Raw genomic sequence first — 43,414 nt, 5'->3', positions numbered from 1 at the left:
GGGGGTTCTGTTACTTCTTTTGGTCCTCCCTTCTCCTCCCCCCCCCCCCCCCCAACGCCGATCGCTCAGAACCCCAGCGCGTACTTCAGCGACACCATTCGGGCATCGCCGCGCGGGCCGAACCGCTGGTCATAGCCCAGCGTGACCATGCCGCTGCGTCCGACCGGCGCATCCAGGCCCAGCCCGAACAGTCCGCCCGAACGCGCCGGCTGCAGCCCCATCAGCGGCGACCAGGCATCAATGCCGACAAAGCCCGCTTCCAGATCGAGCCCCTGCGCGGACAGCGTGTGCTGCCATTCGGCATAGCCCTGCAGCTTCAATCCCGACAGCCACTGACGCTCTCCGCGCAGGCCGGCCACGGCCTGGCTGCGGCTGGAACTGAAGGCATCGGCACGTAAGCCCAGCCCGTCGCCACCCAGCTCATTGAAGCCGTCGCTGCGAATCCGGCTGTACTCGGCGCCCAGATACGGAGTGAAGCCCGCATCGGCATCGCCAAGGCGATAGCCGGCTTCCAGGCTGGCAGTCATGAAGTCGCCGGCGTAGTTGCTGAACACCCCCATCGAACGCTGTCCAGTAAACAGATGGCGCTCCAGCTGGCGGTCGAAGCGGCCAAACCCGACCTGGCCCAACGCGTAGGCCTGGTTGCCGGCAACGCCGGCGTACATCAGGCTCTGGGCCTGGCGATCCCGACCCCGGTCGCGGCTGCCCTCGCGGCGGCTGTTTGCCGTGGTCTCTCCGAAGGCGAAGCCGGCGATCGCATTCCCCAGCCGCACATCGCGGCCGATCATCCAGCCATCCATCGCCTGCTCATTGCCGGAGAATCCGCCCTGGCCGCCGCCACCCAACTGCCGCGCCCAGGTCGCCGGCCGCGCAGCGAGGTTGGCGCCCGAAGCGAACTGCGCAGACAGCGCCCGCCGGCTCATGTCGATCGCATCAAACGTGGTCGAAGAAGCCACCGCGTGGAGTTCGCCGGACAGGCTGGCCAGTGACACGTGCGCCATCCGCGCATCGGCAATCCGCTGGAATTCACCGGCCGACCGGATGAGTCCGCCGGCCACCACGCCCTCCCCGGACTGCTGGCCGTCCAGTTCACGAAACGCGTTCTCGACCCGCTTGGCCGAGGACAGCGAAGCGGCCGTCACATTGGCCATGCTGGCCACGGTGGCGTGCACATCCAGACGGCCGATATCCAGCCACACGTTCTGAAGGTCATAGGCCAGGCTCGCCTGCAGGAACATGGTGTCGGCGTCATAGGTGAGCGCGTCGAAATAGCCGCTCATCTCGCCGCCCACCTGCAGTACGTGCTCACGATCGCTGCTCACGTAGCTGTCGCTTACGCCGGCCACGTGCACGCTGCCACCCGCGATATCCGCATCACCGGCCACCACCAGCGGGCCATGCCCTAACACCAGTGCCAGGGTCGCGCCGTTGGCATGGGTGTAGTTGCCGGTGATCTCGAAGTGATCCGCCTGACCGGTACCTCCCTGATTGACCAGCACGGTGCCCTGGTTGATGACGTTGCCGAACACAGTCCCGCCACCGCTGAGGGTGCCATCGCTGCCAATGGTCACCCCCGATCCGGCGACCGAGCCGCTGACATGCAGCGTGCCCCCATCAATCCGTGTCGCGCCGCGATAGGTATTGTCCCCGGACAGTTCAAGCGTGCCGCTGCCGCGCTTGGTCAAACCGCCCGCACCGACGATGTCGTTGCCCCAGATCGATGTCTGGTCGCTGAAATTCGCGGTCAACGTGCCCCAGTCAAACCTGCCGGGACCCTGCACGGCCTTGCCGACATCCAGCAGGCCGTAGCCGAAGATCTCATCCACGCCGTCCGGGCCGATATCCTTCGCCGTGCCAAGGATGGTCTGGCGCACCAGGTCGTTGTTGAACCAGGGGAACGCCTCCCACACCAGCGCCGCGGCGCCGGACACCTGGGGCGCGGCAAATGAGGTTCCCGCAGAGACCCAGTATTCCGGCGAATCCGGCGCATCATCGGTGCCGGTGAACACCACCTCGCCGGGTGCGGCCAGGCAGTAGTTCATCGCAACGCCGCAGGCGTTCGAGTACTCGGCCAGCAGCGAGGGATCCTCACCATCCAGCGCCACCACGGTCAGCCAGCCCACCTCCAGTTCCGCAGCAGGGGTGCTGCCTCCGGTGCCCAGCTGGCTTGGCAGCGCAGCCATGTCGGTCGGATCGTCACGCTCTCCGTTTCCAGCCGCGAATACCACCAGCCCGTCATGCTCGAAAATGAAGCGCCTGTATTCGGCCGCAATCGGCGAGGTGGCCGCCGGATTGCTCCAATACAGCCCGCCCCACGAGTTGTTCAGAATCTTCACCCCGCGCGCGATCATGTCGTTGTGGATCGGCTCAAGGCCAAGGGCGCCGCCCACCTCGTTGCCGTCTCCGCTCCCATCATCCTCGGGCGGTTCGTCGTTGATGATCCGCGCTGAAACGATCTCCGCGCCCTGGGCGATGCCGCCCGGCCACTGGCCAAATGGCGTGCCGGCCGCGATCTGTGCAACCGCGGTACCGTGCCCGTCCTTGTCATCGACGGACATGTCGTTGGTATTGCGGTTGACGTAGATCAGGTTGTCCACCACCCGACCGGCCAGTGACGGATGGTTGCGATTGACACCCGAGTCAATGACGCCGATCCGCACGCCCTCACCGGTCAAACCCGCATCGATCGCCGGCTGGGCGTTGGTGAGCGTGATGTGGTCGCTGAAGTCTGGGTTGGCCGGCTCCACCACCGTTGGCGGCGGGGTCGGAGGCGGTCCTGCAGGCGGTGGATCCGGACGCAACGGACCTCCCCCGCCACCGCCACAAGCCGTCAGCGCCAGCCCGACAGCTGCCGCAAGCAGCGAACGCTGCGCGGCCCGCGATTTCGCCACTCCATCCCAGGCACCGATCATCGATCAACTCTCTTTGCGGGTCAGTGACGCATACCTATACCGCAACGCCGGGGCCCGCGGTATGTCCGGGTTCCCAGAATCGGACTCAGTGCACTCCATCGCGGCCCGGTGCGGTTTGCCGGGTGGCAGCGCAGGCCTGATAATCAGGCACGTTCCACACCCCACACTCAGGCGGAGCAATTCCATGAGCGACATCATCATCGCCGGTGCCAAGCGCACCGCCATCGGCTCGTTTCTCGGCCAGTTCAACGGCGTCCCGACCCCGACCCTTGGCGCGGCTGCGATCCGCGGCGCGCTCGAGCACGCCGGCATTTCCGCCGACAAGGTGGACGAGACCATCATGGGCTGCGTGCTGCCCGCGGGCCTCGGCCAGGCGCCGGCGCGCCAGGCATCGCGCGCGGCCGGCATCCCCGATGCTGCCGGTTGCACCACGATCAACAAGGTGTGCGGATCCGGCATGAAGGCGCTGATGTTCGCCCATGACATGATCCGCGCCGGATCGGCCAAGGTGGTCGTGGCCGGTGGCATGGAGTCGATGACCAACGCCCCGCACTTGCTCAACGGCTCGCGCAACGGCGTGCGCTACGGCAGCGCAGAACTGCTCGACCACATGGCCTGGGACGGCCTGACCAACCCCGATGACGGCCAGGCCATGGGCGTGTTCGGAGATGAAGCCTGCCGCAAATACGACTTCAGCCGCGAGGATCTGGACGGATTCTCGGCCGAGAGCGCACGGCGCGCCCAGGCGGCGATTGCCGAGGGCTCATTCAAGGACGAGATCGTCCCGGTCACCGTCAAGACCCGCAAGGGCGAGCACCAGGTGGACACCGATGAGGAGCCCGGCCGGATCGACCTGGCGCGGATCCCCACCCTGCGCGCCGCCTTCGGCAAGGACGGCCTGCTGACCGCGGCGTCGTCCTCCAAGATCTCCGACGGTGCTGCCGCGCTGGTGCTCACTTCAGCTGATGAAGCATCGAACCTCGGCCTGACGCCGTTGGCCCGCATCGTTGCCCACGCCGGACACGCCCACGAGCCGGAATGGTTCACCACTGCGCCGATCAAGGCGATCGACAACGTGCTCAAGCGCGCCGGCTGGTCGGTGGACGATGTGGACCTGTTTGAAGTCAACGAAGCCTTCGCCTGCGTAGCCATGGCACCGATGAAAGACCTCGGAATCCCCCACCAGAAGCTGAACGTGAATGGCGGTGCCTGTGCGCTGGGCCACCCCATTGGTGCCAGCGGTGCACGCCTTGTGGTCACCCTGCTGCACGCGCTGAAAGCCCGCAATCTGAAGCGTGGCGTGGCTTCGCTGTGCATCGGCGGTGGCGAGGCGACTGCGATTGCGGTGGAGTTGATCTGATCCGGTTAACATCCTCTTTACTTAAAAAGTCAAACAGATACTTGACAGCGATTGCGCGGCCGTCATGATGTTTCCCGGCACGTGCTAACCGGCGCGTTTGTCACTTTGATTACAACGACGAGGAAATCCACAATGTCCATCAACAAGGCTCTGCTGGCCCTGACCATGGGTTTCGCCCTGGCTGCGTGCTCGAACCAGGACGCCGCCCAGGACGCAGCTGCTGACGCTGCTGAAGCCGCTGCCGACGCGCAGGCTCAGGCCGATGCTGCTTACGGCCAGTTCGAAGATACCGCCCAGGCTGCTGCCGACACCGCTGCCGAGGCCGCTGATCGCGCCTCCGACGCTGCTGCCGACGCAACCACCGCGACCGACGGCGACTTCGAAGACGCTGCTGCCGACGCCGCTGAAACTGCAGCCGACGCTGCCGAAGACGCTGCTGACATCGCCGAAGACGCTGCTGACGCAGCTGACGACGAGATCTGATCCAGCCGGAAGCCTTCGGGTTTCCAGCACTGGAAAGATCAAGGGACCGCCGGGCAACCGGCGGTCCTTTTTTATGGGCGCTCCAAAACGGTCCACGCGCTCTTCACCTTCACGACCCAACACTTGCACCGTCCCCACAGCAACAGGTTCTGCCATGAACAATCGCTCCCTTGTGTTGATCGCCGCCGGTGTCCTCGCCCTGAGCGCTTGCAGCAATGATCCGCCGTACGAGACCCAGGAAGGTGCCGAAGCCGCCGCTGCCGCGGAGCGCGCGCGTGCCTCCGCTTCCGAAACGCTCGACCACACCGGCACGGCGATCTCCGAAGGTGCGGACGCCGCCGCTGCCCGCACCCGTGCCGCTGCCGATAACGCCTCGGAAGCCGCGCGACGTGCCGCCGACGATGCTTCTGCCGCGGCTGACCGTGCGGGCGACCGGGCACGCGAAGCTGCCGCCGATGGCGCCGAGTCCACTGCTGATGCATTGCAGCGCGCTTCCGATCGCGCCGACCGCCAGGCTGACGAAATCCGCCGCGACGACTGAGCCCTGCCCGCCCCGACCCACGCGGCCGGGGCGGGCCATCGCGGGTATCCTGTGCGGCCCACCCATCTCACGATGCCGCGCATGCCCGCACTGAAAACCCGTCTGGATCCAGGTTCACAGGAATTCATCGACAACGCCGAATATCACCGCGAGCTGGTGGCCGAGCTTGACCGCCGGTTGGCCAGGGCCGCGAACGGCGGCGGTGACAAGGCCCGCGAACGGCACCTGTCACGAGGCAAACTGCTGGTCCGCGACCGCATCGGCACGCTGCTTGATCCAGGCTCGCCCTTCCTCGAGATCGCGCCGCTGGCCGCCGAGGACATGTACAACGGCGACGCGCCTGCAGCCGGCATGGTCTGCGGCATCGGCCGGGTCATGGGCCAGGAAGTGGTGGTCGTTGCCAACGATGCCACCGTCAAGGGCGGCACCTATTTCCCGATCACGGTGAAGAAGCATCTGCGCGCGCAGGAGATCGCCCGCGAGAACAACCTGCCGTGCATCTATCTGGTCGACTCGGGCGGCGCCTTCCTGCCGCTGCAGGACGAGGTGTTTCCCGACCGGGAGCATTTCGGCCGGATCTTCTACAACCAGGCGCGAATGAGCGCGGAAAACATTCCGCAGGTGGCCGTGGTGATGGGCAGCTGCACCGCCGGTGGGGCTTATGTGCCGGCGATGAGCGATGAAAGCGTGATCGTCAAAGACCAGGGAACAATCTTCCTTGGGGGGCCTCCACTGGTGAAAGCGGCTACCGGCGAAGTGGTGGACGCCGAATCACTGGGCGGCGCCGACGTGCACACCGCGGTGTCCGGCGTAGCCGACCACCTGGCCGAGCACGACCATCACGCGCTGCAGGTGGCGCGCGACATCGTTGCCAACCTCAACCGCACCAAGACCCCGCCGGTCGCGCTGCAGAAGCCGGCCGAGCCCCTGTATCCGGCCGATGGGCTGTACGGGATCGTGCCCCGCGACACCCGCCAGCCGTTCGATATCCGCGAGGTGATTGCCCGGCTCGTCGACGGCAGCGAGTTCCAGGAGTTCAAGGCGCGCTACGGCAAGACCCTGGTCACCGGTTTCGCCCATATCCACGGCTGTCCGGTGGGCATCGTGGCCAACAACGGCATCCTGTTTTCCGAGTCCGCACTCAAGGGCGCGCACTTCATCGAGCTGTGCAACCAGCGCGGCATTCCGCTGGTGTTCCTGCAGAACATCACCGGGTTCATGGTCGGCAAAAAATACGAGAACGCCGGCATCGCCAAGGACGGGGCCAAGATGGTCACCGCGGTGGCGTGTTCCAGCGTGCCCAAGTTCACCGTGGTCATTGGTGGCAGCTTCGGCGCCGGCAACTACGCCATGTGCGGGCGCGCCTACGGGGCCCGTTTCCTGTGGATGTGGCCCAACGCGCGGATCAGCGTGATGGGCGGCGAACAGGCCGCCAGCGTGCTGGCCACCGTGCGCCGGGACGGCATCGAAGCGCGCGGCGGCGAATGGAGCGGCGAAGAGGAAGAGGCCTTCAAGGCGCCCATCCGCCAGCAGTATGAAGATCAGGGCAGCCCGTGGTACGCCACTGCCCGGCTGTGGGACGACGGCATCATCGATCCGGCTGACACACGCCGGGTGCTGGGACTTGCGATTTCCGCCTCGCTCAACGCACCGATCGAGCCCGCCCGCTTCGGCGTGTTCCGGATGTAGGGATCCATTGCCGGAATCAGTGCGTGGGGTCACAACAAGGCCCCACATGCTGCGTGATAGGCTCGTGAAATACGACCCTCCAGGAGCCCCCGCTATGGCCATCTTCAATCCGTCCAGCCAGCCCAAGAAAGACGCCAGTCCCTACGCCGCCGACCAGGCCGCCGCGCCCGGGCGTGATGAGCGTCCGGCAGTTGCCGATTTCAATCCCACATCATCCCCGCCCCGCCAGGCGCCCGCCACGGGCCCCAGCGCAAGCGCGAAAGAGTCGCTGATTGCGGCCAACCTGACGATCGAAGGCAAGATCGAGGGTACCGGCCATGTCCGCATCGCCGGCCAGTTCAAGGGCGATGTCAACGTCAAGGGCGACCTGACGATCGAGCGCGGCGCCAAACTCAACGGCAGCGTCCGTGCCGACAAGGTCACCGTGGCTGGCGACCTGGAAGGCAACATCGAATCGGCCGAGCGCGTCGAGCTGCTGGACAGCGCCGTGCTCAATGGTGACCTGAAGGCCGGCACCCTGACCGTCGCTGCCGGATCGCGGATCCGCGGCCACATTGATTGCGGCTGGGACGAGTCGGACAAGCGCTCCGGCAAGACCGCCTCCGATACGAAGTCAGCAGGCAAGGCGGAGAGCAAGACAGGCGTCGAAGCCGTCTCGTGAGCAAGGGCCGGCCGGGCGCGGCGGGCGCCACGCGCACCTGCCCACACTGCAAGACCACGATCCTGCAGAGTGCTGCGATCTGCCCGTCCTGCCGGCATTACCTGCGTTTCGATACACCCGCTCCGGGCACCGGCGAAGGCACAACTGCCGAACCCGAATCCACCAACGCACTGCAGGTGGAAGGCACCATCCGCCACCCGGCCGAGGGCGGCGCCTGGGAATATTCGGTGGTGCTGGTGGTGCGCGACGGCGACGGCAAGGAAATCAACCGCCAGGTGGTGGGCGTAGGTGCGATGTTTCCCGGCGATGAGCGCAGCTTCAGCCTCGCCGTCGAGGTCACTCCCACCGACGATCATCGCCGCCCCGGGCGGCGTCGACTGCGACACTGAGCGGGCGTCATTGCAGCCGCGTACGGGCGGCGGCCTCCAACTGAACCGGTATCATGGCCGGCCGTCCACTACCCGGTGAGCTGACGCCCATGTCCGATGCCCTGACGATCACGCGCGAAGGCCCTGTCGCCCGATTGCGACTCGAGCGGCCCGAACTGCACAACGCATTCGATGCCGCGCTGATCGAAGCACTCACCACCACACTTGAGCAGCTTGCCGGCGACGCCGGCGTGCGCGTGGTGGTGGTGGAAGGCGCCGGACGATCGTTCTCGGCAGGCGCGGACCTCAACTGGATGCGCAGCATGGCTTCCGCCGGCGAGGCCGGAAACCGGGAAGACGCGTTGGCACTGGCGCGCCTGATGCGCACCCTCGACGAGTTGCCAAAGCCGACCATCGCCCGCGTCCACGGCGCCGCGTTTGGCGGCGGCGTCGGCCTCGTGGCCTGCTGCGATATCGCCATCGGCGTTTCGGAAGCGAAGTTCGGGCTGACTGAAAGCCGTCTCGGCCTGCTGCCAGCGGTGATTTCTCCCTACGTGATTGCCGCCATGGGCGCACGCCAGGCACGCCGCTGGTTCTCCACCGGCGAGGTATTCGACGCCGCCCAGGCCGAGCGTTTCGGCCTGCTCCACCAGGTGGTCCCGACCGAATCACTGGACGCCGCCGTGCAGCACCAGGTGGACCTGCTGCTCAAGGCCGGCCCTGTGGCCACGGCCCAGGCCAAGGCGCTGGTGCGCTCCGTCCAGCCGCATATCGACCGCGATGCCCTGGACGGCGCCACCGCCGATCTGATCGCCGCCCTGCGCGTCTCGCCGGAAGGACAGGAAGGCCTCAGCGCATTCCTCGACAAGCGTGCGCCGGCCTGGATCGGGGGCTGACCATGTTCGAGAAGATCCTGATCGCCAACCGCGGCGAGATCGCCTGCCGGATCATCCGCACTGCGCGGCGCATGGGCATCCGCACCGTGGCGGTGTTCTCCGAGGCCGATGCGGATGCCCAGCACGTGCGTCTGGCCGATGAGGCATACCCCATCGGCGGTCCACGCCCGCAGGACAGTTACCTGCGCGGCCACGCGATCCTGGACGTGGCCCGGCGCAGCGGCGCCCAGGCCATCCACCCGGGCTACGGATTCCTGAGCGAGAACGCCGACTTCGCCGAAGCGGTGGAAGCGGCCGGGATCTCCTTCATCGGTCCGCGCGCGGCATCCATGCGCAAACTCGGCAGCAAGGCCGGGGCCAAGGACCTGATGCAGGCGGCAGGTGTGCCGGTCGTACCGGGCTACGCCGGGGCGGACCAATCGCCACAGCTGCTGGCCGCAGAAGCGGAGCGGGTCGGCTTCCCGCTGATGATCAAGGCGGCCCACGGCGGCGGCGGCAAGGGCATGCGGATCGTCCACGACGCCAGCGGTTTCGACCCCGCGCTGGACAGCTGCAAGCGCGAGGCAGCGAACGCGTTCGGCAATGATCGCGTGCTGCTGGAGCGCTACATCGAATCGCCACGCCACATCGAGTTCCAGGTGTTCGGCGATGCCCACGGCAACCTCATCCATCTCAACGAGCGCGAATGCTCGGCCCAGCGCCGCTACCAGAAGGTGCTGGAAGAATCGCCCTCGCCCTTCCTGACCCCGGAAGCGCGCCAGCGCATGGGCGAGGCGGCGGTCAAGGCCGCGGGCGCGATCGACTACGTCAACGCCGGCACGGTGGAGTTCATCGTGGCGCCGTCGGGCGAGTTCTGGTTCATGGAAATCAACGCCCGTCTGCAGGTGGAACACCCGGTCACCGAGATGGTCACCGGTCTGGACCTGGTGGAATGGCAGCTGCGGGTAGCCGCCGGCGAACGCTTGCCGCTGGCCCAGGACGCGATTGTCCGGAATGGCCACGCCATCGAAGCGCGCCTGTACGCGGAGGATCCGGCAGCCGGCTTCCTGCCCGCTTCCGGCCGGCTTGAGCGCCTGTCACTGCCCGAGCCATCCGACGGCGTGCGTATCGACTCGGGCGTGGTTGAAGGCGACACCGTCACGATCTTCTATGACCCGATGATCGCCAAGCTCATCGTCCACGCCGACGACCGGCCTGGCGCCCTGGCGCGCATGCGCGAAGCGCTGGCCGCCTGCACGATCAGCGGGCCGAAATCCAACATCAGCTTCCTGGAACGGCTGATCCGCCACCCGGTGGTCACCGGGGCCAGCATCGATACCAGCTGGCTGGATCGCAATCCCGACGCGCTGCAGCCCTCATCCGAGCCGCCCTCGCCTGCTGCCGTTGCAGCGGCGGCCGTGACGGCGCTGCTGCTTCGGGAGCAGGCCAGCCTCGAGGCCGCAACTTGCACCGCGGAGCCGCACTCCCCGTGGGCCCGGGCCGACGGTTGGCGCCTGGGCCGTGCGGGTGAAAGCGTGCTGCGACTGCAGCAAGGCTCCATACGCCATGAAATCCATGCATCGGGCAGTAACGGTACCTACCGCCTTCGCAGCGAAGAACGCACCCATGTGGTGGAGAGCGCCCGTCGAGAGGGGCATCTGCTGTTGCTGCGACTGGATGGTGAAGCCCACCGGTTCCGCGTTGATGGTACGGCCGCGCAGGTGATGGTCCATGATGGCACCCGGCGCCTGGCGTTCGACCATGTGCCTGCATTCGAGCTGGCCACGGCCACCGAGTCGGCCGGCGACGACCGAATTGGCGCACCCATGCCCGGACGCGTGGTGCTGGTGAGGGCTGCCGCGGGTGATACGGTGGCGGAAGGCGACGAGCTGCTGGTCATGGAGGCGATGAAGATGGAGCTGACGCTACGCGCCCCGCGCGACGGCACGGTGGCTGAAGTGCGTGCCACGGCCGGCGATTTCGTTGAAGCGGACGCCGTGCTGATCACCTTGGAGCCCGAGGCGGAAGCCACCTCATGAGCCACCTGCCCGCCGCCGTGCGCATCGTTGAAGTCGGCCCACGCGACGGGCTGCAGAATGAAAAGACCATCGTGCCCACCGCGGACAAGGTTGAACTGATCAATCGCCTGTCCGCGACCGGCCTGCAGTCGATCGAGGCCACCAGCTTCGTCAGTCCCAGGTGGGTACCGCAGCTGGCCGATGCAGCCGAGGTGTTTTCCGGCATCGAACGCCGCCCCGGCGTCTCCTATCCGGTGCTGGTCCCCAACGAGACCGGCTATGAGCGGGCTCGTGCGGTGGGCGTGGAAGAGATCGCGGTATTCAGCGCGGCCTCGGAGGCGTTCAACCGCAAAAACATCAACGCTTCGATCGACGAATCACTGCGCCGTTTCGAGCCGGTGCTGGCCCGCGCGCGCGAAGATGGCGTGCGGGTGCGCGGCTATGTTTCAACCGTGCTCGGCTGCCCCTATCAGGGCGAGGTGCACGTGGCCGACGTGGTCCGGGTTTCGCGTGTACTGCACCAGATGGGCTGCGATGAAATCTCCCTGGGCGACACGATTGGAACCGGCACGCCGAACGCGGCGCGGGCCATGCTGCGTGCCGTCGCCGAAGAGGTCCCGATGCAGGCGCTTGCCGTGCACTTCCACGACACCTACGGCCAGGCGCTGGCCAATATCCTCGCCTGCCTGGAGGAAGGCGTAGCGGTGGTGGATGCGGCGGTTGCCGGAATCGGCGGCTGCCCCTACGCCCGCGGCGCCAGCGGCAACGTCGCCACTGAAGACGTGGTGTACATGCTCCACGGCATGGGCATTCGCACCGGCGTCGATCTCCCCGCACTGGCCACCACCGGCCGCTGGCTGGCCGAACGTCTGGGGCGTGAAACCGGCAGCCGCGTTGGGCGCGCCATGACGGCGGGCGGCGACTGAGATGAGTCCTCCGGCTCACCGCAGGCCAGACGCCCTGCCGGATCCGGACGACCCCCAGCGCGTTGCCGCCGCCCTTGAGGCCGCCTGCGCCAACCCATCGCTGCCCAGTGACCTTTTAGAGCTGCTGTCCTCCGCCCGCAGGGCGCTGGAATCGGTCGCCCGCGATGCAGAAGGCGCGGATCTGCGATACCGGGCGCTGTTTGATGCAGTCCCCGACCCGGTCAGCATCCTCGATGAGCAGGGGATTGTGCTCGACCTCAACACTGCGGGCATGGTCGCCTATCGCCGCCGCCACGACGAAATCGTCGGCCAGCCGATCGAGCTGCTCAACCCGGACCTGCCCAAGGATCACATGCAGCCGGTGCTTGAAACGCTGCGCCGGGGCGAAACCTATGTGATCGAAGTGACCAACATGCGCGGCGATGGCAGCCGCTTTCCGGTGGAGGTGCACTCCGCCGGATTCCTGCACGATGGCCGCCGCTGCGTGGTGGCAGTGGCGCGCGACCTCAGCGCCCGGCGCGAAGCGGAACTGCGTTACGGCCAGCTGCTCGCAGTGATCGACAAGGGCGTGCTGGCGCTGGATGCCGAGGGCCACGCGCTGCAGGCCAACGCCGCCGCGATGCGCATCCTGGGCGCACGGCCGGACGACAGTCTGCGCGACATGCTGGACCCCGCCATCTGGACTTTGCTGGACGAATCCGGTCGCCGCATCGCTTTTGAAGACCTGCCAAGCCAGCGCACCCAGCGGACCGGCCAGCCCACCAAAAGCACCGTGATCGGCATGTATCACAAGCCCGAGCGGCGTCTGCGCTGGCTGTCGGTCACCACCGTGCCGCTGTTTGCCCCCGGCGGGCATGCGCCCTATCAGGTGATCTCGCTGTTCAGTGATGTCACCCGGCTCAAGCGCGACAGCGCGCTGTTCAGTCGCGCCCAGGCGCTGGCACGGATCGGCGGCTGGGAATGGGAAGTGGGCCGCGACGCGCTGTACCTGACCGACGAGGCCATCCGCATCCTCGGCCAGGCATCGCCGCCGGCCACCATGGAAGGACTGATGTTGTGCCTGGGCATTGGCGACCGGGTGCGCCTGGGCGAGGCCCTGCGCGTGGCCGCGGAGCATTCCGTGCCCATCGATCTGGAGCTGCAGGGCCTGCGCCTGGACGGGCGGACGCTGTGGATCCGGATCATCGGTGAGGCCGAGACCGATGAGTCGGCCAACGTCAGCATCACCGGCACCGTGCAGGACATCAAGGAGCGCAAGCAGGCCGAGGAAAGCCTGCGTGTGCAGGCCCGCACCGATCCGCTGACCGGGCTGCTCAACCGCGACGCGATCCTGGGTGAGATCGGCCAGCGCATGGACGACCCGCTGCAGGCCCGGCTGGCGGTGCTCTACATCGATCTGGACCGCTTCAAGATGGTCAACGATGGCCTCGGCCACGCCGCCGGGGACCAGCTGCTGTGCCATGCCGCCCAGCGCATCCTTTCGGCGGTGGACGAGGACGGGCTGGTGGCCCGCTTCGGGGGTGACGAGTTCCTGGTGCTGTGCCAGCTGGAAGACGATGACACCCTGCCCGAACAGATCGCGCAGCGGATCGTGGACGCCTTTGATGACAGCTTCCACCACGGCTGCGAAGAGTTCCACGTGACCGCCAGTATCGGCATCGCCCTTTCCCCACGTGATGGCGATCGCCCCCAGCCCCTGATCCAGAATGCGGACGCGGCGATGTACGACAGCAAGCGCCGGGTCCGCAACGGCTGGCTGGTCTATTCGCCCGCCCTGAAGGAATCGCGCGAAGACCGGCTGCGACTGGAGACGCAACTGCATCGTGCCGTGGACAAAAGCGAGTTCCACCTGGTCTATCAGCCCCAGGTAAGCCTGCGCAGCGGCGAGATCGTTGCCGCCGAGGCGCTGATCCGCTGGAACAATCGCCAGCTTGGAGAGATGCGGCCGGACCACTTCATCGGCCACGCGGAAAACAGTGGCGACATTGTGCGCATCGGTCGTTGGGTGCTCAGCGAGGCCTGCAAGCAGGTGGCCGCGTGGCGCGATGCCGGGCACGGCGTGGTACGGGTGGCGGTGAACGTGTCCTATCGCCAGTTCCTGGGCGATGACCTGGTCGGATCGGTGCGCGCGATCCTGGAGGAGTACAACCTGCCGGGCAACGCGCTGGAACTGGAGTTCACCGAGCGCGTCCTGATCGAGGATTCGGCCGACACCCTGCAGGCCTTCGCCGCGCTGCGGAAGCTGGGCGTGATGCTGACCATTGATGATTTTGGCGAAGGCTACAGCGCCCTCAATTACCTGCGCCGGCTGCCCATCCACGGGCTCAAGCTCAGCCAGCTGTTTGTCGGCGGCGCACCCCGCGACCGTTCCGACGTGGCCGTATGCCAGGCAATCGCAGGCATTGCCCGCAGCCTGGGACTCGGGCTGGTGGCCGAGGGCGTTGAATCGGAAGCCCAGCGGCAATTCCTGCTGGAGTTGGGCGTGCGGGTGGGCCAGGGCTTCCTGTTCGCCCCCGGCCTGATGCCGGCCGAGTTTGCCCGCCGCCTGGCCGTCGGCCACCGCCATGCCCGACTTGCCGAGAGGATCAGCGCGGTGGAGCCCAGCAGTTAGAATAGTGGGCTTTTCCGCACCCGCAGGAGCGTCCATGCAGCTTTCCGATATCCGCGCCATCGTCACCGGCGGCGTGTCCGGCCTTGGCCTGGCCGTGACCGAACATCTGGTCGCCAACGGCGCCAGGGTGGTGATGTTCGACGTGAACGACGGCAAGGGCGCGACTGCAGTGTCCTCGCTGGGCGAAGACAAGGTCCGCTACGTGCGCACCGATGTCACCTCTGAAGAAGGCGTGGTCGCCAGCGTGGACACCGCCAAAGCGTTTCTGGGTGGGCTGGACGTGTTGGTCAACTGTGCGGGCATCATCGGGGCAGCCCGGGTGCTGGGCCGCAACGGCGCCATGCCGCTGTCCACGTTCTCCAGCACGGTGATGGTCAACCTGGTGGGCAGCTTCAACGTGGCCAAAGCCGCCGCTGCAGTGATGCAGCACAACGAGCCCGGCGAAGATGGCGAGCGCGGCGTGATCATCAACACCGCCTCGGTCGCTGCCTATGAAGGACAGATCGGCCAGGCCGCGTATTCCGCTTCCAAGGGCGGTGTGGTGGGCATGACCCTGCCGATGGCACGCGAGCTGGCGCGCTTCGGTATCCGGGTGAACACCGTTGCCCCGGGTATTTTCCACACGCCGATGGTCGATGGCATGCCCGAGGAAGTGCAGCAGTCGCTGGGCGCTTCGATTCCCTTCCCTTCGCGCCTGGGCCGCTCGCAGGAGTTCGCCGACCTGGTCGGATACATCCTGGGCAACCGCTATATCAACGGCGAGACCATCCGCCTGGACGGCGCGGTGCGTCTGGCACCGCGCTGAGGAGCTGACCGATGAGAGCAAGCGACGCGAAAAAAGGCACCGTGGTCGAACACGACGGCGCCACCTGGCAGATCCGCGATATTGATCGCAGTTCGCCCCAGGGCCGCGGCGGCAACGTCCGCTTCCGTTTCACCATGTACAGCGTGCCGGGCGGCAACCGCATCGATGCCAGCTTTGACGCGGACGATGAGCTGCGGGAAGTGGAGCTGTCGCGCCGCGCGGCCAGCTATTCCTACCGGGATGGCGATGCGTTCGTATTCATGGACGACGAGGATTACACCCAGTACCTGCTGGATGCCGACGCCGTGGGCGATGCTGCCGGCTACATCACCGACGGACTGGGCGGATGTCACGTACAGGTCATCGATGACCTGCCGGTTGGCGTGCTGCTGCCGCAGACGGTCGCACTGGAGGTCGTGGAAACCCCGCCCGAGCTCAAGGGCGGCACCGCCACCAAGCGTCCAAAGCCCGCCAGGCTGAGCACCGGTATCGAGATCCAGGTGCCCGAATACATCGCCACCGGCGAGCGCGTGCTGGTGAACACCAGCAGCGGTGAATTCTCCGGCCGGGCCGGCTGAGCGCCACTTCATCCAGGACAGCATGCCGATGACTGACAAAGACCCCGCGGCCCAGCCGGCCAGCCCACTTGCCCGCCGATTCCGCGGTTACCTGCCGGTGGTGGTGGATGTGGAAACCGGCGGCTTCGACTGGAACCGGCACGCGCTGCTGGAGATCGCCGCGGTGCCGATCGACCTGGATGAGGACGGTCGCTACGTGCTGGGCGAAACCACCAGCGCGCACGTGATCCCTGCCGAAGGCACCGAGATCGATCCGCAGTCGCTGGAAGTGACCGGGATCGACCTGGACCACCCGTTCCGCCTGGCCAAGCCCGAGCGCGAAGCGCTCAACCACGTGTTTGGCCCGATACGTACGGCAGTAAAAAAGCACGGCTGCCAGCGCGCGATCCTGGTCGGGCACAACGCCCATTTCGATCTGAACTTCCTCAACGCCACGGTGAACCGCTGCGGACACAAGCGCAATCCGTTCCACCCCTTCAGCGTGTTCGACACGGTGACCCTGGGCGGCGTGGCCTATGGCCAGACGGTGCTGGCCCGCGCGGTGCAGGCGGCGGGCTTTGAATGGGACGCCGCCGAGGCGCATTCGGCCGTGTACGACGCCGAGCAGACCGCGCGCCTGTTCTGCACGGTCCTCAACTCCTGGCCCTGGCCGCCTGCAGAGCAGCTGTAGGAGCGCGGGTCAGGCGGAGGCGAGCTTCAAGCCGATGATGCCGGCCACGATCAATCCCAGACTCACCAGCCGGCCGGCGTTGGCCGGCTCTTGGAACAGGAAGATCCCGAGGATGGCGGTGCCTACCGCTCCCACGCCCACCCAGACGGCGTACGCGGTGCCCAGCGGCAGCGAGCGCATGGCGATGGCCAGCAGGTAGAAACTGACGCCCATCGCCGCCAGCGTGCCCACGCTGGGCCACAGGCGGCTGAAGCCGTCGGTGTACTTCAGGCCTACCGCCCAGGCAACTTCAAACAGACCGGCAACAAACAGGATCAACCAGGGCATGACAGCCTCCATGGATTGCTGGGGCCGTCCCCGGAATGATGTGGAGCGGCGGGGCCGTCCCCGCTTCCTGAGCGCCGGATTATCGCAAGCTGGCGATGACCCGGGTGTAACCAGCAGCGGCTAAATCCTGCGTTGCTGGTGGATCTCGGCCAGCACCGCGCGGGTAACCGGATCGTCCACTTCCACGTCTTCACCACGTACCGCAGGCAGCAGCTTGCCGGCGATCCGCTTGCCCAGCTCCACGCCCCACTGGTCGAACGCATTGATGCCCCACAGCACCGACTGGGCGTACACGCTGTGCTCGTACATGGCGATCAGCGCGCCGAGCGAATGCGGGGTCAGCGCATCCAGCAGCAGCAGGGTGGAGGGGCGGTTTCCGGGATAGGACTTCTGCGGGTCGGCGTCCTGGTGCCCGCGGGCCAGCGCCTCGGTCTGGGCCAACAGGTTGGACAGCAGCGCGTCATGGTTCCCGGCATGCGGGTGCGCTGGATTCACCACTCCAATGAAGTCCGCCGGCACCGCCTGGGTCCCCTGATGCAGGGCCTGGAAGAAACTGTGCTGGCACGTGCTGCCCGCCCCGCCCCACAGCACCGGTACGGTGTCCACGCGAACCGCACGGCCGTCCGGTGTGACCGACTTGCCCAGGCTCTCCATCACCAGCTGCTGCAGGTAGAACGGCAGCAGCTCCAGGCGCTGGTCGTAGGGCAGGACCGCGTGCGCAGACAGGCCAAGCGCGTTGCGGTTCCACACCGCGGTCAGCGCATGCAACACCGGCAGGTTGGCAGCGAGCGGGGCCTGCAGGGCGTGGGCGTCCATCTCCGCCGCACCGGCCAACAGCTCCTCGAAGCGCGCCATGCCAACTGCCAGGGCAATGGAAAACCCCACCGCCGACCACAGTGAAAAGCGTCCACCGACCCAGTCCCACATCGGCAGCACGCGTTCAGCCGACACGCCGAACGCCTGCGCCGCCGGAACATTGGCACTGACCGCATACAGCCGCTCACCGCCGCCCATCCAGTCGCGCAGCAGCGCACCGTTGAACAGCGTTTCCCGGGTACCGAAGCTCTTGGACACCAGGATCCCCGCGGTGCGTTCCGGCTCGAGCCCGGCCAGCACGTGCTGGATATCGCTGCCGTCCATGTTGGCCACAAAGTGCAGGCGGAAGCGGCCGTCATGGAAGTCCTTGAGCGCATCCACAACCAGACGCGGGCCCAGATCGGAGCCGCCCACGCCCACGTTCACGACGTCGGTGACCCCGGATGCGGCCAGCTCCGCCACCAGCGTGGCCATGCGCTCACGCGCGGCCGCAGCCAGGCTGTGCGCTTCCTTCGCCGTCGCGCTGCCACCCAGGCACGAGCGCAGCGCCACGTGCAGCGCAGGGCGATTCTCGGAGACGTTGACCGTGGCGCCGTCGAACAGCGCATCGAACGCTGCGGGAAGCCCTGCAGCTGCCGGGCCAGCCAGGTCCAGCAGGGCTGCCAGCGCCTGGCGGTCGTACCGCTGCCGGGCGAAGCTGGCATACAGCGGGCCGACCTTCAGCGAAAAGTCCATGGCACGCGCCGGATCGGCATCCGGCATGTCAGCCAGGTGCACACCCGAGATCCGCGCTGCGTGCGGCGCCAGCGTCCCTTCCAGGTCCGACGCCGCGGCCATCTTCAGGCCACCTGGGCGGGGATGGAATCGTTGGTGTGGGTCATGCGGTTTTCGCGGTCCACGTAGACCAGGCTGGGCTTGAACTTCGCCACTTCCGCCTCGTCGAGCATGCCGTAGGCGCAGATGATCACCAGGTCGCCCGGTGTGGCCTTGTGCGCCGCGGCGCCGTTGACCGAGATCACCCCGCTGCCCTCTTCGGCACGGATCGCGTAGGTGGCAAAGCGCTCACCGTTATTGATGTTGTAGATTTCCACGCGCTCGTATTCACGGATGCCCGAAATATCGAGCAGGCGACCATCAATCGCGCACGAACCTTCGTAATGAAGCTCGGCGTGGGTGACGGTGGCACGATGGATTTTGGCTTTGAGCAGGGTCAATTGCATGATCTGACTGCCGGTTCACGGCAAAAACGGGCGGTGGGGGCCACGGAACAGGAAAGTATAGGGACCATCTGTCGCATCGCAACAAATGGCCGCCGGGCACTCAGGTGCCGGCCATCTCGAATTCAAGGTTGTCGATCAACCGGGTATTGCCCAGCCGCGCCGCGATCAACAGCACCCGCGCTCCGCCATCGTCGCTGGGCTGCGCCAGTTCCGGGGTGCGCAGCACGGCATATTCAACCGCGAATCCGGCGGCCTCCAACCGCTGCATGGCGGTGGCCTCCACCTGGGCTGCCTGCTCGCCGGCCAGCAGGCTGTCACGCATGGCCAGCAGGCTGCGATGGATCTGTGTCGCCTGCTCCCGTTCGGCCTCTGAGAGATAGCGGTTGCGCGAACTCATGGCCAGTCCGTCCGCTTCGCGCACGGTGTCCCCCGCCAGCAGCTGGATGGGAAAGGCGAGATCGCGCACCAGGTAGCGGATCACCGCCAGCTGCTGGTAGTCCTTGCGCCCGAACGCGGCAACGTCGGGCTGCACCTGGTTGAACAGGCGCGAGACCACCGTGGCCACGCCATCAAAATGTCCCGGACGGCGTTCGCCCTCCAGCACGTCGGTCACCCCGGGGACGCGCATGCGCACGGCATTGTCCGCGCCGAACGGATACATGGTCTGCACCGATGGCATCCACACCGCGTCGCAGCCGGCCGCCTGCAATCCTGCGGCGTCTTCTTCCGGGGTGCGCGGGTAGCGGTCGAAATCCTCATCCGGTCCGAACTGGGTCGGGTTGACGAACACGCTGGCCACCACCCGGTCGGCATGCTCGCGGGCCAGGCGCACCAGCGAGTGGTGTCCGGCGTGCAGGTTGCCCATGGTGGGCACGAACCCGACCCGCAGCCCCTCACGCTTCCAGCCGTCCACCCGGGTGCGCAACGCATCCAGCGAGGTGATCGTCTCGATCCTGCTCATTCCGTGCTGCCTCAGCTGTAGGAGTGCGCGTCGTCCGGGAACGAACCGTCGTGCACTGCCGCCACGTAGGCCCGGACCGCCCCGGCCACCGAGCCTCCTTCGGCGAGGAAATCCTTGACGAACTTCGGTCGCCGCTGGCCCGAGTCCAGGCCCAGCATGTCGTGCAGCACCAGCACCTGGCCATCGCAGCCCGGGCCGGCACCAATGCCGATGGTGGGCACCGCGCTTTCCGCAGTGATGCGGGCGGCCACGTCTGCCGGCACGCCTTCCAGCACCAGCAGCGCTGCCCCGGCTTCAGCCACGGCGCGGGCCTCGCCCATCAGGCGCTCCGCGGCGCTCTCGCCCCGGCCCTGCACCTTGAAGCCGCCAAAGCGCAACACCGATTGCGGGGTCAGGCCCAGGTGGGCACAGACCGGAATCTCACGCTCGACCAGGTAGGAAATGGTTTCCAGCTTATGACCCGCCCCTTCCAGCTTGACCATGCCCGCGCCGGCCTGCAGCAGCCGTGTGGAAGCATCCAGTGCCTTCTCCGGAGTGGCGTCGGCCTGGAACGGGAGGTCGGAAATCAGCAGCGCCCGCGTCAGCCCGCGCGCCACGCAGCGGGTGTGGTAAACGATGTCGTCCACGGTGACCGGCAGGGTCGAATCGAGCCCCTGCACCACCATTCCCAGCGAGTCACCAACCAGCACCATGTCGATGCCGCTGGCGTCCAGCGTACGGGCGAAGCCGGCGTCATAGACGGTCAGCATAGTGAGTTTGCGCCCTTCCTGGCGTGCGGCGGACAGGTCGGGGACGGTAACGGGGCGCGTGGGAGTCTTCATCCCGATAGTATGGCCCGCGCACGGCTGTGGTTGCAGCAAAGAGGGCGTCCGCGGCCTGGTTGCCGCCTTACAGGCGCTGTATTTCGCCGGCATCCAGGGCGGCCAGCGCCGCGCGCGCCGGGCCGATTCCCGGAATGCCCGCATCCGGCGCCACATCCAGCAGCGGTACCAGCGCAAAGGCGCGCTCGTGCAGGCGCGGATGCGGCACCCGCATCCCAGGCACATCAATCACCGCGTCTGCGTACAGCAGCAGGTCCAGGTCCAGGGTGCGCGGCCCCCAGCGGTCGCTGCCATCCGCGGCACGGACGCGGCCGAAATCACGTTCGATCCCAAACAGCGCATCCAGCAGGGCCTGCGGCGCCAGCGCGGTACTGATCGCCGCAGCCGCATTGATGAAGTCCGCCTGATCCTCAACGCCCCAAGCGGGCGTGCGGTACAGCGGCGAGGTGGCCAGCACGGTGCTGTCCGGCAGGTCTTCCAGCGCTTGGAAGGCGCGACGCAGCGTCTGCCCGCTGTCGCCTACGTTGCCGCCCAGACCCACGACGGCAACCACCGGCTGGCCCATCAGCCGCTCACGGACCGGCTTCGACGCCGCCGGCGCGGGCGCGGGTTGTGTTCTGCATCGTCCGTTGGCGGGTGGGAAGCGATCGCCAGGTCGGGATCCTGCTGCGCCTCACGCCAGAACCCCACGTCTTCGGCGTGCTCACTGGAAGCGCTCTGGCGCAGCATCAGGAAATCGAACGCCGCACGGAAACGCGGATGCGCCAGCGTCCGCATCACCCGCTTGCGCTGGCGCAGGGGGAAGCGCGTCTGCAGCAGCCAGATCTCCTGCATCGGCAGCGAGAACCGCCGCGGCAGGGCCACGGTGGACAGCTGATGCACGGTGACCCGGTCAGCGGCGCGGCGCTGGGCCTCCACCGGCTGGATATCCTGGGCCTGCAGCGCCATCAGTGCGCGGCAGTAGGCCGGCCACAGCAGCAGTGCGAACAGGAATGCCGGCGACACCGGCTCCTCCGCCGCCACCCGCGCATCGGTGTTCTTCAGTCCGGCGATCACCATCCGCCGCAGCGCGCCGCTGCGGTTGGCCGCCAGCGCCGCCGCCGATTCCGGAAACAGCGCCTCCAGCAGGCCATACCTCTCCAGCCCCAGGAAGCTACGCTCGGCGTGGCCGGACAGGAACAGCTTCAGACATTCCTCGAACAGACGCGCCGGTGCGGCCTCGGCCAGCAGCCCGGCCAGCTTCGGAATCGGCGCGGCGGTGCCCTCCTCTATGCTGAATTCGAGCTTGGCCGCCAGCCGCACGGCGCGCAGCATGCGCACCGGATCTTCACGGTAGCGCAGCTCCGGATCACCGATCAGGCGCAGCACCCGGGCCTGCACGTCTTCGAAGCCGCCCACGTAATCACGCACCGAGAAGTCCTCGACCGTGTAATAGAGGGCATTGGCGGTGAAATCGCGCCTGACCGCGTCCTCTTCAATCGTGCCGTAGATATTGTCCCGCAGCAGCATGCCGTCCTCGTGCTGCTGGCGATTGCCGCTGCCGTCGTCCACGTTGGCGCGGAAGGTGGCCACTTCAATGACCTCACGCCCGAACAGCACGTGCGCCAGGCGGAACCGCCGACCGATCAGCCGGCAGTTGCGAAACAGCGCCTTGACCTGCTCCGGCGTTGCGTCGGTGGCAACGTCGAAATCCTTGGGTTTGATCCCCGCCAGCAGATCGCGCACCGCGCCACCGACCAGGTAAGCCTGATGGCCACCCTCGTTCAGCCGGTAAAGCACGCGCAAGGCGTTGGGGCTGATGTCCTTGCGGGAGATGGGATGGCTGTCGCGGGCAATGCTGCGAAGCTGGGCAATTGCAGGGGCGTTATGGGTTGGCATCAAGACTTGGATTAACGGAAAGCCTGCTATACTAGCAAGCTGCTCGGCTCTCAGGCCTGCAGTTTGGCAGCAAACGCCAAAAGGGGCCTGGCCCCAGCTCCGCTCCCTTCGTCTAGCGGTCCAGGACGCGGCCCTCTCAAGGCTGAAACACGGGTTCGATTCCCGTAGGGAGCGCCATATTGCGCGGGACAGCCCGCAACCGGTCCGCCATGGCGCGGACCGGGCGCAACAGCCCGGCTCCGGCCGGGTTGTTCGTTTCCGGACCCGGGCTGCGCTGTCCTACAATAGTGCCAGTACCACATGGGATCCGAATCGCAATGGCTTTCGTCGTTACCGAGAACTGCATCAAGTGCAAATACACCGACTGCGTGGAGGTGTGTCCGGTCGACTGTTTCCACGAAGGCCCGAATTTCCTGGTGATCGATCCGGACGAATGCATCGACTGCACCCTGTGCGAGCCGGAATGCCCGATCGGCGCCATCTATCCCGAGGATGACGTGCCAGCCGGGCAGGAACAGTTCATTGCCCTGAACGCCGAACTGTCGCAGGAATGGCCGGTGATCACCGAGCGCAAGGACGGTCCTGCCGACGCCAAGGACTGGGAAGACAAGCCGGACAAGCTCAAGTACCTGGAGCGCTGACGGCTGGAACACTGACAAAAAACGGCGGGTCTGGAATTCCAGACCCGCCGTTTTCCTATGGCCCGAAGCAGGCGCCAGGCCTGCCCGGACCGTCAGCAGCAACCTTCAGCCGCCAATCTGTGCGCGCAGCAGTTCGATCAGCTTGCGGGCGGCGTCACCCTGCGCCGGCTGGCCACGGGGATCCACCGCACTGACGTGGGACCCGCCCTCGGTTGCAACAATGCGGATCATGAAATTGCTGTCTTCATAGCTCAGATCGTAGGTACCCAGCAGCTGGGCACTGCTGACCACGCTCAGCCCTTCGGTGGCAGCCAGCACCTGACCGACCTGCTCATACACCGCATCCCGTGCGCCGGCGACGCTGAAGCCGACCGCGCTGCTGGCGGCTGGCTGCTCCGACATGCCGGAGCGGGTCACCGAGCTGCCAACCTCCGGAACCACCATTGCCCCGGCCGTGCTGGGACGGTCCAGATCGGGCGGCACTTCCAGCGGCCTGTTTTCCGGGCTGGCGGCGTACATGGGGTTCTCCTTGCGGAACCAGCCGCAGCCGGAGGTCGCCAGCACGGCGATCGCCAATGCGGACAGCACGCCGGTGCGCAACACATGGGGACGAACGGACATCTTTGTCTCTCCTGAAGTCAGGCCGCGAGTGTATCGCGACAGTCATGTTCAATCTGTTCCAGCAGCCCCAGAATGCGCGCGGCTTCCGGCTGCAATTGCTGTGACAGCGGCATCAGCGGCAGGCGCAGCCCGTGCCCGATTCCCTGGCGGGTGAGCAGGGCCTTGATCGGGATCGGATTGGGCTCGATGCCGGCGAACGCGTAAAGCCCGGCCAGCTTTTCATCCAGCGCTGCGGCCTTGCCTTCGCCGGCCAGCCGGCACAGCAGGCGCATTGCGCTGGGCGCCACGTTGGACACCACCGACACCACGCCCTCGGCTCCCGCCTGGATGGACCGCGCGCAGCTGGGATCATCACCACTGAGCACGGTGAATTCCGGGCCGCGCAGGGCCACCAGCGCCTGGATCCGCTCCGGCTCACTGCTGGCCTCCTTGATGGCAATGATGCGCTCGTGATCCACCAGCCCGGCGACCGTTTCCGGCAGCAGGTCGCATCCGGTGCGCGGGGGCACGTTGTAGAGCACGACCGGCAGCGCGCCGTCATCGGCGACCGCCCGGTAGTGCGCCGCCAGCCCCGCCTGGGTCGGGCGCACATAGGGCGGGGTCACCACCAGCGCCACGTCGGCGCCCAGGGTGGCCGAACGCCGGGTCTGCTCGATGGTGCGTGCGGTGCTGGACTGGCCCGTCCCGGCGATCACCGGCACCCTGCCCGCCACCACTTCCACCGCGGTGCGCAGCAGCAGATCGAATTCGGAGTGGAACAAAGCCGCCGCTTCGCCGGTGGATCCGGCCACGACGAGTCCGTCAATACCGGCATCCAGCTGCTGTTCCAGCAACCTGCGCCACGCCGGCAGGTCGATTTCGCCAGCCAGCGTGAACGGGGTGGCCAGTGCGGTGATACAACCTGTGAGTCGCAAACCTGTGGTTTCCTGAGCGGGTGCCAACGATCTTACTTGCGGCTCCAAAGCGCGGGCAAGTATGCTGGCAGGTGGCAGCGGCCCGGCACCGGGCTGCTGTTCAGGACCAGAGCGACACCCCTTTTCCCCGGACGCTGCCTTGACCGAACCCGACATCGTTGCCAGGCCTGCGCCGAACGAAAACCACCTCATCATCAACGCCTACACGACGCATCCGCAGTCACCCCTGCTGATGCTCAGCCGGCGCATTGCCGACAGCGGCTGCAACCTGTCCGATGCCCGCCTGTCCACGGTGGGTCGCGATGTATCGATGACGGCGCTGGCGGTCGGCTCCTGGGATGCGGTGGCCAAGCTTGAATCCATGCTCTCCCGGCTGGACCGGGAGGAAGGCCTGAAGCTGGTCTGGTACCGCACCGGCCCCAAGGCGTTGCAGTCCAACCTGCTGCCGTACGTGGTCGAAGTGATCGCGGCGGACAAGCCCGGCATCCTGTTCCAACTGGCGGATTTTTTCGATCGCCAGGGCATCACCATTGAAAGCCTGCACTCCTCGCGCTACCAGGCGATGCAGACCGGGGCGGACATGTTTTCCGCCCAGATCACCATCGGCGTGCCGGCCGACATGCACATCGCCGCCCTGCGCGATGATTTCCTCGAGTTCTGCGACCATCTCAACCTGGACGCGATCATGGACCCGATGAAGTTCTGATCGTGCAGGATCGACGGCAATCTGCCATGGCCCACGACGCAACACAGGGACCCGATCCATGAACGAAGGCGACACCCTCGGCCAGGACATCCTGGACCTGCCGCTGAACCTTTCCGGCGGCACCACTGCCACCCTCGGCGATTACGCCGGCAAGTGGCTGATCCTGTATTTCTATCCCAAGGACTCCACCCCCGGCTGCACCACCGAGGGGCGGGACTTCAATGCCCTGTTGCCGGAGCTGGAAGCGCACAACGCCGCCGTACTGGGCGTCTCGCGTGATTCGGTGAAGTCCCACGACAATTTCAGCGCCAAGCAGGGTTTCAGGTTTCCGCTGGTCAGCGATACCGATGAAGCCCTTTGCCGGGCGTTCGACGTGATCAGGGAAAAGAGCATGTTCGGACGCAAGGTGATGGGGGTCGAGCGCAGCACCTTCCTCATTGATCCGGAAAGCCGCATTGCGGGCGCATGGCGCAAGGTGCGCGTGCCGGGGCATGCTGAAGCGGTGCTGGAGAAGTTGAAGCAGCAGGCGTAGGTCGGGGCTACGCCCCCGGCGCCGACGACCCGAAAACGTCGGGGGCGTAGCCCCGACCTACGGAAGCTACGCCCAGTCACGGAGCCAAGCAGATGATGACCCAAGGCAAGCGCGTGTACGTCCTCGACACCAACGTGCTGATGCACGACCCCACCGCGCTGTTCAAATTCGAAGAGCATGACGTGTACCTGCCGATGCAGGTCATCGAGGAGCTGGACAACGGCAAGAAAGGCCTGACGGAGTCATCCCGCAACGCGCGCCAGGTCAGCCGCTTCATCGATGAACTGATCGAGACCCAGGGCGCGGACAGGATCACCACCGGCCTGCGCCTCACCCCGCCCAACGGTCTGCTGCTGCGCGGTGAGGATGCCATCGGCTTCCTGCGCTTCCAGACCACGGTGCCGAAGGAGGACAAGACCTCGTTCGGCGCGGTGGCTCCCGACAACCGCATCCTCGGTGCCATCCTCGCCCTGCGCGAGGAGGCCGGCGATACCCCGGTGGTGTTCGTTTCCAAGGACATCAACCTGCGGATCAAGGCGGCGATCGCCGGGATCCCCAGCGAGGACTATGAGAACGACCGGGCGCTGGATGATTTCAGCCTGCTCTATACCGGTGCCACTGCCCTGCCCGAGGATTTCTGGCAGCGCCACGGCCGCAACCTGAAGTCCTGGATGGACCGCGGCCGCACCTGGTACGAGCTGGACATGGCCGATGGCGAAGACTGGCAGGTCAACCAGTTCCTCTACCTGCCGGGCGACGAGCAGTCCGAGTTCCGGGTGGCGAAAATCGAGGGCGGCAAGGCCACCCTGCAGGTCGTCGACGACTACCGCAACAGCCAGCACGCGGTGTGGGGGATCGTGGCCCGCAACCGCGAGCAGAACTTCGCGCTCAATGCGCTGATGGACCCGGAGATCGATTTCGTCACCCTGCTCGGCACCGCCGGCACCGGCAAGACCCTGCTGGCCCTGGCCGCGGGATTGGCGCAGACCATGGACCAGCGCCGCTACCGGGAGATCATCATGACCCGGGCCACGGTGAGCGTGGGCGAGGACATCGGCTTTTTGCCGGGCACGGAAGAAGAAAAAATGACCCCGTGGATGGGGGCGCTGACCGACAACCTGGAAGTGCTCACCAACAACCAGGAGGGTGGCAACTGGGGGCGCCAGGCCACCAATGACCTGCTGGCCAGCCGGATCAAGATCCGTGCGCTCAACTTCATGCGTGGGCGCACCTTCCTCAGCCGCTGGCTGATCCTGGACGAGGCCCAGAACCTCACGCCCAAGCAGATGAAGACCCTGGTCACCCGGGCGGGTCCCGGCACCAAGATCGTCTGCCTGGGCAACCTTGAACAGATCGATACGCCATACCTGACCGAAACCACTTCCGGCCTGACGTATGCGGTGGACCGGTTCAAGAGCTGGCAGCACAGCGCCCACATCACCCTGCGCCGCGGCGAACGCTCGCGCCTGGCGGATTACGCATCGGAAGTGCTCTGACCTGGAAGGAGACCGCGTGAGTCCGTGGCGAGGATCGATCCCGAATACCTGAAGATGTTCGAGCCCAAGCTGGTCACCGCTTTCCGCGAGGGCTATGGCTGGGGCGACCTGCGCGCCGATATCGTCGCCGGGCTCACGGTAGCGATCGTCGCCCTGCCGCTGGCCATGGCGCTGGCGATCGCCAGCGGCACCACGCCCGACAAGGGCATCAGCACCGCGATCATCGCCGGCTTCCTGATCTCCGCGTTTGGCGGATCGCGGGTGCAGATCGGCGGGCCCACCGCGGCGTTCATCCCGGTGGTGTTCGTGGTGATCGAGCGCTTCGGCTACGGCGGGCTGATCCTGTGCACGCTGATGGCCGGGCTGATACTGATCGCCGCCGGCCTGCTGCGGCTGGGCACGCTGATGCGCTACATGCCGCAGCCGGTGATCACCGGCTTCACCGCCGGCATTGCCGTGACCATCTTCTCCAGCCAGATCATCGACGCGCTGGGGCTGCAGATCACCGACGTCCCGGGCGATTTCATCGGCCGCTGGACGGTGTACGCGCAGCACTTCGCCAGCACCCAGCCGGTCGCGGTTGCGCTGACGGTGCTCGGGCTGGCTGTGATCGTCGGCCTGCGCCGCTGGAAGCCGAACTGGCCGGGCTTCCTGGTCGCGCTGCTGGCCTGTACCGGCGTGGTGCTGGTGTTCGGACTGCCAGCTGAGACCATCGGTAGCCGTTTTGGCGCGCTGCCCAATACCCTGCCGGACTTCAGCTTCCCGACGATCCCGTTCGAGCGCACCTTTGAACTGCTGCCCAGCGCCTTCACCATCGCCTTCCTGGCCGCCGTGGAATCGCTGCTGTCGGCGGTGGTTGCCGATGGCATGACCGGCGGGCGCCACCGTTCCAACGGCGAGCTGGTGGCCCAGGGCGTGGCCAACGTGGGCTCGGCGCTGTTCGGCGGCCTGCCGGCCACCGGTGCGATCGCCCGCACCGCCACCAACATCCGCGCCGGGGCGCGCTCACCGATGGCGGGCATCCTGCACGCGGGGTTCCTGCTGGCTTTCATGCTGCTGCTGTCGCCGCTGATGGGTTACGTGCCGCTGGCTGCACTGGCCGCGGTGCTGCTGATCGTGGCCTGGAACATGAGCGAGCACGAGAACTTCCGCGCCACCATGTCGGCGCCCATCGGCGACCGGGTGGTGCTGCTGCTCACCTTCGGTCTGACGGTGCTGTTCGACCTCACCGTGGCGATCCAGTCCGGCATCGTGGTCGCCGCGCTGGTGTTCATGTACCGCATGTCCGAATCGGTGGAGATCAGCTCGGGCATCCGCACCTTCGACGACGATCTCTACAAGGACGGGGAGCCGCAGCTGGCCGAGGGCGAGCAGCGCCGGCTGCTGCCCAAGGGGGTGGAGGCGTACCAGATCACCGGCCCGGTGTTCTTCGGCACCGCCAACCGTCTGGACAACCTGCTTGATCAGTTCTTCCAGCCGCCCAAGGTGTTCATCGTGCGCATGCGGCTGGTGCCAATGATCGATTCCAGCGGGGTGCACGCGATCAAGGCGCTGGCCGAACGCTGCCGGCGCAAGGGCATCGTGCTGATCATCTCCGGCCTGCAGGACCAGCCCAACCGCATCCTTTCCAGGATGCAGCTGCAGGAGCGACCGGGCGAGCTGTACTACGCCAACAACTTCCACGCCGCCCTCAAAATCGCCCGCACCCTTTTGTAGGAGCGCGCCACGCGCGCGAAGCCGCGTGACATCAATCCACGCCCCGTGGCTCCGGACAGGACACCGTGACCGACACATTGCCGCGACGCGGCTTCCCGCGGCTTCCCGCGGCTTCCCGCGCATGGCGCGCTCCTACGGGGCACAATGGACGGATGAATGAATTTCCTTCCGCACTCACTATTGCCGGCTCCGATTCCGGTGGTGGGGCCGGCATCCAGGCCGATCTGAAAGCCTTCGCCGCCCACCGCGTGCACGGCCTCTCCGCGATCGCCGCGCTCACCGCCCAGCACACCCGCGGCGTCACCGCCGTGCACGTCCCGCCGCTGGATTTCATGCGTGCGCAGATCGACGCCTGCTTCGATGACTTCCGCATCGGTGCGGTCAAGATCGGCATGCTGGCCAACGCCGCGGTGATCAATGCGGTGGCCGATGCGCTTCAGGCTCACGGCAATCCGCCGCTGGTGCTCGACCCGGTGATGATCGCGACCTCCGGCGCCCGCCTGCTTGAATCCGAAGCACTCGACGCACTGCGCGCGCGGCTGCTCAGCGGTGCCGCGATCCTGACCCCCAACCTGCCCGAAGCCGAGCTGCTGCTCGGCCACTCCATCAGCGACCGCCAGGCCATGCGCAGCGCTGCCACCGAGCTGCTGCAGGCCGGCGCCCACGCGGTGCTGCTCAAGGGTGGGCACCTGGAAGACGGTGCCGACGACGTGATGGACCTGTTCGCCGATTCCGGTGGCCTGGTCCGTGAGTTCAGCCATCCGCGCCTGCCCCAGGACGCCCACGGCACCGGCTGTACCCTGGCGGCCGCGATCGCTGCCAACCTGTGCCGCGGTCTGTCACCGGCCGACGCCTGCGAAGCCGCCACCGGCTACGTGCACCGGGCCCTGGCCGGCGGCTACCGTCCCGGCCGCGGCGACGTCCTGGTGCTGGACCACTTCGGCGCCGCCGAACCGGCGCCCCTGCCAGGTGGCTGACTGGCTCAGCCGCTGATGGCAATGGGCACAGCCGGGGTCGGGGCCATGACGCCATCGGCCCCGGCAAGATCCGTTTTGCCATCACTGTCATAGCCTTTGGGGTTGCGCGCCTGCCAGCGCCAGGCATCGCGGCACATGGCGTGGACATCAAGCTTTGCGCGCCAGCCCAGCAGCTCCCGCGCCAGCGACGGGTCGGCGTACACCTCGGCCACGTCTCCCGGCCTGCGGGAAACGATGTCGTAGGGAATCGTCCGTCCACTGGCCCGCTCGAAGGCACTCACCAGCTCCAGGACGCTGGTTCCGCGCCCCGTGCCCAGGTTGATCGCCGCGCTGCGCTTGTCCCGCACCAGGAAATCCAGCGCGTCGGCGTGCGCCTGCGCCAGGTCTGTGACATGGATGTAGTCACGCACGCCGGTGCCGTCCACCGTGGGCCAGTCACCGCCATATACCGCCAGCCGCTCGCGCTGGCCCACCGCGACCTGGCACACATACGGCATCAGGTTGTCAGGAATGCCGCCGGGCGCCTCGCCGATCATGCACGACCGATGCGCACCCACCGGATTGAAGTAGCGCAGGCTGACCGCATGGAACGCCGAATCGCTGGCGCACAGGTCGGCGATCAGCTGCTCCATGACCAGCTTTGAACGTCCGTAGGGATTGGTGACCCGCAGCGGCGCCGCCTCACCCACAGGAACCAGGTCGGGAGCGCCGTACACGGTGGCTGAAGAACTGAACACCAGACGGTCCACGCCATGCGCACGCATCGCCTTGAGCAACTGAATGGTGCCGCCGATGTTGTTGTCGAAATAGTGGAGCGGCTTCGCGCAGGACTCGCCCACCGCTTTGAGCGCCGCGAAGTGCATTACCGCGTCAAAGCGATAGCCGTCGAACAGTCGCGCCAGCGCCTCCCCGTTTCGCAGGTCCAGGCGGTGGCACGTCACCGGCACGCCAATGACCTGCTGCAGGCGCTGCAGCACCCGCGGCGAGCTGTTGACGAAACTGTCGGCAATCACCACCTGGTGGCCGCGTTCGGCCAGCTCCACACATGCGTGGCTGCCGATATAGCCGGCGCCCCCCGTAACCAGAATAAGCATCAGTACGCTCCCTTCCTCTTGTGAGGGGGAAACGCGGAAAGCGGGCTTTGCCGGCAACCCGCGGTTTTTGCGTTGGAACCGACACACCTCTTCGTCGGTTGCGAATCCGTGGCGGGAGGAATCCGCCGCGGCAATGGCCGGACCGTCTGGCATGTCGCGTTATCCCGATAGGGAAACTGGAGAACGGACCTATGAACAGCTTGTGTTCCGCACTGCTAGCAGTGTCGCTGTCGATCATGATGGCTGCCTGCGCCACCACCGGCAGCGACGGTTCCGGCCCGCCGCCGGCGCTCGACCAGTCCGCCGAGGCCTACCTCATCGGCGTGGACGACATGGTCCAGGTATCGGTGTGGGGCAATCCGGACGCGGGCGTTACCGCGCCGGTGCGCCCGGACGGGATGATTTCGGTCCCGCTGCTGGGAGACGTGCCCGCGGGGGGGCGCACCCCGCCCGACGTCGCCAGGGACATCGAGGGTCGTCTGCAGGAGTACATCAAGGACGCCAGGGTTTCGGTGATCCTGACCGAACTCAACAGCCACGAATACCTGTCCCGGATCCGCGTCACCGGAGCAGTCCGGCAGCCGGTGTCGATTCCATACCGGCCCGGCATGACGGTGCTGGACGCGGTGCTGGCCGCCGGCGGGGTGACCGAATTCGCGGCCGCCAACCGCACCCGCCTGCACCGCAGGAGTGGAAACGGCACGGGAAGCTACGCGGTGATGCTGGACAACGTGCTCACCACCGGCGACCTGACGACCAACTACACCGTGGCACCGGGCGACGTGCTCACCGTGCCGGAACGGATGCTGTAAGGGGGCTGCATGACCAATCTTGCCGAATGGAGGGCTCCCGCTTCCGGGAGCCGGCCGAATCTTGTCCAACTGCTGCCGGCCGCCACCCACGAGGCCCGACGGCGGCGCTGGGTGCTCGCGGCCCTGTTCGGCGCGATCCTGATCGCCGGGTTGGTTCTGGTGCTGCTGATGCCCAGGGAGTACACCTCGTCCACCACGCTGCTGGTCGAGGAAACAGACGTCATCCAGCCGCTGCTGGAAGGCCGGACGGTGCCGACCAGCGTTGTGGACCGGGCCGCCATCGCGCGTGAGGTGGCCTTCAGCGCCCAGTCCATGGACCGGATCCTGGAGACCGGCGGCTGGCTGGCGACCAGCCCGGGCCCGCTGCAGCGGGCCCAGTTATCCAGCCAGATCGTGGGCCGGGCCGACATCACCAATCCTGTTGAAAACCCCAACCTGATCAGGATCAGCTACAGCGATTCAGACCCGGAGCGGGCCCAGGCAGTCACCGCGCGCTTTGGCGAACTGATCATCGAGGAAAGCCTGAGCACCCGCTCCCGGGAAAGCCGGGCCGCGTTCGAGTTCATCGACTCGCAGGTGGACGACTACCGGACCAGGCTGAGCGACGCCGAGGACAGGCTGGCGCAATACCGCGAGGCGCATCCAGAAGTGCTGCTCGGCGATGAGGAAAACGTCGCCCGGCGGATCAGCGAACTGCAGCTGCAGATCGACAGGTCGCTGATGGACCAGGCGGAGCAGCAATCCCAGGCCGGCAGCTGGGCATCCCACGTGGCCCGCGAACAGTCGATCAGCACGGCGGAAACACGCACCGGCCCGCTGCAGCAGCGCATCGCCGAACTGCAGGCCGAGCGGATGGCGCTGGCCGGCACCTACACCGCGCAGCACCCGGACATGGTGCGGCTGCAGGCCCAGGTGGACGACCTGCAGGCGCAGCTGCAGCGTGGCGGGATACCGGCCGCAGCGCCGCTGCCTGCTGCCGTCAGCGGCAACATCGATCGCGGCAGGCTGACCGAGGCGCGCAGCCGCAGCGTCGGTACCGCCTCGCGCATCGCCACTGGCAACCAGCTGCTGCAGCAGGAGCTGCAGCGCCTCAGCCGGGTGGCAGCGCTGGGAGGTGACCTGGGCCACCTGACCCGCGACGTGCAGGTCAATCGTGATTTGTACCAGGACCTGCTCGAGCGGCGCGAGAACGCCCGGCTTTCGATGAACCTGGACCTCCAGCGCGGCGGCCTCAACTTCCGGGTGCAGGAGCCTGCCGCGCTGCCGCTGATCGCCAGCAGTATCAGCCGGACCCAGGTGGCGATGGGCGTACTGGTCCTGGCCATCCTCGCGCCTGTGCTGCTGCTTCTGGCCTGGCTGCGGTTCGATCCACGGGTCCGCGTGGCCTCGCAGATCGAAACCGTTGGATTGCCGGTGCTCGGGACGATACCGACGGGCGGCCGTTTGCTGGCCCGCCATCGTGCGCCCCGGCGCAAGGCGCTGGCCTTGACCGGCGTGGTCCTGACCGGCGCGGCCCTGACCAGCGCGGCCCTGCTGGCCTTCCCCATTGCCGCCACCGTCGCACTGCTGCCGAGGTAGGACCCGGATGATCACCAACACGCATGTCCTCGAGAGCCTGCAGCCGGTCACGGAGCTGCATCCCGTCTCAGACCGGTCGGCCCCTGACCGGCCCGGCACACGGCTGGCTCCATCACCGACACCTGGGCATCCGCGACCGGACCAGCGGACCACGATTTCGCGGGCCGACATCGGCCAACCGCACGTGGATGCGTTCAGGACCCTGCGCACCCGCCTGCTGTCCGCCATCAACGGCGCCCCGAACGCCACAGTGGTGATTGCCCCGGTCAGTCGCGGAAGCGGGGGCAGCTACGTGGCGCGCAATCTGGCGGCCGCATTCGCATTCGACGACACCATCAATGCCGTGCTGATCGACTGCGACCTGGCTCGCGGAACACAGCACGCCGCGCTGCGCCTGGATCCGATCAACGGCGGCTTGGTGAACTACCTCGAGGACCCGGCGGTGCTGGTGGGCAACATGCTGTACGAAACATGCGTTCCGCGACTGCAGCTGCTGCCGGCCGGAACGCCAAGCGGGACCAGCGCCGAATACCTGTCGTCCTTCCGCATGCGGCTGTTGATAGACGTGATGCGCAGCCGCAATCCACCGCGCCACGTGTTTCTGGACAGTGCGGCTGTCCAGGACTCACCCGACGCCCGCATCCTCGCCGACTATGCGGACCTTGTGGTGCTGGTGGCCGGCTACGGCCGCGACAGTCCGGAACAGATTTCCCGCGCTGCCGCCGAGTTCGATCCCGGCAAGTTCGCCGGCGTGGTCTTTAACGAAGGGCCATGAGGAGCAACCATGAGCAAGGGAAGGGGAACCGCCTGTCGACTGCTGGCACTCATGCTCGCCATATCCGGCGTCTGCGCCGCGGCGGAAATCGACTATGAGCTCGGGCTGTCCGGCACGCACTCAAGCAACATCGCACTGGCGGAAGAGGCCGAAACCAGCGACACCATTCTTGCGCCACGGCTGCGTTTTGCAGTAGCCCAGCAGGGCTCGGCGCTTGCCCTGCAGGCCCGTGGCCTGGTTGAACACCGTGAATACCTTGACGACACCTTCCCGCGCGAATGGCGCGGCGAGCTGGCCGGCAAGGCCGAATGGACAATCGCTCCAGACCGCTTCAGCCTGGTGCTCGAGGACTACCTGAGCCACCAGCCGGTCGATATCGACAGTGGCCTGTCCCCCGGCAATCTGCAGCGGGTCAACGTGTTCATCGCCGGCCCCACCTTCCAGACCCGCTTCAACCAGGCGACCCGTGCCCAGCTCGACCTGCGCGCCGCTAAAAGCTACGCCGAGGTGAGCGAGGAATTCAACGGCGACCGGCTCAGCGCCGCCGCGCGGCTGCAGCGTGAAACGGGGCCGCTCGGCCATGTGGCGCTGAACCTGGTGGCGTCCGAAGTCGAATTCGACGTACCCGGGCAGGTTGCCGATTATTCGCGCACCGACGCCTATGCAAGCTATCGCCGCGAACTGGCCTACGGCAGCATCGAACTGGACCTGGGACGCTCCTGGGTGGATCCGGAACGCGGTGGAGACAACGTGTCCGCGACCCTGGCCCGTGCGGGGATCATCTGGGTCCCCACCGGCCGCAGCCGGTTCGATCTGCAGGCCCGCTACCAGCTGGCCGACAGCGCCCAGGAACTGATCATCCGCCAGATCGACCTGTCCGAGCCCGCCATCCAGGAGCTGTTCGCTTCCACCCTGGACGTCAATGCTGATGTGCATCGCCAGCGCAGGCTGCAGCTCGACTACAGGTTCAGAGGCGAACGTCTGGAGTTGCGACTGCGGCCGCGCTACCGCAGCTACCGCTATCTGCAAAGCACGACCCGCGACCGCGAGGACGTCGGTGGCTACGCGGAACTGGCCTGGCGCGTCCGTCCGCGCACCACGCTGGCCCTGCATGCCACGGCGCTCAACCGCGAGTTCATGACCACCGGGCGCGAAGACCGGGATCGCATCTACGGGATCAGGGCCGAACATCGCTGGACCCGCCAGCTCACAACCCAGGTCGGGTTCCACCGCAATACCCGCAACTCGACCACGCCGGGTTTCAACTATGGAGAGAACGTGGCCACCATTACCTTTCTCTGGGCCCGTAACAATGGACGGTGAGCCGGCCGCCACGCTCGCCCCCCGCCGGGTGCTGTACGTGGTGTCGCTGTTTCCGATCCTGGCGGAAACCTTCATCGTCCGTGAGATCCAGGCGCTGGTCGACAAAGGCGTCGACGTGCGCATCCTGTCGCTCAAGACCCCGCGCGGCCAGGCCATTGTGCATCCGGAAGCGGCCGCGCTGCTGGACAGGGTCCGCCAGCCGCAGGCACCGGCCACCGCATTCTGGAATACCCTGCGCGCCGTGCTCTCCCACCCGGTCGCGGTGACCCGCGATGCGGCCATCGTCGCGGCGGGAACCTGGCGCACGCCGGTGGCCATGATCAAGTCGCTGGTGTCGATGGCGCGGGGGCTGGAGCATCTGTCGTGGATGCGCCGCTTCGATCCGGATTTCATCCACGCCCACTGGTCAACCTACCCGTCCACCGCCGCCTGGGTCCTGTCGCGGGCCGCGGGGCGCCCATTCGGTTTCACCTGTCACGCCCACGACATCTTCGTCGACCGGCACATCCTGGCCCGCAAGATCGCGGACTCGGCGCTGGCAGTCACCATCTCGCGCCACAACGTCGACTGGATCGACCGGAATGTTTCTTCGCTGACCCGGCACAAGATGAAGATCGTGCACTGCGGCGTGGACTTGGCGCAGCTCCCATGGTCGGGCGACGCCAGGGACGGCAACCACATCCTTGCCATCGGCCGACTGGTTGCGCAGAAAGGCTTTGCCACCCTGATCGAAGCACTCGCGCGGATGCATGCCGATGGCGTCGCATTCCGTTGCACGGTGGTCGGCGATGGACCGCTACGCAAGGAACTCCAGGCGCGCATCGACCGGCTCGGCCTGGCAGACAACATCACGATGGTCGGCGCACTTCCGCAGCAGGCGATCCGTGAGCTTCTGCAGGAAGCCACGATCTTCGCCCTGCCCTGCGAGATCGCCCCCGACGGCAACCGCGACGGGATCCCGGTCGCGCTGATGGAAGCCATGGCCGCCGGTTGCCCGGTAATCAGCTGTGCGGTCTCAGGCGTGCCGGAACTCATTACCGACGATGTCAACGGACTGCTGCCGTCCGCCAACGATCCAACCGCGCTGGCCGGGGCGCTGGAGCGCCTGCTGCAGGATCCCGCGCTTCGACTGCGACTGGCGCTGGCCGCGCGTCAGCGGATCGAACTGGAATTCGACGCGCGCAAGGAGGCCCTGAAGCTGCATCGGCTGATGGCGGAGGCACTGGGCAATGCGACCTGAGCGTCTACTGCTGGTGGTCGATGAGATGGAAGTGGGCGGCAGCCAGCGCCAGATCCAGCATCTGCTGGCCGGTCTGGACCGTGATCGGTGGGAACCCGAGCTGGCGTATTTCCGCAGCGATTCGTTTCTGGTCGAAGCGATCCGGCGCAGCGGCGTGCCGGTGCACTATCTGCCCAAGCGCTCGCGGTTTGATATCCGGTTCGTGCTCGCATTCACCCGGTTGCTGCGACGGCGCAACTACGCCCTTGTCCACGCATTTTCGGTGACCGCGGAAATCTGGTCGGTGGTCGCGCGCACGCTGTGCGGACGCGCGCCGGTGCTGGTTGCTTCAGAACGCAGCTTCGGGTCCGACAAGGGTGCCGGGTATTGGCTGCTCAAACGCATGGTGGTCGCGCGCAGCGCCGCGGTCATCGCCAACTCCAGGGCCGGGGCACGCTCAACGGCGCGCCATACGCGCATGCCCGAAGCACGGTTCGCGGTGATCGGCAACGGGGTGGAAACGCCAGCGCCAATGTCCGCTGTCGAGCGCGACGCGCTGCGCCGTGCGATCGGCGCACCCGCGGGGCGCACGGTTGGGCTGTTCGTCGGCCGACTGGTGCAGGCGAAGAACCTGCCCTGTCTGGTGGAAGCCGTGGCATCGCTGCCGCCCGGAGATCGGCCATGGATCGCCATGGCCGGCGAAGGACCGATGCGGGCGGCGCTCCACGACCAGATCGAAGCGGCCGGCGTAACCGACAGCGTGCGCCTGCTGGGAGAGGTGGAAAACGCGGCGCAGCTCATGCAGGTCGCCGACTTCCTGGTGCTGCCATCCCACTTTGAAGGCCAGTCCAATGCGCTGCTGGAAGCGATGGCCGCTGGCTGTCCGGTCATTGCTTCGCGAGTTGGTGGCACCCCGGAACTGGTCGAACATGGCTGCACCGGCCTGCTGTTTCCGCCGGGGGACGCGTCCGCCCTGGCGACCGCGATGGCAGGCCTGGCGGCGGATCCGAAGCTGCGCCGGCAGCTCGCGGATGCAGGCCGGGAGTTCGTGGCCCGGCATCACAGCGCCACCGCCCTCGCCGCCGCCACATCAGCCGTTTACGAGCGCTGCCTGGCTGCTGACGGCAGCAGCACAGCCCGGGAGGGCACCGGCGAGCTGGTGCCCTCGCCACCGCCGCGTGAGTAGGCGCAGCCGATGAACATGCTCTATGCCCTGCCGATCGTCCTGCTGCCGTATTCGCTGTTTCTGCCGCCGGATGTGGGCGTTGGCGTGTCCGCGCTGGCACTGCTGTGGGCAAGCCTGTTCGGCCGACGCGACCCGCCCGGACTGCCGCGTACCAACCTGCTGCTGGCGCCACTGCTGGGCCTGTTCCTGGCCTTCCTGCTGGGCTGGTTTATTGCGCTTGGCCACGACCCGTCGCGCCCCGGCGCGGTTGCGTTGGAGGCCAAGTACGCGCTGACCTATCCATTGCTCTACCTCGCCTACCGCCATTGCGGCCTGGATGCCAGGGGCACCCGCCAGCTGATCATGCTCACGCTGGTGGTCGCTGCGTTCGCAGGGTTTCATGCCGTCTCGCAGGGGCTGCAGTTCGATACGGCGCAGTTTGCGGACGGGCAGCGGGCCACCGGCCCGTTCGGCGCGATCGACGCCGCAAATCGTGCCGGCGTGTACTTCGCCATGTTCCTGTCCATGTTCGTCGCCCTGGCACTGCAGCCGGGCTGCCAGAAGCCGCTGCGGCTGATGGCCATCGTCGCGGCGGGGGTGCTCGTGGCAGCGATCCTGTTCACTTTCTCCCGCCAGGCCTACGTGATCGCGGCGTTCGGGATCGCACTGCTGCTGCTACATCGCAGTTTCACCGTAGCAGCCGTGGCCATGCTCGTCGTTGCCGTCATCGGCGCCAGCCTGCTGCCCGACAGTGTGATCCAGAGAATTGATGAAACCCGCCAGATCAGCGCAAGCGGCGCGGTGTCCTACGACGGCAGTACGGAGAGTCGGCTGGAGATCTGGAGGGGGGCATTTTCGATGCTGGCAGACCACCCGGCCGGCGTTGGGCTGGGGCGCTTCCGCGAGCACATCGGCGATTACACCGTCTATGCGGGCATGGACACGCACAACGGATTTCTGCGCGTGCTGGCCGAATGCGGGCCGCTGGCCCTGGCGATGATGCTGTGGCTGGTGTGGCGGCTGTGGCAGCTGGTGCTTGGGGTGCAGAGCGCCAGCCGCGACAGCCACCCGGTGTCACGCGCCCTTGGCGTTGGCCTGGCGGTGGCGGTGATCGCGATGCTGCTCGGCAACCTGTTTGGCAGCCCCTATTTCGACGGCCTGGTGATGTACAGCTTCTGGATCCTGTGCGGGCTGATGGAACGCCACGCGGTCATCCAGGCACACGCCCAGGGCGAGCGGACCGACGTTGAACGCTTCCCGCAGGGCGCTGTCGCGACGGGTCGATTCCCTGTCGCGGCCCGATTGTTTCCGGGCCTGATCCGCAGGCCCAACCCGGGGCCGGGTGAGTGATCCGGCAGCGGCACGCCTGGCTTCCACTTGTGCAGACACCCACACCCGCACACACGCTGCTGATTGCCTGCATGGCAAGCATGGCGGCGTGCCATGCGGCCGACACACCCGACACTGTCAACTGCTTCCAGGTGCAGCCACCGCTGCCGGCACCACCCAGAGCAGCAGAAGCTGCAGCATCCAGCGAGGACGGCCAAAGCACCTATCACGTGCGCACCGACGGCGGCACGGCCAACCAGTGCACCGGCCGCGCCGACGCCCCCTATCCGGGCAGCGGCAGCGCGCAGAACTGCGCCTGGAACAGCCCCCTGGTGGCCCTGCCCGCTTCCGGCTCGGCGCGTATCTCCGGCGGCGACACCCTGATGATCGGCGGCGGCACCTACACCATCGGCAGCCAGATGCGGGCCGTGCCCAGCGGCACCAGTTCGGCACGCACCCGCATCCTGGGCAAGTCGGGCAGCACCCCCAAACTGGTCGGCAGCAACGGCATCCACCGCGTGCTCAACCTGGAAGGCAGCTCGCACGTCGAGCTCGGCCATCTGGAAGTCACCGATCGCAGCGATTGCGTTTACGGCCACTCCAATTCCAATGCCCGCTGCGGCTCCGGCGATGCGTGGGCCCGCGTGGGCCTGTACGCCAGCGATTCGCGCAACGTGTGGATGCATGACGTCAACATCCACGGCATGGCCGCCCGCGGCATGCAGGCCGGCCGCCTCACCGACTGGACCATGGAGCGGGTCAAGCTCAACCGCAACGGCACCGCCGGCTGGGATGGCAACGTCGGCAACAACAGCTCCAACGCCGGCAACATGACCCTGCGCGATATCGAGATCAGCTGGAACGGCTGCGGCGAGCGCGTCTCCACCGGCGAGCCCTGGGCCTGCTGGGCGCAGCAGAGCGGCGGCTACGGCGATGGCCTGGGCCTGCCCGCCTCGGGCGGAAAGTGGCTGATCGAGGACGCCTTCGTCCTCTACAACACCTCGGACGGCCTGGATTTCTACCACATGGACGGGTCGCCGAACTCCAGCGTCACCCTGCGCCGGGTGTACGCGGCCGGCAACGCCGGCAATCAGGTCAAGATCACCGGCAATTCAACGGTTGAAAACTCGGTCCTGGTCGGTCATTGCACCTACTTCAAGGGCAAGTACAACATGACCGAAGGCGATATCTGCCGCGCCTACGGTGCCACCGTGCTGCTGGTGCTCAACGGCGGTCACACCGCCACCCTGCGCCACAACACCCTGGCCGGCGAAGGCGATGGCAACATCACCTACAGCGGCAGCTCCGGCCGGATCGACATCCTCGACAACGTCGTGGTCGGCTTCCCCTACTACCTCGACGGTTCCAGGCGCGCGTTCAACGCCGGTCGGGCACCGGACACTTTGAATATCTCGGGCAATCTCGGCTGGAACCTTTCCTCATGCCCCAGCGGGGTCAGCTGCCGGGCGCAGAGCAGCGGGATCGATATTGCCTCCATCGCGCCGTGCGCTCAGCTGACCGGACCCGGCCAACGCTGACTGCCCACTCATCGCAGCGGCGTCCAGACCACTACCTTCCGGCCCCTGATGAAGCGCACCAGACTGATCGCGGAAGACAGATTGGTCAGCAGGAAATAGTACGGCTGCGCCAGCAGCTTGAATGCGCCCAGACGGGGCAGCGGCAGGAAACCCAGTGATCCCACCAGGATACCGGCGGCCTGCAGTCCCAGCAGCCACACATACTGGCCCTGCATGGCGAGAGCCAAGTTCGCGCCCAGCGCCGCCGTCCAGAACACCGGCGACAGGTACCTCAGCAGCTTGTGTGAGACCAGCTGCCAGGCAAACACCCCATAGCGGAACGGATTGAGCAGGTGCCGGTTTTTGGCCAACACAAGCAGACTCTGCAGGGTCACCCGGTTGCGCATGGACAGCTCCTGTCGAGGCCGGTCCAGGGACTCCTCGAAGCAGATTGCCTCCGGCTCCAGCACGGTGCGCAACCCCTGGTCACGCACATCCAGGGCAACCACGAAGTCGCTGATCAGATCCGTGGGAATCGGGCGATAGGCGCTCGCGCGCACTGCCGACAGCGCACCGCTTACGCCAATCAGTGATCCCAGCGAGCTCTCCGCACTGCGCAGCAGGCTCTCGTACTTCCAGTAAGCCGAGCCGCCATTTCCCGTGGGATCAGTCGAGCGCGCCCTGTACACCAGTCGGGCCGCGACGCAGCCCACCTCCGGGTCGTTGAAGTTCCTGGTAATTGCGCGCAGAGCGCCCTCGTCCACCACCGTGGTGGCGTCAGCGAACACCAGGACCTCACCAGACGCAGCTGCCGCGGCGGCGTTCTGGCATGCGGTCTTGCCGAGCCGGCCTTCAATCCGCAGCAGCCGCACCCCGGATGCCGACCAGGCCTGCACGATCCGGTCGGTGTCGTCGGTGGAAGCGTCCGACACCACGATGATTTCCAGTTTGTCCGCAGGATAATCCAGGGCCAGGGTATTGCGGATTTTCCCGGCTATATGTTTTTCCTCGTTGTACGCGGAAATAATAAATGTAACCGGCGGCCCAAAATCCGCACGCTTCACCCGACGCTGGAACACGCGGCCGAGGAGCAGGGTCAGGGCGGGATAGCCAAAGTAGATATAACCCAGCATCCCGATCGCGCCCCACATGACGATCTCGAGCATGTTCCGCCCTCCCAATATGGCCATTCCGGCAATCCGCACCGCTGCACCTGGATGAACGCGTAAGGCGGGGCAGGACGGCCATCCGGCAGCGGATATCGCAGACAAACCCCACTGACGGCTTAACCACTCCGTACCACGCCATGAATGCCGCCCGACGTTGGTCGAATACCGCGCCCATCCGTGACCTGCGTCCCAATACCGGATGTTGCACCGCACATAGAATTCCTCGCGGACCACGGAGGGCCCAATTCCCCCAACCCTTCGGAGGCCCCAGTAGTGACTCGTGCAGTAAATACTTTTCGTGCTTTGCGAAATAATTCTTTTTCGCCTTCTTCTCTCCTCTTTGCTTCCCTTCTTGCGTTTGGCGCGATCGGCTCGGCCCAGGCGGCGACCTATCACGTGCGCACCGACGGCGGTACGGCCGCCCAGTGCACCGGCCGCGCCGATGCCCCCTATCCGGGCAGCGGCAGCGCGCAGAACTGCGCATGGAACAGCCCGCTCGTCGCCCTGCCCGCTTCCGGCTCGGCGCGTATCTCCGGCGGCGACACCCTGATGATCGGCGGCGGCACCTACACCATCGGCAGCCAGATGCGGGCTGTGCCCAGTGGCACCAGCTCGACCCGCACCCGCATTCTCGGTAAGTCGGGCAGCACCCCCAAACTGATCGGCAGCAACGGCATTCACCGCGTGCTCAACCTGGAAGGCAGCTCGCACGTCGAGCTCGGCCATCTGGAAGTCACCGATCGCAGCGACTGCGTCTACGGCCACTCCAACTCCAATGCCCGCTGCGGCTCCGGCGATGCGTGGGCCCGCGTGGGCCTGTACGCCAGCGATTCGCGCAACGTGTGGATGCATGACGTCAACATCCACGGCATGGCCGCCCGCGGCATGCAGGCCGGCCGCCTCACCGACTGGACCATGGAGCGGGTCAAGCTCAACCGCAACGGCACCGCCGGCTGGGATGGCAACGTCGGCAACAACAGCTCCAACGCCGGCAACATGACCCTGCGCGATATCGAGATCAGCTGGAACGGCTGCGGCGAGCGCGTCTCCACCGGCGAGCCCTGGGCCTGCTGGGCGCAGCAGAGCGGCGGCTACGGCGATGGCCTGGGCCTGCCCGCCTCGGGCGGAAAGTGGCTGATCGAGGACGCCTTCGTCCTCTACAACACCTCGGACGGCCTGGATTTCTACCACATGGACGGGTCGCCGAACTCCAGCGTCACCCTGCGCCGGGTGTACGCGGCCGGCAACGCCGGCAATCAGGTCAAGATCACCGGCAATTCAACGGTTGAAAACTCGGTCCTGGTCGGTCA

39 protein-coding genes, 1 tRNA gene and 1 pseudogene are annotated in these 43,414 nt (G+C 66.7%); 29 read left to right on the top strand and 12 right to left on the bottom strand.

Annotated features, from left to right (window positions below):
- Window positions 1-65 precede the first annotated feature (65 nt).
- Complete coding sequence (locus WCE59_RS00205; protein ID WP_343256695.1) at window positions 66-2,912, bottom strand: S8 family serine peptidase; 2,847 nt, start codon at window positions 2,910-2,912, stop codon at window positions 66-68.
- A gap of 184 nt (window positions 2,913-3,096) precedes the next feature.
- Here WCE59_RS00205 and WCE59_RS00200 point away from each other — a divergent pair, with 184 nt between their 5' ends.
- The 13 genes from WCE59_RS00200 to rnt all read left to right on the top strand — a co-directional run bounded on the left by WCE59_RS00200 (window position 3,097) and on the right by rnt (window position 16,497).
- The gene (locus tag WCE59_RS00200; protein ID WP_343256694.1) at window positions 3,097-4,272 is read left to right on the top strand and encodes a thiolase family protein; all 1,176 of its coding nucleotides are present in this window, start codon (window positions 3,097-3,099) and stop codon (window positions 4,270-4,272) included.
- A gap of 132 nt (window positions 4,273-4,404) precedes the next feature.
- Complete coding sequence (locus WCE59_RS00195) at window positions 4,405-4,755, top strand: hypothetical protein (RefSeq protein ID WP_343256693.1); 351 nt, start codon at window positions 4,405-4,407, stop codon at window positions 4,753-4,755.
- Between the two features lie 154 nt (window positions 4,756-4,909).
- Entirely contained in the window at window positions 4,910-5,296 is a 387-nt protein-coding gene (locus WCE59_RS00190) for a hypothetical protein (RefSeq protein WP_343256692.1), read from the top strand.
- An 81-nt stretch (window positions 5,297-5,377) separates the two neighbouring features.
- Window positions 5,378-6,985, top strand: coding sequence for a carboxyl transferase domain-containing protein (locus WCE59_RS00185; protein ID WP_343256691.1), 1,608 nt, complete (start codon window positions 5,378-5,380; stop codon window positions 6,983-6,985).
- A 94-nt stretch (window positions 6,986-7,079) separates the two neighbouring features.
- A complete protein-coding gene (locus tag WCE59_RS00180; RefSeq protein ID WP_449284061.1) occupies window positions 7,080-7,646 on the top strand; it encodes a bactofilin family protein in 567 nt (188 codons plus the stop codon).
- Complete coding sequence (locus WCE59_RS00175) at window positions 7,643-8,035, top strand: hypothetical protein (protein ID WP_343256690.1); 393 nt, start codon at window positions 7,643-7,645, stop codon at window positions 8,033-8,035. Before WCE59_RS00180 ends, WCE59_RS00175 begins: the two co-directional genes overlap by 4 nt.
- Before the next feature lie 89 nt (window positions 8,036-8,124).
- Entirely contained in the window at window positions 8,125-8,910 is a 786-nt protein-coding gene (locus WCE59_RS00170) for an enoyl-CoA hydratase/isomerase family protein (RefSeq protein WP_343256689.1), read from the top strand.
- Between the two features lie 2 nt (window positions 8,911-8,912).
- The gene (locus WCE59_RS00165; protein WP_343256688.1) at window positions 8,913-10,928 is read left to right on the top strand and encodes an acetyl/propionyl/methylcrotonyl-CoA carboxylase subunit alpha; all 2,016 of its coding nucleotides are present in this window, start codon (window positions 8,913-8,915) and stop codon (window positions 10,926-10,928) included.
- On the top strand, window positions 10,925-11,833 hold the full coding sequence (locus tag WCE59_RS00160) for a hydroxymethylglutaryl-CoA lyase (protein WP_449284060.1): 909 nt from the start codon (window positions 10,925-10,927) through the stop codon (window positions 11,831-11,833). Before WCE59_RS00165 ends, WCE59_RS00160 begins: the two co-directional genes overlap by 4 nt.
- A gap of 1 nt (window position 11,834) precedes the next feature.
- Window positions 11,835-14,444, top strand: a complete 2,610-nt coding sequence (locus WCE59_RS00155) for a sensor domain-containing protein (protein WP_343256687.1) — start codon at window positions 11,835-11,837, stop codon at window positions 14,442-14,444.
- Window positions 14,445-14,478: 34 nt separating this feature from the next.
- The gene (locus WCE59_RS00150; protein WP_343256686.1) at window positions 14,479-15,249 is read left to right on the top strand and encodes an SDR family NAD(P)-dependent oxidoreductase; all 771 of its coding nucleotides are present in this window, start codon (window positions 14,479-14,481) and stop codon (window positions 15,247-15,249) included.
- Window positions 15,250-15,260: 11 nt separating this feature from the next.
- Window positions 15,261-15,827 carry an elongation factor P-like protein YeiP gene (yeiP, locus tag WCE59_RS00145; RefSeq protein ID WP_343256685.1) on the top strand — a complete coding sequence of 189 codons (567 nt, stop codon included), beginning with the start codon at window positions 15,261-15,263 and terminating at the stop codon, window positions 15,825-15,827.
- Between the two features lie 22 nt (window positions 15,828-15,849).
- On the top strand, window positions 15,850-16,497 hold the full coding sequence (rnt, locus tag WCE59_RS00140) for a ribonuclease T (protein WP_449284059.1): 648 nt from the start codon (window positions 15,850-15,852) through the stop codon (window positions 16,495-16,497).
- A 9-nt stretch (window positions 16,498-16,506) separates the two neighbouring features.
- On the opposite strand, the gene sugE is transcribed toward rnt, so the two are convergent.
- The 7 genes and pseudogenes from sugE to pcnB all read right to left on the bottom strand — a co-directional run.
- Window positions 16,507-16,824, bottom strand: coding sequence for a quaternary ammonium compound efflux SMR transporter SugE (gene sugE / locus WCE59_RS00135; protein ID WP_343256683.1), 318 nt, complete (start codon window positions 16,822-16,824; stop codon window positions 16,507-16,509).
- Between the two features lie 120 nt (window positions 16,825-16,944).
- Window positions 16,945-18,477: a glucose-6-phosphate isomerase gene (pgi, locus tag WCE59_RS00130; protein ID WP_343256682.1), complete on the bottom strand. Its 1,533-nt coding sequence runs from the start codon at window positions 18,475-18,477 to the stop codon at window positions 16,945-16,947.
- A gap of 2 nt (window positions 18,478-18,479) precedes the next feature.
- On the bottom strand, window positions 18,480-18,860 hold the full coding sequence (panD, locus tag WCE59_RS00125; RefSeq protein WP_343256681.1) for an aspartate 1-decarboxylase: 381 nt from the start codon (window positions 18,858-18,860) through the stop codon (window positions 18,480-18,482).
- 100 nt (window positions 18,861-18,960) lie between these two features.
- Window positions 18,961-19,821 carry a pantoate--beta-alanine ligase gene (gene panC, locus WCE59_RS00120; protein WP_343256680.1) on the bottom strand — a complete coding sequence of 287 codons (861 nt, stop codon included), beginning with the start codon at window positions 19,819-19,821 and terminating at the stop codon, window positions 18,961-18,963.
- Window positions 19,822-19,832: 11 nt separating this feature from the next.
- Window positions 19,833-20,642, bottom strand: a complete 810-nt coding sequence (panB, locus tag WCE59_RS00115) for a 3-methyl-2-oxobutanoate hydroxymethyltransferase (RefSeq protein ID WP_343256679.1) — start codon at window positions 20,640-20,642, stop codon at window positions 19,833-19,835.
- Window positions 20,643-20,709: 67 nt separating this feature from the next.
- Window positions 20,710-21,207: a 2-amino-4-hydroxy-6-hydroxymethyldihydropteridine diphosphokinase gene (gene folK / locus WCE59_RS00110; RefSeq protein ID WP_343256678.1), complete on the bottom strand. Its 498-nt coding sequence runs from the start codon at window positions 21,205-21,207 to the stop codon at window positions 20,710-20,712.
- Window positions 21,207-22,487 (bottom strand): annotated as a pseudogene (pcnB, locus tag WCE59_RS00105) (polynucleotide adenylyltransferase PcnB); the annotation flags it as partial. The gene folK and the pseudogene pcnB, both read right to left, overlap by 1 nt.
- Window positions 22,488-22,621: 134 nt before the next feature.
- Between pcnB and WCE59_RS00100 the strand changes: the two are divergent.
- Window positions 22,622-22,697, top strand: a tRNA-Glu gene (locus WCE59_RS00100).
- Window positions 22,698-22,837: 140 nt separating this feature from the next.
- Window positions 22,838-23,161, top strand: coding sequence for a ferredoxin FdxA (gene fdxA, locus WCE59_RS00095; protein ID WP_343256676.1), 324 nt, complete (start codon window positions 22,838-22,840; stop codon window positions 23,159-23,161).
- Between the two features lie 105 nt (window positions 23,162-23,266).
- Here the strand turns inward: fdxA and WCE59_RS00090 are convergent, their stop codons facing one another.
- On the bottom strand, window positions 23,267-23,782 hold the full coding sequence (locus WCE59_RS00090) for a hypothetical protein (protein ID WP_343256675.1): 516 nt from the start codon (window positions 23,780-23,782) through the stop codon (window positions 23,267-23,269).
- Between the two features lie 17 nt (window positions 23,783-23,799).
- The gene (dapA, locus tag WCE59_RS00085) at window positions 23,800-24,696 is read right to left on the bottom strand and encodes a 4-hydroxy-tetrahydrodipicolinate synthase (protein WP_343256674.1); all 897 of its coding nucleotides are present in this window, start codon (window positions 24,694-24,696) and stop codon (window positions 23,800-23,802) included.
- Window positions 24,697-24,757: 61 nt separating this feature from the next.
- On the opposite strand from dapA, the gene WCE59_RS00080 reads away from it, so the two are divergent.
- The 5 genes from WCE59_RS00080 (at window position 24,758) to thiD (ending at window position 30,123) form a co-directional block, all read left to right on the top strand.
- On the top strand, window positions 24,758-25,402 hold the full coding sequence (locus tag WCE59_RS00080) for a glycine cleavage system protein R (RefSeq protein WP_449284058.1): 645 nt from the start codon (window positions 24,758-24,760) through the stop codon (window positions 25,400-25,402).
- 58 nt (window positions 25,403-25,460) lie between these two features.
- Window positions 25,461-25,934: a peroxiredoxin gene (locus WCE59_RS00075; protein ID WP_343256672.1), complete on the top strand. Its 474-nt coding sequence runs from the start codon at window positions 25,461-25,463 to the stop codon at window positions 25,932-25,934.
- 95 nt (window positions 25,935-26,029) lie between these two features.
- The gene (locus tag WCE59_RS00070; RefSeq protein WP_343256696.1) at window positions 26,030-27,430 is read left to right on the top strand and encodes a PhoH family protein; all 1,401 of its coding nucleotides are present in this window, start codon (window positions 26,030-26,032) and stop codon (window positions 27,428-27,430) included.
- 24 nt (window positions 27,431-27,454) lie between these two features.
- Window positions 27,455-29,146, top strand: coding sequence for a SulP family inorganic anion transporter (locus WCE59_RS00065; RefSeq protein WP_343256671.1), 1,692 nt, complete (start codon window positions 27,455-27,457; stop codon window positions 29,144-29,146).
- Between the two features lie 152 nt (window positions 29,147-29,298).
- On the top strand, window positions 29,299-30,123 hold the full coding sequence (gene thiD, locus WCE59_RS00060; RefSeq protein WP_343256670.1) for a bifunctional hydroxymethylpyrimidine kinase/phosphomethylpyrimidine kinase: 825 nt from the start codon (window positions 29,299-29,301) through the stop codon (window positions 30,121-30,123).
- Window positions 30,124-30,128: 5 nt separating this feature from the next.
- Here the strand turns inward: thiD and galE are convergent, their stop codons facing one another.
- A complete protein-coding gene (gene galE / locus WCE59_RS00055) occupies window positions 30,129-31,217 on the bottom strand; it encodes a UDP-glucose 4-epimerase GalE (protein ID WP_343256669.1) in 1,089 nt (362 codons plus the stop codon).
- Between the two features lie 191 nt (window positions 31,218-31,408).
- Between galE and WCE59_RS00050 the strand changes: the two genes are divergently transcribed.
- The 8 genes from WCE59_RS00050 to WCE59_RS00015 all read left to right on the top strand — a co-directional run bounded on the left by WCE59_RS00050 (window position 31,409) and on the right by WCE59_RS00015 (window position 40,956).
- On the top strand, window positions 31,409-32,029 hold the full coding sequence (locus tag WCE59_RS00050) for an XrtA/PEP-CTERM system exopolysaccharide export protein (protein ID WP_343256668.1): 621 nt from the start codon (window positions 31,409-31,411) through the stop codon (window positions 32,027-32,029).
- Window positions 32,030-32,038: 9 nt separating this feature from the next.
- Window positions 32,039-33,607: a hypothetical protein gene (locus WCE59_RS00045; RefSeq protein WP_343256667.1), complete on the top strand. Its 1,569-nt coding sequence runs from the start codon at window positions 32,039-32,041 to the stop codon at window positions 33,605-33,607.
- A 7-nt stretch (window positions 33,608-33,614) separates the two neighbouring features.
- The gene (locus WCE59_RS00040; protein WP_343256666.1) at window positions 33,615-34,382 is read left to right on the top strand and encodes a polysaccharide biosynthesis protein; all 768 of its coding nucleotides are present in this window, start codon (window positions 33,615-33,617) and stop codon (window positions 34,380-34,382) included.
- Window positions 34,383-34,391: 9 nt separating this feature from the next.
- Entirely contained in the window at window positions 34,392-35,705 is a 1,314-nt protein-coding gene (locus WCE59_RS00035) for a hypothetical protein (RefSeq protein WP_343256665.1), read from the top strand.
- Window positions 35,695-36,945: a glycosyltransferase gene (locus WCE59_RS00030; RefSeq protein ID WP_343256664.1), complete on the top strand. Its 1,251-nt coding sequence runs from the start codon at window positions 35,695-35,697 to the stop codon at window positions 36,943-36,945. Before WCE59_RS00035 ends, WCE59_RS00030 begins: the two co-directional genes overlap by 11 nt.
- The gene (locus WCE59_RS00025) at window positions 36,935-38,110 is read left to right on the top strand and encodes a glycosyltransferase (protein WP_343256663.1); all 1,176 of its coding nucleotides are present in this window, start codon (window positions 36,935-36,937) and stop codon (window positions 38,108-38,110) included. Before WCE59_RS00030 ends, WCE59_RS00025 begins: the two co-directional genes overlap by 11 nt.
- A gap of 9 nt (window positions 38,111-38,119) precedes the next feature.
- Complete coding sequence (locus WCE59_RS00020; RefSeq protein WP_343256662.1) at window positions 38,120-39,439, top strand: O-antigen ligase family protein; 1,320 nt, start codon at window positions 38,120-38,122, stop codon at window positions 39,437-39,439.
- Between the two features lie 71 nt (window positions 39,440-39,510).
- Window positions 39,511-40,956, top strand: coding sequence for a hypothetical protein (locus WCE59_RS00015; RefSeq protein ID WP_343256661.1), 1,446 nt, complete (start codon window positions 39,511-39,513; stop codon window positions 40,954-40,956).
- 8 nt (window positions 40,957-40,964) lie between these two features.
- Here WCE59_RS00015 and WCE59_RS00010 read toward each other — a convergent pair whose 3' ends face one another.
- A complete protein-coding gene (locus WCE59_RS00010) occupies window positions 40,965-42,101 on the bottom strand; it encodes a glycosyltransferase family 2 protein (protein WP_343256660.1) in 1,137 nt (378 codons plus the stop codon).
- A gap of 306 nt (window positions 42,102-42,407) precedes the next feature.
- Here WCE59_RS00010 and WCE59_RS00005 point away from each other — a divergent pair.
- The coding region (locus WCE59_RS00005; RefSeq protein ID WP_343256659.1) for a hypothetical protein at window positions 42,408-43,414 on the top strand (1,007 nt) is incomplete at its 3' end.

It is taken from the genome of Luteimonas qiangzhengi, assembly GCF_039548515.1.
In the GTDB taxonomy this organism is placed as follows: Bacteria; Pseudomonadota; Gammaproteobacteria; order Xanthomonadales; family Xanthomonadaceae; genus Luteimonas.
Note: the sequence above shows the minus strand (reverse complement) of the source record. Positions and strands in the feature narration are given on the sequence as shown.

Coding starts and splice junctions, on each gene's coding strand:
- yeiP (WP_343256685.1), top strand. CDS start 15,261: ATGAGAGCAAGCGACGCGAAAAAAGGCACCGTGGTCGAACACGACGGC.
- WCE59_RS00040 (WP_343256666.1), top strand. CDS start 33,615: ATGATCACCAACACGCATGTCCTCGAGAGCCTGCAGCCGGTCACGGAG.
- WCE59_RS00015 (WP_343256661.1), top strand. CDS start 39,511: ATGGCAAGCATGGCGGCGTGCCATGCGGCCGACACACCCGACACTGTC.
- panD (WP_343256681.1), bottom strand. CDS start 18,860: ATGCAATTGACCCTGCTCAAAGCCAAAATCCATCGTGCCACCGTCACC.
- WCE59_RS00185 (WP_343256691.1), top strand. CDS start 5,378: ATGCCCGCACTGAAAACCCGTCTGGATCCAGGTTCACAGGAATTCATC.
- WCE59_RS00200 (WP_343256694.1), top strand. CDS start 3,097: ATGAGCGACATCATCATCGCCGGTGCCAAGCGCACCGCCATCGGCTCG.
- sugE (WP_343256683.1), bottom strand. CDS start 16,824: ATGCCCTGGTTGATCCTGTTTGTTGCCGGTCTGTTTGAAGTTGCCTGG.
- WCE59_RS00150 (WP_343256686.1), top strand. CDS start 14,479: ATGCAGCTTTCCGATATCCGCGCCATCGTCACCGGCGGCGTGTCCGGC.
- folK (WP_343256678.1), bottom strand. CDS start 21,207: ATGGGCCAGCCGGTGGTTGCCGTCGTGGGTCTGGGCGGCAACGTAGGC.
- rnt (WP_449284059.1), top strand. CDS start 15,850: ATGCCGATGACTGACAAAGACCCCGCGGCCCAGCCGGCCAGCCCACTT.
- WCE59_RS00070 (WP_343256696.1), top strand. CDS start 26,030: ATGACCCAAGGCAAGCGCGTGTACGTCCTCGACACCAACGTGCTGATG.
- panC (WP_343256680.1), bottom strand. CDS start 19,821: ATGAGCAGGATCGAGACGATCACCTCGCTGGATGCGTTGCGCACCCGG.
- fdxA (WP_343256676.1), top strand. CDS start 22,838: ATGGCTTTCGTCGTTACCGAGAACTGCATCAAGTGCAAATACACCGAC.
- WCE59_RS00190 (WP_343256692.1), top strand. CDS start 4,910: ATGAACAATCGCTCCCTTGTGTTGATCGCCGCCGGTGTCCTCGCCCTG.
- WCE59_RS00035 (WP_343256665.1), top strand. CDS start 34,392: ATGAGCAAGGGAAGGGGAACCGCCTGTCGACTGCTGGCACTCATGCTC.
- thiD (WP_343256670.1), top strand. CDS start 29,299: ATGAATGAATTTCCTTCCGCACTCACTATTGCCGGCTCCGATTCCGGT.
- WCE59_RS00010 (WP_343256660.1), bottom strand. CDS start 42,101: ATGCTCGAGATCGTCATGTGGGGCGCGATCGGGATGCTGGGTTATATC.
- panB (WP_343256679.1), bottom strand. CDS start 20,642: ATGAAGACTCCCACGCGCCCCGTTACCGTCCCCGACCTGTCCGCCGCA.
- WCE59_RS00165 (WP_343256688.1), top strand. CDS start 8,913: ATGTTCGAGAAGATCCTGATCGCCAACCGCGGCGAGATCGCCTGCCGG.
- WCE59_RS00050 (WP_343256668.1), top strand. CDS start 31,409: ATGAACAGCTTGTGTTCCGCACTGCTAGCAGTGTCGCTGTCGATCATG.
- pgi (WP_343256682.1), bottom strand. CDS start 18,477: ATGGCCGCGGCGTCGGACCTGGAAGGGACGCTGGCGCCGCACGCAGCG.
- WCE59_RS00020 (WP_343256662.1), top strand. CDS start 38,120: ATGAACATGCTCTATGCCCTGCCGATCGTCCTGCTGCCGTATTCGCTG.
- WCE59_RS00195 (WP_343256693.1), top strand. CDS start 4,405: ATGTCCATCAACAAGGCTCTGCTGGCCCTGACCATGGGTTTCGCCCTG.
- WCE59_RS00030 (WP_343256664.1), top strand. CDS start 35,695: ATGGACGGTGAGCCGGCCGCCACGCTCGCCCCCCGCCGGGTGCTGTAC.
- WCE59_RS00170 (WP_343256689.1), top strand. CDS start 8,125: ATGTCCGATGCCCTGACGATCACGCGCGAAGGCCCTGTCGCCCGATTG.
- WCE59_RS00090 (WP_343256675.1), bottom strand. CDS start 23,782: ATGTCCGTTCGTCCCCATGTGTTGCGCACCGGCGTGCTGTCCGCATTG.
- WCE59_RS00180 (WP_449284061.1), top strand. CDS start 7,080: ATGGCCATCTTCAATCCGTCCAGCCAGCCCAAGAAAGACGCCAGTCCC.
- WCE59_RS00160 (WP_449284060.1), top strand. CDS start 10,925: ATGAGCCACCTGCCCGCCGCCGTGCGCATCGTTGAAGTCGGCCCACGC.
- WCE59_RS00155 (WP_343256687.1), top strand. CDS start 11,835: ATGAGTCCTCCGGCTCACCGCAGGCCAGACGCCCTGCCGGATCCGGAC.
- galE (WP_343256669.1), bottom strand. CDS start 31,217: ATGCTTATTCTGGTTACGGGGGGCGCCGGCTATATCGGCAGCCACGCA.
- WCE59_RS00080 (WP_449284058.1), top strand. CDS start 24,758: ATGCTGGCAGGTGGCAGCGGCCCGGCACCGGGCTGCTGTTCAGGACCA.
- WCE59_RS00045 (WP_343256667.1), top strand. CDS start 32,039: ATGACCAATCTTGCCGAATGGAGGGCTCCCGCTTCCGGGAGCCGGCCG.
- WCE59_RS00205 (WP_343256695.1), bottom strand. CDS start 2,912: ATGATCGGTGCCTGGGATGGAGTGGCGAAATCGCGGGCCGCGCAGCGT.
- WCE59_RS00025 (WP_343256663.1), top strand. CDS start 36,935: ATGCGACCTGAGCGTCTACTGCTGGTGGTCGATGAGATGGAAGTGGGC.
- WCE59_RS00075 (WP_343256672.1), top strand. CDS start 25,461: ATGAACGAAGGCGACACCCTCGGCCAGGACATCCTGGACCTGCCGCTG.